This is a genomic window from Microcoleus sp. B5-D4, assembly GCF_036705145.1.
In the GTDB taxonomy this organism is placed as follows: Bacteria; Cyanobacteriota; Cyanobacteriia; order Cyanobacteriales; family Microcoleaceae; genus Microcoleus.
In genome coordinates this window covers 1-57671 of sequence record NZ_JAUBTV010000029.1, presented here as the reverse complement: position 1 = coordinate 57671, position 57671 = coordinate 1, and the positions used below count along the sequence as shown (strand labels likewise).

At 44.3% G+C, this 57671-nt stretch carries 48 protein-coding genes and 29 tRNA genes; 58 read left to right on the top strand and 19 right to left on the bottom strand.

All coding sequences use genetic code 11. The features are described from left to right. The first annotated feature begins 73 nt into the window (after positions 1–73). From QUB10_RS15875 to QUB10_RS15845, 7 genes are all read left to right on the top strand, one after another. Positions 74–925, top strand: coding sequence for an ABC transporter permease (locus QUB10_RS15875; RefSeq protein ID WP_445300770.1), 852 nt, complete (start codon positions 74–76; stop codon positions 923–925). Positions 926–1194: 269 nt separating this feature from the next. Continuing rightward, the gene (locus QUB10_RS15870; protein ID WP_333203486.1) at positions 1195–2607 is read left to right on the top strand and encodes an ABC transporter ATP-binding protein; all 1413 of its coding nucleotides are present in this window, start codon (positions 1195–1197) and stop codon (positions 2605–2607) included. Between the two features lie 15 nt (positions 2608–2622). Then, positions 2623–4143: a methyltransferase gene (locus QUB10_RS15865; RefSeq protein ID WP_333203484.1), complete on the top strand. Its 1521-nt coding sequence runs from the start codon at positions 2623–2625 to the stop codon at positions 4141–4143. Positions 4144–4185: 42 nt separating this feature from the next. Further along, positions 4186–9543: a glycosyltransferase gene (locus tag QUB10_RS15860; protein WP_333203482.1), complete on the top strand. Its 5358-nt coding sequence runs from the start codon at positions 4186–4188 to the stop codon at positions 9541–9543. Beyond that, positions 9500–10513, top strand: a complete 1014-nt coding sequence (locus QUB10_RS15855) for a class I SAM-dependent methyltransferase (protein WP_333203480.1) — start codon at positions 9500–9502, stop codon at positions 10511–10513. Before QUB10_RS15860 ends, QUB10_RS15855 begins: the two co-directional genes overlap by 44 nt. Continuing rightward, positions 10504–11220 (top strand): class I SAM-dependent methyltransferase, encoded by a 717-nt coding sequence (locus QUB10_RS15850; protein WP_333203478.1) that lies wholly within the window; start codon positions 10504–10506, stop codon positions 11218–11220. The genes QUB10_RS15855 and QUB10_RS15850 overlap by 10 nt, the downstream gene beginning before the upstream one ends. An 88-nt stretch (positions 11221–11308) precedes the next feature. After that, complete coding sequence (locus tag QUB10_RS15845; protein ID WP_333203476.1) at positions 11309–12589, top strand: glycosyltransferase family 4 protein; 1281 nt, start codon at positions 11309–11311, stop codon at positions 12587–12589. 387 nt (positions 12590–12976) lie between these two features. Here the strand turns inward: QUB10_RS15845 and QUB10_RS15840 are convergent, their stop codons facing one another. Genes QUB10_RS15840 through QUB10_RS15830 form a run of 3 tightly spaced genes read right to left on the bottom strand, consistent with a single transcriptional unit; the run spans position 12977 to position 20452 of the window. Further along, positions 12977–14521: a response regulator gene (locus QUB10_RS15840; protein ID WP_333203474.1), complete on the bottom strand. Its 1545-nt coding sequence runs from the start codon at positions 14519–14521 to the stop codon at positions 12977–12979. Next, positions 14514–16331 carry an ATP-binding protein gene (locus tag QUB10_RS15835; protein ID WP_333203472.1) on the bottom strand — a complete coding sequence of 606 codons (1818 nt, stop codon included), beginning with the start codon at positions 16329–16331 and terminating at the stop codon, positions 14514–14516. Before QUB10_RS15835 ends, QUB10_RS15840 begins: the two co-directional genes overlap by 8 nt. Positions 16332–16366: 35 nt before the next feature. Then, positions 16367–20452 (bottom strand): serine/threonine-protein kinase PknK, encoded by a 4086-nt coding sequence (locus QUB10_RS15830; protein ID WP_333203470.1) that lies wholly within the window; start codon positions 20450–20452, stop codon positions 16367–16369. Between the two features lie 501 nt (positions 20453–20953). Between QUB10_RS15830 and QUB10_RS15825 the strand changes: the two genes are divergently transcribed. Beyond that, positions 20954–21589: a DUF1802 family protein gene (locus QUB10_RS15825; protein ID WP_333203468.1), complete on the top strand. Its 636-nt coding sequence runs from the start codon at positions 20954–20956 to the stop codon at positions 21587–21589. On the opposite strand, the gene QUB10_RS15820 is transcribed toward QUB10_RS15825, so the two are convergent. From QUB10_RS15820 to QUB10_RS15810, 3 genes are all read right to left on the bottom strand, one after another. Continuing rightward, positions 21576–22226, bottom strand: coding sequence for an ABC transporter permease (locus QUB10_RS15820; RefSeq protein ID WP_333203466.1), 651 nt, complete (start codon positions 22224–22226; stop codon positions 21576–21578). The genes QUB10_RS15825 and QUB10_RS15820 overlap by 14 nt on opposite strands. A 137-nt stretch (positions 22227–22363) precedes the next feature. Then, a complete protein-coding gene (locus tag QUB10_RS15815) occupies positions 22364–23119 on the bottom strand; it encodes an ATP-binding cassette domain-containing protein (protein ID WP_333203464.1) in 756 nt (251 codons plus the stop codon). 266 nt (positions 23120–23385) lie between these two features. Next, positions 23386–23943, bottom strand: a complete 558-nt coding sequence (locus QUB10_RS15810) for an NUDIX hydrolase (protein ID WP_333203462.1) — start codon at positions 23941–23943, stop codon at positions 23386–23388. A gap of 252 nt (positions 23944–24195) precedes the next feature. Here QUB10_RS15810 and QUB10_RS15805 point away from each other — a divergent pair, with 252 nt between their 5' ends. After that, the gene (locus QUB10_RS15805; RefSeq protein WP_333203460.1) at positions 24196–24468 is read left to right on the top strand and encodes a hypothetical protein; all 273 of its coding nucleotides are present in this window, start codon (positions 24196–24198) and stop codon (positions 24466–24468) included. Between the two features lie 565 nt (positions 24469–25033). Here QUB10_RS15805 and QUB10_RS15800 read toward each other — a convergent pair. Beyond that, on the bottom strand, positions 25034–25465 hold the full coding sequence (locus QUB10_RS15800) for a hypothetical protein (protein WP_333203458.1): 432 nt from the start codon (positions 25463–25465) through the stop codon (positions 25034–25036). 267 nt (positions 25466–25732) lie between these two features. On the opposite strand from QUB10_RS15800, the gene QUB10_RS15795 reads away from it, so the two are divergent. The 6 genes from QUB10_RS15795 to QUB10_RS15770 all read left to right on the top strand — a co-directional run bounded on the left by QUB10_RS15795 (position 25733) and on the right by QUB10_RS15770 (position 31496). Then, the gene (locus tag QUB10_RS15795) at positions 25733–25924 is read left to right on the top strand and encodes a hypothetical protein (protein WP_333203456.1); all 192 of its coding nucleotides are present in this window, start codon (positions 25733–25735) and stop codon (positions 25922–25924) included. A gap of 51 nt (positions 25925–25975) precedes the next feature. Beyond that, positions 25976–26887, top strand: coding sequence for a GTPase Era (gene era / locus QUB10_RS15790; RefSeq protein WP_333203517.1), 912 nt, complete (start codon positions 25976–25978; stop codon positions 26885–26887). Positions 26888–27195: 308 nt separating this feature from the next. After that, the gene (locus QUB10_RS15785; RefSeq protein ID WP_333203454.1) at positions 27196–28746 is read left to right on the top strand and encodes an ATP-binding protein; all 1551 of its coding nucleotides are present in this window, start codon (positions 27196–27198) and stop codon (positions 28744–28746) included. A 237-nt stretch (positions 28747–28983) separates the two neighbouring features. Next, the gene (locus QUB10_RS15780; RefSeq protein WP_006634608.1) at positions 28984–29214 is read left to right on the top strand and encodes a DUF433 domain-containing protein; all 231 of its coding nucleotides are present in this window, start codon (positions 28984–28986) and stop codon (positions 29212–29214) included. Continuing rightward, the gene (locus QUB10_RS15775) at positions 29211–29357 is read left to right on the top strand and encodes a DUF5615 family PIN-like protein (RefSeq protein ID WP_333203452.1); all 147 of its coding nucleotides are present in this window, start codon (positions 29211–29213) and stop codon (positions 29355–29357) included. The genes QUB10_RS15780 and QUB10_RS15775 overlap by 4 nt, the downstream gene beginning before the upstream one ends. A 165-nt stretch (positions 29358–29522) precedes the next feature. Continuing rightward, positions 29523–31496, top strand: a complete 1974-nt coding sequence (locus QUB10_RS15770; RefSeq protein WP_333203450.1) for a hypothetical protein — start codon at positions 29523–29525, stop codon at positions 31494–31496. A 514-nt stretch (positions 31497–32010) separates the two neighbouring features. Here the strand turns inward: QUB10_RS15770 and QUB10_RS15765 are convergent. The 5 genes from QUB10_RS15765 to petM all read right to left on the bottom strand — a co-directional run bounded on the left by QUB10_RS15765 (position 32011) and on the right by petM (position 35004). Beyond that, on the bottom strand, positions 32011–32403 hold the full coding sequence (locus QUB10_RS15765) for an aspartyl protease family protein (RefSeq protein ID WP_333145301.1): 393 nt from the start codon (positions 32401–32403) through the stop codon (positions 32011–32013). Further along, positions 32396–32614 carry a hypothetical protein gene (locus tag QUB10_RS15760; protein ID WP_333053554.1) on the bottom strand — a complete coding sequence of 73 codons (219 nt, stop codon included), beginning with the start codon at positions 32612–32614 and terminating at the stop codon, positions 32396–32398. Before QUB10_RS15760 ends, QUB10_RS15765 begins: the two co-directional genes overlap by 8 nt. A 191-nt stretch (positions 32615–32805) precedes the next feature. Then, complete coding sequence (locus tag QUB10_RS15755) at positions 32806–33723, bottom strand: NAD(+) kinase (RefSeq protein ID WP_190657000.1); 918 nt, start codon at positions 33721–33723, stop codon at positions 32806–32808. A gap of 1 nt (position 33724) precedes the next feature. After that, a complete protein-coding gene (locus QUB10_RS15750; RefSeq protein WP_333101618.1) occupies positions 33725–34702 on the bottom strand; it encodes an NmrA family NAD(P)-binding protein in 978 nt (325 codons plus the stop codon). 197 nt (positions 34703–34899) lie between these two features. Then, positions 34900–35004: a cytochrome b6-f complex subunit PetM gene (gene petM / locus QUB10_RS15745; protein WP_172189541.1), complete on the bottom strand. Its 105-nt coding sequence runs from the start codon at positions 35002–35004 to the stop codon at positions 34900–34902. A gap of 70 nt (positions 35005–35074) precedes the next feature. Here petM and pdxA point away from each other — a divergent pair, with 70 nt between their 5' ends. After that, a complete protein-coding gene (gene pdxA / locus QUB10_RS15740; RefSeq protein WP_333203448.1) occupies positions 35075–36172 on the top strand; it encodes a 4-hydroxythreonine-4-phosphate dehydrogenase PdxA in 1098 nt (365 codons plus the stop codon). 120 nt (positions 36173–36292) lie between these two features. Then, positions 36293–39904, top strand: coding sequence for an OmpA family protein (locus tag QUB10_RS15735; RefSeq protein WP_333203446.1), 3612 nt, complete (start codon positions 36293–36295; stop codon positions 39902–39904). 278 nt (positions 39905–40182) lie between these two features. Here the strand turns inward: QUB10_RS15735 and QUB10_RS15730 are convergent, their stop codons facing one another. Next, positions 40183–40983: a biotin--[acetyl-CoA-carboxylase] ligase gene (locus tag QUB10_RS15730; RefSeq protein ID WP_333203444.1), complete on the bottom strand. Its 801-nt coding sequence runs from the start codon at positions 40981–40983 to the stop codon at positions 40183–40185. A gap of 519 nt (positions 40984–41502) precedes the next feature. Here QUB10_RS15730 and QUB10_RS15725 point away from each other — a divergent pair. The 19 genes from QUB10_RS15725 to QUB10_RS15635 all read left to right on the top strand — a co-directional run bounded on the left by QUB10_RS15725 (position 41503) and on the right by QUB10_RS15635 (position 43667). After that, positions 41503–41576 (top strand) — tRNA-Asp (locus QUB10_RS15725). Between the two features lie 323 nt (positions 41577–41899). Further along, positions 41900–41973, top strand: a tRNA-Cys gene (locus QUB10_RS15720). A gap of 102 nt (positions 41974–42075) precedes the next feature. Continuing rightward, positions 42076–42150 (top strand) — tRNA-Met (locus QUB10_RS15715). A 3-nt stretch (positions 42151–42153) separates the two neighbouring features. Beyond that, positions 42154–42228: transfer RNA gene (locus QUB10_RS15710), tRNA-Trp, on the top strand. Between the two features lie 6 nt (positions 42229–42234). Next, a tRNA-Glu gene (locus QUB10_RS15705) sits at positions 42235–42308 on the top strand. 5 nt (positions 42309–42313) lie between these two features. Further along, positions 42314–42388 (top strand) — tRNA-Lys (locus QUB10_RS15700). 13 nt (positions 42389–42401) lie between these two features. Beyond that, positions 42402–42483: transfer RNA gene (locus tag QUB10_RS15695), tRNA-Tyr, on the top strand. Positions 42484–42517: 34 nt separating this feature from the next. Continuing rightward, a tRNA-Tyr gene (locus tag QUB10_RS15690) sits at positions 42518–42591 on the top strand. Positions 42592–42595: 4 nt separating this feature from the next. Continuing rightward, positions 42596–42682: transfer RNA gene (locus QUB10_RS15685), tRNA-Ser, on the top strand. A gap of 4 nt (positions 42683–42686) precedes the next feature. Beyond that, positions 42687–42759 (top strand) — tRNA-Phe (locus QUB10_RS15680). A gap of 6 nt (positions 42760–42765) precedes the next feature. Then, positions 42766–42840: transfer RNA gene (locus QUB10_RS15675), tRNA-Asn, on the top strand. 10 nt (positions 42841–42850) lie between these two features. After that, positions 42851–42929: transfer RNA gene (locus QUB10_RS15670), tRNA-Gln, on the top strand. 5 nt (positions 42930–42934) lie between these two features. After that, a tRNA-Gln gene (locus tag QUB10_RS15665) sits at positions 42935–43008 on the top strand. A 29-nt stretch (positions 43009–43037) separates the two neighbouring features. Next, positions 43038–43114, top strand: a tRNA-Leu gene (locus QUB10_RS15660). Positions 43115–43137: 23 nt separating this feature from the next. Then, positions 43138–43218: transfer RNA gene (locus tag QUB10_RS15655), tRNA-Leu, on the top strand. Between the two features lie 4 nt (positions 43219–43222). After that, positions 43223–43295, top strand: a tRNA-Pro gene (locus QUB10_RS15650). Between the two features lie 4 nt (positions 43296–43299). Next, positions 43300–43375, top strand: a tRNA-Leu gene (locus tag QUB10_RS15645). Positions 43376–43426: 51 nt separating this feature from the next. After that, positions 43427–43500 (top strand) — tRNA-Leu (locus QUB10_RS15640). Between the two features lie 95 nt (positions 43501–43595). Continuing rightward, positions 43596–43667: transfer RNA gene (locus tag QUB10_RS15635), tRNA-Thr, on the top strand. Between the two features lie 20 nt (positions 43668–43687). Here the strand turns inward: QUB10_RS15635 and QUB10_RS15630 are convergent. Continuing rightward, entirely contained in the window at positions 43688–44293 is a 606-nt protein-coding gene (locus QUB10_RS15630; RefSeq protein ID WP_333203443.1) for a macro domain-containing protein, read from the bottom strand. A gap of 102 nt (positions 44294–44395) precedes the next feature. On the opposite strand from QUB10_RS15630, the gene QUB10_RS15625 reads away from it, so the two are divergent. The 10 genes from QUB10_RS15625 to QUB10_RS15580 all read left to right on the top strand — a co-directional run bounded on the left by QUB10_RS15625 (position 44396) and on the right by QUB10_RS15580 (position 46080). Then, complete coding sequence (locus QUB10_RS15625; protein WP_333101624.1) at positions 44396–44839, top strand: retroviral-like aspartic protease family protein; 444 nt, start codon at positions 44396–44398, stop codon at positions 44837–44839. 44 nt (positions 44840–44883) lie between these two features. Further along, positions 44884–44954, top strand: a tRNA-Gly gene (locus tag QUB10_RS15620). A 59-nt stretch (positions 44955–45013) separates the two neighbouring features. Further along, positions 45014–45085: transfer RNA gene (locus QUB10_RS15615), tRNA-Gly, on the top strand. A gap of 82 nt (positions 45086–45167) precedes the next feature. After that, positions 45168–45265: transfer RNA gene (locus QUB10_RS15610), tRNA-OTHER, on the top strand. Positions 45266–45597: 332 nt separating this feature from the next. After that, a tRNA-Arg gene (locus QUB10_RS15605) sits at positions 45598–45671 on the top strand. A gap of 6 nt (positions 45672–45677) precedes the next feature. Next, a tRNA-Ala gene (locus tag QUB10_RS15600) sits at positions 45678–45754 on the top strand. A gap of 5 nt (positions 45755–45759) precedes the next feature. Beyond that, a tRNA-Ala gene (locus tag QUB10_RS15595) sits at positions 45760–45833 on the top strand. 8 nt (positions 45834–45841) lie between these two features. Further along, positions 45842–45914, top strand: a tRNA-Ala gene (locus QUB10_RS15590). A 5-nt stretch (positions 45915–45919) separates the two neighbouring features. After that, positions 45920–45993: transfer RNA gene (locus QUB10_RS15585), tRNA-His, on the top strand. Positions 45994–45997: 4 nt separating this feature from the next. Next, positions 45998–46080 (top strand) — tRNA-Ser (locus QUB10_RS15580). Between the two features lie 544 nt (positions 46081–46624). Here QUB10_RS15580 and QUB10_RS15575 read toward each other — a convergent pair. Beyond that, positions 46625–46855: a hypothetical protein gene (locus QUB10_RS15575; RefSeq protein WP_333033740.1), complete on the bottom strand. Its 231-nt coding sequence runs from the start codon at positions 46853–46855 to the stop codon at positions 46625–46627. Positions 46856–46932: 77 nt separating this feature from the next. Next, complete coding sequence (locus QUB10_RS15570) at positions 46933–47097, bottom strand: ribbon-helix-helix domain-containing protein (protein WP_333203442.1); 165 nt, start codon at positions 47095–47097, stop codon at positions 46933–46935. Positions 47098–47373: 276 nt separating this feature from the next. Here QUB10_RS15570 and QUB10_RS15565 point away from each other — a divergent pair. After that, a tRNA-Lys gene (locus QUB10_RS15565) sits at positions 47374–47447 on the top strand. On the opposite strand, the gene QUB10_RS15560 is transcribed toward QUB10_RS15565, so the two are convergent. Continuing rightward, on the bottom strand, positions 47429–47617 hold the full coding sequence (locus QUB10_RS15560) for a hypothetical protein (RefSeq protein ID WP_333203440.1): 189 nt from the start codon (positions 47615–47617) through the stop codon (positions 47429–47431). The two genes, QUB10_RS15565 and QUB10_RS15560, sit on opposite strands and share 19 nt — an antisense overlap. A 19-nt stretch (positions 47618–47636) precedes the next feature. On the opposite strand from QUB10_RS15560, the gene QUB10_RS15555 reads away from it, so the two are divergent. From QUB10_RS15555 to QUB10_RS15530, 6 genes are all read left to right on the top strand, one after another. Continuing rightward, a complete protein-coding gene (locus tag QUB10_RS15555; RefSeq protein ID WP_333203438.1) occupies positions 47637–48599 on the top strand; it encodes a GNAT family N-acetyltransferase in 963 nt (320 codons plus the stop codon). A 629-nt stretch (positions 48600–49228) separates the two neighbouring features. Next, positions 49229–49429: a hypothetical protein gene (locus tag QUB10_RS15550; protein ID WP_333101629.1), complete on the top strand. Its 201-nt coding sequence runs from the start codon at positions 49229–49231 to the stop codon at positions 49427–49429. A 407-nt stretch (positions 49430–49836) separates the two neighbouring features. After that, positions 49837–50322, top strand: coding sequence for a hypothetical protein (locus tag QUB10_RS15545; RefSeq protein WP_333203436.1), 486 nt, complete (start codon positions 49837–49839; stop codon positions 50320–50322). Positions 50323–50528: 206 nt separating this feature from the next. Further along, the gene (locus QUB10_RS15540) at positions 50529–51968 is read left to right on the top strand and encodes a hypothetical protein (RefSeq protein ID WP_333203434.1); all 1440 of its coding nucleotides are present in this window, start codon (positions 50529–50531) and stop codon (positions 51966–51968) included. 73 nt (positions 51969–52041) lie between these two features. After that, entirely contained in the window at positions 52042–52485 is a 444-nt protein-coding gene (locus QUB10_RS15535) for a type II toxin-antitoxin system prevent-host-death family antitoxin (RefSeq protein WP_333203432.1), read from the top strand. 5 nt (positions 52486–52490) lie between these two features. Beyond that, positions 52491–52868, top strand: coding sequence for a type II toxin-antitoxin system PemK/MazF family toxin (locus QUB10_RS15530; RefSeq protein WP_333203430.1), 378 nt, complete (start codon positions 52491–52493; stop codon positions 52866–52868). Between the two features lie 34 nt (positions 52869–52902). Here QUB10_RS15530 and QUB10_RS15525 read toward each other — a convergent pair whose 3' ends face one another. After that, the gene (locus QUB10_RS15525; protein WP_333203428.1) at positions 52903–53157 is read right to left on the bottom strand and encodes a DUF433 domain-containing protein; all 255 of its coding nucleotides are present in this window, start codon (positions 53155–53157) and stop codon (positions 52903–52905) included. Between the two features lie 466 nt (positions 53158–53623). On the opposite strand from QUB10_RS15525, the gene QUB10_RS15520 reads away from it, so the two are divergent. Beyond that, the gene (locus QUB10_RS15520) at positions 53624–53965 is read left to right on the top strand and encodes a hypothetical protein (RefSeq protein ID WP_333203426.1); all 342 of its coding nucleotides are present in this window, start codon (positions 53624–53626) and stop codon (positions 53963–53965) included. A gap of 143 nt (positions 53966–54108) precedes the next feature. Here QUB10_RS15520 and QUB10_RS15515 read toward each other — a convergent pair whose 3' ends face one another. Then, a complete protein-coding gene (locus QUB10_RS15515) occupies positions 54109–54501 on the bottom strand; it encodes a DUF4189 domain-containing protein (RefSeq protein ID WP_333154439.1) in 393 nt (130 codons plus the stop codon). 152 nt (positions 54502–54653) lie between these two features. On the opposite strand from QUB10_RS15515, the gene QUB10_RS15510 reads away from it, so the two are divergent. From QUB10_RS15510 to QUB10_RS15495, 4 genes are all read left to right on the top strand, one after another. Next, positions 54654–55481, top strand: coding sequence for a hypothetical protein (locus QUB10_RS15510; RefSeq protein WP_333203424.1), 828 nt, complete (start codon positions 54654–54656; stop codon positions 55479–55481). A gap of 47 nt (positions 55482–55528) precedes the next feature. Beyond that, entirely contained in the window at positions 55529–56167 is a 639-nt protein-coding gene (locus tag QUB10_RS15505; protein ID WP_333203422.1) for a ThiF family adenylyltransferase, read from the top strand. A gap of 40 nt (positions 56168–56207) precedes the next feature. Further along, a complete protein-coding gene (locus QUB10_RS15500; RefSeq protein WP_333203420.1) occupies positions 56208–56654 on the top strand; it encodes a peptidoglycan-binding domain-containing protein in 447 nt (148 codons plus the stop codon). Positions 56655–56935: 281 nt separating this feature from the next. Continuing rightward, positions 56936–57502: a DUF924 family protein gene (locus tag QUB10_RS15495; RefSeq protein WP_333203418.1), complete on the top strand. Its 567-nt coding sequence runs from the start codon at positions 56936–56938 to the stop codon at positions 57500–57502. Positions 57503–57671 lie beyond the last annotated feature (169 nt).

Below are 57671 nucleotides of genomic sequence, written 5' to 3'. Positions count from 1 at the left end.
AGCTGCACAATTGTAGCTTGAGTTGATTTAGGTGTGAAGCTAGTGAACGAGGGCGAAAAAATTGCAGAGAACTGTGAAAGGAGTTGCCCAAAAGGCCCGAAGGCTGGGCGGCAGGCGGCAGGCAAGTACGCCCCAGCGGTGGGCGAAGCTGAATCTGCTGGCAACATTGGTGCGCCGGGACTTGGAAGCTCAATACAAAGGCTCGATTCTGGGCAATTTGTGGCCGCTGCTGAATCAGCTATCGCAATTGGTGATTTACACATACGTATTTTCGATCGTCCTCAAGGTAAAGCTCAGCCTTGCAGGCTTCCCAGAAAACAGCGACATTACATTTGGAGTCTGGTTGTTTGCAGGTTTGCTGCCTTGGACTGCCTTCACCAGCGGTTTGATCAAGTCGGGAGTATCGGTGGTGGGACAGCCGAATTTAGTGAAAAAAGTGGTATTTCCTCTCGGTTTGTTGCCCCTAGTGCCGATTTTTACAGCTTTTATTGAAAGTTCTCTGGGTTTAGCAGCTTTGATTGTGATAGTAGCAGTGTCGTCGCAAAAGCTCAACGCTACTTTATGCTTGCTGCCGCTGGTGTGGATACCTCAGTTGCTGATAACTGCTGGTTTGGGATATTTGACAGCGGGCTTGACTGTATTTTTGCGAGACATTCCTCAGACATTAGGTGTTATTCTAAATTTTTGGTTTTATTTGACGCCGATCGTCTACCCAGCATCCATCATCCCCCAAGAGTGGCGAGCGTGGATATTTTGGCTGAATCCAATGGCCGCCATCTCGGAGGTTTACCGAGACCTCATACTGCTTGGAGAAGTTAAGCATTGGGGCGAATGGGGTGTCGCCACGCTAATTTCTGCTGCTATATTTTGTGGAGGTTTGGCGGTTTACCGGCGTTTGCGTCCCGCTTTTGCTGACGTGCTGTAAACTTATTGAGATATGCTGTAAATTTGTTTGAGATATACAGCATATTCTATGTATATGTAGTAAACACAATTTTCTAGCAAGTAAGGTGCGGATACACCCGTAAATCGGCAAGTTTTATTCAATATCTCGGAGCGACGCACCCTACAGATTAACACCACAAAATATAGCTGGTAATGTACTTTATGAACCTGGAATATGCTGTAAAGTCAATCTAAAATCTAAAATCTAAAATCTAAAATCTAAAATCTAAAATCGATTGACTGCCGCCAATGACAGAAAATGTAATTTCACTAAAAAATGTTTCCAAATGCTTTAAGCGGTACGATCGTCCAGGAGACCGCTTAAAGGAAATTATTTACCCCAGCAAAAAACTGGCTGACGAATTTTGGGCCCTACACGACATCAATCTGGAAATTCCTCAAGGACAAACTCTGGGAATTGTCGGTCGCAACGGTTCGGGAAAAAGCACTCTCCTGCAAATAATTGTGGGGACGCTGACTCCTACTGCAGGAAGCGTGGATGTTAAAGGGCGAGTCTCCGCTTTGTTGGAACTCGGAAGCGGGTTTAACCCGGAATTTACCGGGCGGCAAAATGTGTTTTTTAACGCTCAGTTACTGGGATTCAATCAAAAAGAAACTGAAGAAAAATTTGACGATATAGCTGCTTTTGCTGATATTGGGGATTTCATCGAACAGCCAGTCAAGACTTATTCTAGCGGTATGTTTGTCAGGCTAGCTTTTGCCGTTGCGACTAGCGTGGAGCCAGATATTTTGGTGGTTGACGAGGCGCTTTCTGTGGGGGACGAAGCTTTTCAACGCAAGTGTTTTGCCCGCTTGCAAAGCATTCAGGAAGGTGGCGGAACCATTTTATTTGTTTCTCACGCTGCTACTTCTGTGGTGCAACTTTGTACGTCGGCGATTTTAATGGATAGCGGTGAATTGCTGCTCGCTCACACGCCGAAGGTGGTAATTTCTAAGTATCAAAAGCTGATTTATGCCGATCCGGATCAGGTTCTGGGGTTGAAGTCAGATATTCGAGCTCTGAACCAACTGACAAAACAGGAAAATCTAGACCACCTTCAGGATGCTAATTTAGAAAGCACAAAGAGGGAAGTTAAACCGGAGCAACACCTCTCTAAACCCAAGGAATATTATGATGAATTTTACGATCCGGGGATGATACCGTCGAATACGGTAAGGTATCCGTCTCGCGGAGCGGAAATTATCAACCCCCACATCGAGACGCTGAAGGGAAATGTGGTAAATCACTTGATCGGTCGTCAAGATTATATTTATACTTACTCTGTCACTTTCTCGCGGTCAACTTCCAAAGTTAGGTTTGGAATGTTGATTAAAACAATTAGCGGTTTTGAGTTGGCGGGTGCTTCTTTGAAGGCTTCTACTCAGTCAGTTAGGTATGTGGAAGCGGGAACGACAATTGTAGTGAAGTTTCATTTTAAATGTTTGCTGAATCCCGGTGTTTATTTTCTGAATGCTGGGGTTGTGGGAACGGTAGATGGAGATTTAACTTATCTGGATCGCTGCGTTGATGTGGCGATGTTTAGAGTTCAGTCTTGTACTGAGTCCTGCGGTAACGGCATCGTTGACTTGCTGATCGAACCGTGTTTAACTGTTGTTAATGCTGATACTCTAGTGAAAGAGCAGTCAACAGAGGTTATCTAAAATTCTGTAAAAACAATGAGCGATATCAATTTAGATTTAGTCGAAAATCCCGTAATCCAAGCATTTATTCAAGATCAAACTAAGTGGCCAGAAAATTTTAAACAGAATATCTGCGAAGACGATGAAATGTATTTGTTCAGCTTGAACAACGTCAAAGACGATCGCGTTCGGGCTTTGGTGCGATATTATTCGCTCGGTAGTCGCATCTTGGATACGGTTAAACAAGTTGTGGAATGGCATTTTGGCAGTTTTGAAAAAGTACCCTCGTTTTTAGATTTTGCCTGCGGTTACGGTCGATTTACCAGGTTTTTGATTCAGGAAATACCGCCGGAACGAATTTGGGTTTCTGACATTTATGCTAACGCGGTTAAGTTTCAAACTGAATACTTGGGCGTCAACGGTATTGTCTCAACTGGAAAACCAGAAAATTATTTAATTGACCGCAAGTTTGACTGCATTCTGGCTAATTCTTTTTTCAGTCATATGCCGGAAAGAACTTTTACAAGTTGGTTGCAAAATTTGTACGATTTGTTGACTCCTAATGGCGTTTTGATGTTTAGCGTTCACGATGAGTGTTTACGGGCTCCTGATGTAGAAATGCCTGCCAGCGGTATTTTGTTCAGCGCCAACAGCGAAAGTCAGTCTTTAGATAAGGAGGAATACGGCACAACTTATGTAACTGAAAAGTTTGTAAGAGAAACTGTCGAGCGAGTTAGCGCAGGCAAAGCTTTTGTTCACCGCATCAAAAAAGGGATATGCAGGTTTCAGGATTTGTATGTTGTCACAAATGAGCTAGTTAAAGATTTTTCGGAGTTGAAATTCAATCATCACCCGGAAGGATATATTGATGTTGCTGCTTTTACGAATCAGGAGAATTTGTATCTAGAAGGATGGGTAGCTGATGTGAATCTCGACGGTCGAATTGAGGAGCTGCAAGTGCTGGTAAACGGCGAGGTTGTACAGAGATGCGAGCCTTTTTACGATCGCCCGGATGTGGCTGGATATTTTGAAACTAATGGGGCTTTGCAGTCGGGGTGGAGCTGTTATTTACCCAAAAACACTGTAGGGTTGCAGGATGTGTTAATAGTCAAAGCAATCAATAACTATGGTTTGGAATGGATTCTGGAAACTTGCACTGTTAAATCGCTGGTTAACCAAAGACAATCGCAGTCTTTATTGGGTTCTACTCAGACAAAACTCAAATTACTTGAGACTCAGTTGGAGTCGGCTAAGATACAATGGGAGCAAAATCAAAGTAAGTTAATGATTACTGAAACAAAGTTGGAAGAATCTCAAACAAGTTTGCAAGAAGCTCAAACGCAATTAGTTTCAGCTCAAACGCAGTTGGAGCAAACTAAAAATCACTTAGTATCGGTGCAAAGGCAGTTGGAGAAAACAGAAAATCAGCTAATTAATCTCAAGCAAGAACTAGAGCAAGCGAAGTGTCGGGTTTTGGCAATGGAAAGCAGCAAGTTCTGGAAGATCAGAAGCGCCTGGTTTCAAGTCAGGCGCTCCCTGGGCTTAGCGGGAGAGTAGCGAGTAAATTTGGTGTGGGAATTAGGGCGAGGGAGATAAATTGTGAGTACAAATGAGAGTAAACCATCGGTTTTTATTGTTACCGGAATGCACCGTTCCGGTACGTCTTTAACAGCTTCTTTGTTTCAGAAAGTCGGGGTTGATATTGGTAAAAAGTTAGTGGGGCCGGCCGACGGAAATGTGAAAGGTCATTTCGAGAATGTTGATTTTGTGGAGTTTCACAAAAGTGTTTTGCGATCGCACGGTATTGATGAACTCGGATGTACGTTGGAAAAAACGATTCCGGTAGCAGCAGAATACGTGGAAATCGCCAAAAGGGCGATCGACCAAAATCAACAAACTCATAAACATTGGGGTTGGAAAGACCCGCGAACAGCCCTTTTTTGGGATTTTTGGCTGACTTTGCTCCCCGAAGCTAATTTTATCTGTGTTTATCGATCGCCCTGGGAAGTAGTCGATTCCCTTTACCGCCGGGGAACCGATGTCAGCTTGCTGCAAAATCCCGAAATGGCAGTAAAAATGTGGATTCACTACAATCAAAAAGTTTTAGAACTTTATGAACGTTTCCCCCATCGCTGTCTCCTAGCCAACGTTTACCCCATCGGCAACACTCCTGAACTTTTCCTCGATCGAGTCAACGAAAAATTTAATGTTAACTTAGGTGCGATACCGGGCGACAATTTTGAAGAATCTTTATTAGTCAACGATATTGTCAAAAGTCACAGACCGAGTTTAATAGAAAAATATTTTCCCGAAGCATTAGAACTATATGAACTTTTGGAAACCCAAGCTGGCAATCTCAGCAGCGAGTCGAAAGATGCGATCGATCAAGTTATTCATTTCCCAGCCTCTCCAGTCTGGCCATTTGAAGATTGGCTAAAAATCCGCTTACTGGAAAAACAGCAAAAAACCAGCTCTTCCGAACTCAAACAGTGGCAAGAACAATTTCACCAGGCCCAGGCGAAAGTGTTGGGATTAGAGACAGAATTAGGAGCAACTCAAGTACAGCTTGCAGGCAAAGAATCAAATTTTCAAGAAGCTTTAGCAAAACTCCTCGGATTAGAAACAGAATTAGGACAAACTCAGGTACAGCTTGCCGGCAAAGAATCGCAATTTCAAGAAGCTTTAACAAAAGTCTTAAAATTAGAAGCAGAATTAGGGGAAACTCAGGTACAGCTTGCCGGCAAAGAATCGCAATTTCAAGAAGCTTTAGCGAAACTCCTCGGATTAGAAACAGAATTAGGACAAACTCAGGTACAGCTTGCCGGCAAAGAATCGCAATTTCAAACAGCTTTAGCGAAAGTATTAGAATTAGAAGCAGAATTAGGGCAAACTCAGGTACAATTTGAAGAGACTGAATTTATATTGCAGCAAAAGTTAGCTGAGTTACTTCAGTTAGAAACAGCACAAAGTCAAAATCAGGAAAGATTAAAGGATACTCAGGAAAATTTAGAAAAAGCGCGCCAGGAAAATGAACTTTTTCGGGCAGAACTTGCTATAATCAAGTCTTCAATATGGTGGCAATTGAGGGAAAATTTGTGGGAAATTCAGCGCAAAATTCGCGACTTGTTCCCTAAATTTATTTTTTCGTTAGATCAACCCACTACTTGGCAAGTTTGTGATTCCAACCTGCTAATTATCGGCTGGGTTTTTAACCAAAAAAGAGAGACTACAGCAGTCCGGGCCAGAATTAAAGACCAGAGTTTCGCAGGCGTTTACGGCATAGATAGAAGTGATATAGCGCTAGCACACTCTAATATTCCGGCAGCGAAGAAATCAGGTTTTACAATTGAATTGGAAGCGCCTGCAGGACGGCACGAAGTGCTACTGGAAGCGCAAGATGATCGAGGTAAATGGCATCTTTTGGCAGCTTATCCGTTGTTAGTATCAACGATTCAAGCATCGTTAGATGTACCAGTGGTGTGGGAACAGCGTCAGGGTCAAATTTTGTTTGCAGGTTGGTGCTGCCACCACGATCGCAAAATTGCTAAATTAAGCTTGTTGTGCGGCGATACTTCTGTAGAATGCGCCTACGGTTTGCGGCGAAAAGATGTCGGCGAAGTGTTTCCAGACTGGGTTAACAGTTCGGAAAGCGGTTTTGAGGCCCTTGTCGATTTGCCTCCTGGGGAATGGCACGTTTCTCTGCAAGCTGAGTTAGAAACCGGGGAAATTTTGTATTTTCAAGCGCCGAAAAAATTGACTGTGCGGCGCTACCATATCTGGCAGCGAAGTGCAGATAAGTTTGAGGAGTTATCAAGGTTTACAGCCGCAATTCAGCAGCGGGCGAAGGAAAGAAAACAGCGTCTTGGTAGAATTGTGCCGATGCCTTGGGAAATTGTGAAAGTGATCCGCCAGTTGGGGAAGATTTATCGGCAGCAAAAACAGTTTACTGCGCCGGGAGATTTACTGCCGCCTGCGGGTTTTATCGTGCCTAAACCTATTGATAGGTATGACGCATGGCTGGAGGTGAATCAGTGGAACGATCGCGCGCGCGATTATTTGATTTCTCGGTTAAAATCCTGCCGGGAACCCCTGCCAAAAATTTCGGTAGTAATGCCAGTTTACAATCCGCAGATAGATTTTCTCGAAAGTGCGATCGACAGCGTAATCAATCAAGTTTATTCAAACTGGGAACTCTGCATTGCCGACGATTGCAGCACCGATTTCACTGTTGCTGACACTTTGAAAAACTGGGTTCAAAAGGACGATCGTATCCGCATCACATTTCGTACAGAAAACGGCAACATCAGCGCAGCAACCAACAGCGCCGCCGCCCTCGCAACAGGCGACATCATCCTGTTTTTAGACAACGACGACGAACTAACTCCAGACGCATTAGGCGAAGTCGCCTTATATTTTGCCACCCATCCAGCCACCGATTTTCTCTATTCCGACGACGACAAAATCGACACTAAAGGTCGCCGATTCGCCCCGCAATTCAAACCGGAATGGTCGCCGGAACTGCTGCTTTCCTATATGTATCTCGGTCATTTGTGCGCCGTAAAAAGACACATTTTTGAACAAATAGGCGGTTTGCGGATAGGTTTTGAAGGCTCGCAAGATTACGATTTTGCCTTGAGAGCCACCGAAATTTCTCGCCACGTCGCGCACCTGCCGTTAGTGCTGTATCACTGGCGAACCGCACCCGGTTCTACAGCCATATCTGGGGCGGCGAAACCCGCCAGTTTTGCAGCAGGTCAACAAGCCATTCAAGACGCACTCAACCGCCGCAAAATTAACGGCAATGTCGCTCAGCACGCATGGGCGATTAAAGAAAATTTGGGCATATTTGCCCAGGATTTCCCGGATAACGGCCCATCAGTAACGGTAATTATTCCTACTAAAAATCAGCTAAAATTGCTGAAAGCCTGTCTGGATTCTCTAGAAACTACAACATACAAAAATTATCAAGTTGCCGTTATCGACAACGAAAGCGACGACCCGAAAACTCTGGAATATTTAAAGCAATTAAATTGCCAAGTTTTGCATATAAAAAATCCTGGGGGCAAGTTTAGTTTTGCAGCAATTAACAACCGCGCGGCCGAACAAGTTGACAGCGAATATGTGTTGTTTTTGAACAACGATACTGAAGTAATTAACCCCCGCTGGCTGAGTCAAATGGTGGGATACGCTCAAATTCCCGCTGTGGGTGCAGTCGGCGCGCGGCTGTTATATCCCGACGGCAGAATTCAGCACGCGGGCGTAATTCACGGGCTGCATCACGGCTTGGCTGGTCATGCTTTTAAGCTGATGAACAGCGAAAATCGAGGCTATCTGTCTCAAGCGATGGTGACGCGAAATTACTCTGCAGTAACAGCGGCTTGCACGATTACTCCACGTCAATTGTTCTTAGAATTGGGCGGTTTTGATGAGGAGAATTTTGCTGTTGCTTACAATGATGCAGATTACGGATACCGACTGTTAGAACGGGGTTATCGGTGCGTATATTGTCCCGATGCGGAGTTGTTGCACAAAGAAGGAACTTCTAGGGGTTTTACCGACAATCCTCAAGAAGTGGCAGCTTTTAGGCGTAAGTATGCGGGCAAAAATGACAGTTTTTACAGTCCTCACTTGTCTTTAGAAGATGAGTATTTTCATATTCAACCTCGACGGGTTTTTATGAACGAAGAAGGTTCGGCAACGGATTTTGTAACCGATGTAACGGATGTAACGGATGTAACCGAGAAGGCAGAACGCAAATTTAGTGATTCTGGTTTGTTGGAAGCAGCCAATGGTTTTGTTAATCCTATCAAAGTTTTGATGTGTAGCAATTCGCTGGATTTCACTGGTGCGCCGCTGCATCAGTACGAAATCGCTGTGAAATTGGCGGCTGAGGGTGTGATTAAGCCGATCGTACTTTGCGTAACAGACGGGCCCCTGCGTCAAGCTTACCAACAGCAGGGAATTGAAGTAATTGTGCGCGACAATCCTCTCGAACACATCTATCAGCGCGATGCTTACGATGAAGCCATCCGCAGTTTTAGCACAGAAATTGCAAGTTTAAAAGTAGAGACAATTTATGCCAATACTTTAGAAAACTTTTTTGTAGTTGATGCGGCGCACCAAATCGGAATTCCTGTGGTGTGGAACGTGCACGAAAGCGAACCTTGGCAAACTTATTTTAACAGGTTTGGTTCCGAGATTGCGGCGAGAGCTTTAGAGTGTTTTCGCTTTCCTTACAAGGTGATTTTTGTGGCGGATGCAACGCGGGACAGGTATTTGCCTCTCAACAGCCACCACAATTTTACCGTGATTCACAACGGCTTAGATTTGAGCAAACTGGAAAATTCGGATAATTCTGAATGGGCTAGAAAAACTTTAGGTGTTGCAGCGGAAGATGTGGTTATTTTGCTGCTGGGAACGGTATGCGAACGCAAAGGACAGCAGGATTTAGTTAAGGCACTTTCTCTTTTGCCTGACAAATGGCACAAAAAAATTAGGTGTTTTATTGTGGGCGATCGCCCGAGTATTTACAGCAATAAATTAGCCGATTTGGTGGGGGAATTGCCACAAGAGTTGCGGCAAAGGGTAACAGTAGTCCCGGAAACTGGGGAGACGGGAAAATATTACAAAGCGGCTGATATTTTTGTTTGCACTTCTCGCGTCGAAAGTTTTCCGAGAGTGATTTTGGAAGCGATGGCTTGCGATTTGCCAATTATTACAACGCCGGTTTTTGGAATTAAAGAACAAGTGAGACCGGGAATTAACGGTTTGTTTTACACGCCCGATCGCCCAGAAGAACTAGCGGCCTCACTGCATAGTTTATTGGAAGATAAATCTTTGCGGCAACGGTTAGCAGAAAATGCTAAATATGTGTTAGAGTCGTTGAATACTTTTGCAGAAATGACTCAAGCTTATGGTCAAATTTTTAGAGAAGGTTATTTTACTCCTAAAAAGTAATCCTTCAATATTCAATGGTAAAAAAGTAGGGCGTCAAATTTCGATCAGCAGGGAAGAGAACACCTCCAAGGAATTAACAGCTAAAAATTACTGGGAGAGTAACCCAACAGCCGCAATTGGGAAGCAGGGTTACTGGTTGTCTAATCCGATTATCGAACAAGCTATAAACCATCGGCTGTCAGGTGGTAAGACTCAAGGTTACTGGCTAACCTGGTTAGTCAAAAAATATTTCAAAAATCGACGGTTCGATCGTCTTTTGTCTATTGGTTGCGGAGTGGGAAATCACGAGATTCTCATGGCTAAATTAGGATTAGCAACTCAAATTGATGCCTTTGACTTTTCCGAAAGTTCTTTAGAAATTGCTAGAAAAGATGCCGCAGCAGCGGGAGTAGAGATTAATTTTTATCAAGATGACTTTAATTTTTTTGCGATTGATGATAATAAAAAATACGATCTCGTTTTTTGCTCGGGTTCGCTGCATCACGTCAAAGAACTAGAACGATGTTTATCAATTGTTCGGAAATGTTTAAAACCCGATGGATATTTTATTGTCAATGAATACATAGGAGATTGCTACAATATATATAATCAAGCTCAAGTGGATTTGATTAATCGCATTTACAAATGTTTTCCCTACACGCTAAGGTCGGGAACAACTGAAAAATTTTCGAGTCCAAGTATTGAGAAAGTATTTACGAGAGACCCTTCAGAAGCAGTCCGGTCAAAGCTGATACTTCCGTTTTTAGAATTCTACTTTGATGTGGAAGTCTTGAATCCAGCCGGTGGAGGGTTGCTTCACGAACTTTACCCTTTCTTAGCTCACGATCAACTTTCAGACGGAGAACCGAAGAGTGAAACAATAATAAAGTTATTGCTTGAGATTGAAACAATCTTAATGGAGCAGCCGGGAGGACTATCAAGCGACTTTTGTTTGTGTATTCTGAGACCTAAAAAAAAACAATGGAAATAATACCGCCTAAAATAGACTACGAAGAAGCTTGGGACAGCTACGCCCAAGAATGGAAAGATAATAATCCTGAACTTGCTTATTTGGGCGATGAATGGATAGGGAAAGGTGCCGGTGCGGCTAACTCGCTATCAGAATATGAATCCTTGATAGAACAGCAATTTATTGCACCGTACATCAAAAAAGAACATACGGTTTTAGAAATTGGTATCGGCGGCGGAAAAACAGGTTCGCTGTTGCTGAAATATTGCGATCGACTAATTTGTGCCGACATTTCCAGTCAAATGCTGCAAGCCGCCCGATCGCGCTTGGGAGACGATCGCGTTTCTTACGTCAAACTCGACGGTTTAACATTAGACGGCATCGCTCCAGGTTCAGCCGATGTCTGCTTTTGTTACGATACAATGGTACACGTAGAGCCCGTAGATATATTCAACTACCTAACTCGAATTCCCAAACTGCTGCGGGGCGATCGAATTTGCGTCTTTCACCACGGGAATATTCTCAGCGAATTAGGGTGGCAAAAATTCGCCAGCGAGTGGGACAAAAACCTGCTGGGACGCAGAGACGGCACGGCATTTTCAGTTATGACTGATACAATTATGGAAAAATTTCTCCATCATTTAAACTATGAAATCATCCTGAAAAATACATCTTCAGTACCGCGAGATTGTGTCTGGATATGCAAAGCACCAACACCCAATGAATAAAACCAAAGTTTTTTAGCCGCCTCAAAATATTTGATTCCCACAGTCAACAGTCAACAGTCAACAGACAACAGTCAACAGACAACAGACAATGAAAGCATTATTTCTCCATCCCAACTTCCCCGCCCAATACCGCCACATTATCACGGCTTTAGGCGCAGATCCGAAAAATCAAATTGTTTTCGGCACTAAAAACGAGCGCCCAGAGTGGAACATTCCCGGCGTTCGCAAAGCAGCATTTACCCCCAGCCGGGAACCCCACGCGCAGACTCACCAATACGTCCGCCCTTTAGAAAGTGCCGTCATCTACGGACAAGCCGTATTTAGAATGGCCGAACAACTCAAAGCAGACGGTTTTGTACCCGATATTATCTGCGGACATTCCGGTTGGGGGCCGACATTGTTTGTCAAAGAAGCTTTTCCAAATACGCCGCTTTTGTGCTATTTCGAGTGGTTTTATCATGCTATTGGTTCCGACGCAGATTTTGACCCAGCGGAACCTTTAACAGTTGACGATATGGCCAGAATTAGAATCAAAAATGCGCCGATTTTGATCGATTTATACTCTTGCGATTGGGGTTTGTCCCCCACTTATTGGCAGCGATCGCAATTTCCGCCAGAATTACAACAAAAATTATCCACACTCCACGACGGCGTAGATACCGATTACTTCAAACCCGACCCCGGTGCTAAACTGGTTTTGCCTAACTTAGACTTGTCTGGCGTTGATGAAATTGTCACCTACGTATCGCGGGGAATGGAACCTTACCGGGGTTTTCCCGAATTCATTGAGTCGATCGCCTATGTGCAAGAACGCCGCCCCAACTGTCACGTCGTAATCGTTGGTTCCGAAAGAGTTTGTTATGGGCGTTCTTTACCCAACGGCGAGTCTTACAAAGACCATATGCTCAAAAAAGTGCCGCTAGATTTGTCGCGAGTTCACTTTGTCGGCCCCCTACCTTACGGACTGTATTTAAAAGTAATTCAAGCATCCGACGTACACGTTTATTTGACCAGACCTTTTGTGCTATCTTGGTCAATGATTGAATCTCTATCAACCGGATGTTTAGTAATTGGTTCCGACACAGGGCCAGTCAGAGAAGTTATCCGCGACGGAGAAAACGGTTTGCTAGTCGATTACTTCTCGCCCAAACAAGTAGCCGATCGCATTGATGAAGTTTTAGACCATCCTACCCGCATGGCAGAAATTCGCATCAAAGCCCGTCAAACTGCCCTAGAACGCTACAGTTTAGCTAAAATGCTGCCGCAACATTTACAACTAATTGAGCAAGTAGCAAATCGTTCCATGCCGCCTACAGTTGGTATGGAACCAGAACGGGAATTAGCAGCATCTTTTGCAGTGAGAATTTAGCAATAAAGGGGGTCAGGACTAAACCCCTGGTCATAAGCTCTCCTGTACGACTACACCGCACAGGAGGGTTCACCAACGAGACGATAAACATCGGAACATCTGGACGTTTTAGTTCGCCAATTAAATAATTTGACAGATCTGAAGTTTTGGTTCAGTTGTATTTAATGTGGTAGCTAAAAAATCCTGATTACGGTCTTAAGTGATTAGGATTGCAGTCTCCTAAATTTACGCACATCTACCCTCTGCTTGGTCAGCTTTGAGAATAGCGATATTTTATAGATTTGTGGACGGGCTGCAAGAAAATATGGAGGTATTTATTGCGTATCAAGCCCGTTTGGGATTTATTTGGCCTTGAAATTTGTTTAAGTCTCGTTAATTTAAAATCAACTAAGAAATACCCAAAGCTGTTTCCGACCTCGTAATTAAATTATTAGCAAAAATTTTCTGGTGAATTGGAATATCAATAATAAAGATTGCCCCCTGATTAGGAGCAGAAATACAATTGAGCTGGCCCCCGTGCTTATCCACTACAATCTGATGGGAAATTGACAGCCCAATACCAGTGCCCTTCCCGATAGGCTTAGTAGTAAAAAATGGTTCAAATAGGCGTTGGCTAATGTCTTCCGTCATCCCAGGCCCATTATCCTTAATCTGGATTAACACCCGATTAGATTCCGTGACTTCCGTGCGAATGAAAATTTTAGAAGGATTAGCTTTCATTTCACTTAACGATCGCGTCGTATTATAATCATCTATGGCATCAATAGCATTAGCAACAAGATTCATAAACACCTGGTTAAGCTGACCCGCATAACACTCTACCAGAGGCAGATTGCCGAATTCTTTGACCACATCAATTGCAGGTCGATCGCCTCTTCCTTTAACACGGTTATGCAAAATTAACAGAGTGCTATCAATACCCTGGTGAATATCCACCGGTTTCATTTCAGATTCATCCAATCGCGAGAAGATTCGCAGCGACTGAACAATTTCGCGAATCCGGTCTACGCCTACCTTCATTGAACTCAGCAATTTAGGTAAGTCTTCAACCAAAAAACCTAGTTCTATTTCCTCTATTTTATGTTCAACTTTTGGCCCTGCATCCGGGAATTTTTGGTGATAAAGATTGACGAGATCTATCAAATTTTGGGTATAATCATCGGCATAAGAAAGATTCCCAAAGATAAAATTAACGGGATTATTGATTTCATGGGCTACACCTGCAACAAGCTGACCTAGAGAAGACATTTTTTCGCTCTGCACAAGTTTAGTCTGCGTGATTTGTAAGTCTCGAAAAGCCTTTTCTAAACATTGAGTTTGGATTCGCAATTGAGCTTCCGATTGTTGCAATCCCGCCTCTGCTTGCAGACGCTCTTGAATCTCCTGTTTGAGCAATTGATTGGATTGGAAAAGTTCAGCCGTCCTTTCATCAACTCGCCTTTCCAGCTCCGATGCCAGCTTCAAGAGCGAAGATTCCGCTTTGACACGCTGTTCAATTTCTGCTTGCAAGCACACATTTTGCTCTAAGAGTTTCTTCGACAAATTGCGGAGCTTCATGTGGACATTAACGCGAGCTAAAACCTCTTCATGCTGAAGAGGCTTAGTAATATAATCCACCGCACCCAGACTCAAACCTTTAACCTTATCCACCGTATCAGCAAGGGCAGTCATAAAAATCACGGGAATGTCTCTGGTTAAATCATTCGCTTGCAAACGGCGGCAAGTTTCAAACCCATCTATTCCTGGCATAAGCACATCCAACAAAATCAGATCGGGCGCAGCATATGCGACCTTCTGGAGAGCACTTTTCCCATCCCTAGCTACCAATACTTTAAAGCCATAATCAGCCAAAAAATCGAACAGGACACCTAAATTAGTCGGAGTGTCATCTACGATTAAAATGGTGCTTTGTTCGGGAAGTTCACTACTCATTGGTTGTCGTCCTATATTGTTTAATAAACTCTAGGATTTGTTGTTCTTCAAATCCTTTCGCTAACTGGCGCAGATGGGTAGCAAAGGGAACCCATTGCTCATTGAGTTGTTCGAGTTTTGCAGATCGATCCGCAATTCCTCGGAGATCGCCCATCATTGCTAGATCGAATAGAACGGCCATTTCCTCATCGGGGGGAGCTACAATTTCAGAACTTAGAGATTTTTTTTCTCCTTCTGCTCTCCTAATCTCTTCCAGATTTTCTTCATAAATCCATTCTAACCCTAAATGAGTACGTAATTTTTCTAAAAGCTCCTCGATTCGTATGGGTTTGGGAATAAAATCATTGCAACCTACCTCGGCACTTTGTTGTCGATCGAAATCAAAAACGCTGGCAGAAGTAGCAATCACCACTAACTTAGTCTTACCTAGTAATTTGCGAAGTCGGCGCGTTGCTTCTAAGCCACTCATTACTGGCATCATCAAGTCCATTAAAATACAGTCGGGTTTAAACTCCACTGCCTTGTTTAAACAGTCCTGACCCTCCGTTGCTTCCAGAATTTCAAATCCTAACGGCTGAAGCATTCCCGCGATGATCGAGCGATTCTGCCACTTGTCGTCCGCTATGATAATTTTTCGCTTTCGGCCTTTGAAACCAACGATTGTGTTGGCATTTGCTTTGGCTGCATTAGTCGCCCATTCCGATACTTCTGGCAAATCTAAATCGAACCAGAAAACGCTCCCTTGTCCTAATGTACTTTTCACCTTTATTTCACCACCCATCATCTGGACTAATTGGCGGCTAATTGCCAGTCCTAACCCGGTTCCTTCAACCTTAAGGTTGGCATCCCCTACTTGGTGAAAAGGCAAAAATATGTCTTTCAATTGCTCTGATGCCATACCCACTCCGGTATCTTCCACTTGAAACCGGATTTTGCCATCCTGATATCCTACTTTGAATGCCACCCCACCTTTTTCGGTAAACTTAATCGCATTGCCGAGTAAGTTGATTAAAACTTGCCGCAACCTTTTTTCATCTCCCTGGACGGCAATAGGTAGTGGGGTAATTGCCTCGTAAATCAGGGAGATTCCCTTTTGTTCTGCCCGAATATTGCAAATTTCAGCCAGGCCTTCCAAAAATTCTGATAAATGGAAATTACTGAGGTGGATTTCCATTTTTCTGGCTTCGATTTTAGAGAGGTCTAAAATATCGTTAATCAGGGTTAAGAGGTGATCGCCGCACTGACTAATCACGTTCAGACTATCTTTTTGCTGCTCAGCCAAGTTTTTTTGTCGTTTGAGGATTTGCGTGTAACCCAAAATGCCATTAAGTGGCGTTCGGAGTTCGTGGCTCATATTAGCAAGAAACTCACTCTTGGCAGAGTTGGCTGCTTTCGCTAATTCTTCTGCTTTTTGTAAATGGATATTTTTTTCTTGTAACTGTTGCGTTCTTTCTGCCACCTTCGCTTCTAAAGTAGCGTTTGCTGCTTCCAAATCGTTATAAAGACGGGCATTTTCAATCGAAATAGCTGCTTGAGAAGATAAAAGTTGTAAAACTTCTAAACCATCGGGAGTAAAAGCACCAGTTGTGAGATTATTTTCTAAATATAGAATACCAGTAAGTTTTCCTTGATGGACGATGGGAGTACATAATACTGACTTGGGTTTTTGGTTGACGATATAAGTATCCGCCGTGAAGGTTCCCTCACAAGTCGCATCGTTTAATACAACATTTTCCTGAGTTCTGGCAACATAGTTAATCAAAGATATGGGTAGTTGCTGACTATTTTCTACTGGGATTGTTTGCAGCACTTCTACATCGCTATCTACGGTTCCATAGGCTTCAATTAGTATAGTAGATTTCCAGCTTTTTCTAAAATGAAAAGGCCACTTTGAGCGCCCGCATTCTCGATCGCAATTTTCATCAATTTCGCCAACAGCTTACTCAGTACAATTTCACCAGAAAGAGCTTGGGATGCTTTGATCACAGTAGCTAAATCTAGAGATCCTGCACTTCCTCCACTCGTCGAGGTAGTGATCATAGTGACCGGGCTACCTTGACTTTCGGGCTTCGCTATCCGGGAAAATATTTGAGGATACCTCGCTTCCAAATCTTTGACTATAGCTTTAGCTCCCCAGCGAATATATCCGTAGCGAGCATCGGTTAAATAAATCCGAGCAATTTTATCTTTAGAACGGGAAAAATAAAAGTCTCCTGCTAATTCGTTGGCTAATGCTTCTTCTTGGATGTATCCCTGTTCTTTGGCTCCTCCTATGGCGCGATCGTAATAATCGCTCGCTTCTAAAGGTTGTCCCAAAATCCGCGCTTTTTCTGCTTCTACTAACTCATACTTGTGCTGAAAATTGCACGGCGCATGGAACGCCCAAGTCTTCATTTTTTCTTGGTTAGCTGCTACTACACTTAGATATTTTTCTTTCTTTTTGGGCGAGGCTTTTGGATACAGTGCTAGGAGGGAAAGAGAATGGTAGAAGTTGTCGATACTCATGTGGATTAATCCTGCACCCATGCTGGCGTATTTTAATGCTAAATGAGCAATCCTCACTGTTTGATTAAACTCTTTAAATAAATAAGATAGCATCATTTTGCCGGCATAATAGGCATAGAGCAAAGTCCCATTATTAGAAGCTATAATTCCTGGCAGTAGTTCTTCTTCATTAAAGCTTGCACCTAGTAAATGGTATTTGTCTGAGTTTTTGTCCAGTAAATTGTCAACTATTTGCTGGTGAACTTTCACAAATAAAGTATCATATTCTTGTTTGAGCTGAATGGTCATAGCAACATATTTTGCCTGTTCTTGCTCAAGTTTTTGTAGTTCTCCCCCGCTAAAAAGTAAGTGATTGCAATAATTTGCTATACTGTGACAAGCATATTCTATATCTCCAGTTTCTATACCACTTTGAATGGCCTCAACCAAAGATTCTAGGGTTGCCTTAAGCGGATCTTTCCAAAACCTTGCCAGACAATTAAATATACAAATTATTTGGGATTTAAGGGTAACTGCGTTGAATTTTTCTAGTAAATCAATAGCTAACTTGCCAAATCTATATCCAGAATCTATGTCTCCTAATCCTCCACAGAGTAACACTCCATACCAAACATAAGCAAAAGCAGATTCAGGCGAATTCCCATACTTAATAGACAAGGCTATTTTTGTATAAAGAATTCGCGGAAACATCGCAGGATTTACAATAAAAGCTGGTGTTATAATAAGATTTAATATTCGCATAGCTGCGAGTTTATCGGGAGCTGTCATTGTCGGCAAGTTAGCTAAATCATCAACTATCAGTTCTTGAGGTGGTTCTGGCTCTAGGCTAATCCCGAACATTTCCAGAACTGCGAGTCCATTATCTATAGCTGATATTCTCCGATTTTGAGACATCTCTAATTGAATTCTAAGTTCATAGACCTTGCCTTTTTCCAGAAGGGTTTTCGCTTGTTTCTGGCTCGTCTCAGACAACTGTTGCGATCGCTCATAATTAGTGTTTATATATTCAGTTTCTGCTGCTTCCAGATGGAGGTTAAACGTCAGCTCATATTGACTCTCCCAGCTATCATCTACGAGTAGTCCTAAACCCACATTCAAATATTTGACAGCCGACTCATAAGCTGTGGCAGCTTTGGCTTTCCGTCCAGCGATCAGATTAAGTTCTGCCAACTCATATCTTTCCAACTCTAAAGTGATTAAATCCGTTCCATAATTTAGTTGGTTAACCAGTGCAAAGATATTTTCTTTTCGTTCTTCAGGGCTTGTGGAATTCAGCAGTAGTTGACCAATTTTTCGGTGAGTTTCTTTTTTCTGATCGTCGGGTATCAGAGAATAAGACGCCTGTTGCACTCGGTCATGCAAAAACTTGTAGGTGACATTAAACGGCTCCGTTGAGTTTTCGGTAGATATTTCCGAGTCAAATAGCAGGGGGATTTTGTAGGAATTATTTAGTGGCAGAACGAAACCAGCTTGTAGCGCTTCCCATAAATCCCTTGCGGTCTCTGACTGAGATTTTTTATTAGCAATTGCCAAAACGTCTAAACTAAATTTATCTCCTATACAGGCAGCTAATTTTAAGACATTCTGCGTCGGTGACGATAGCTTTTGAATTTGGCTGACCATCAATTCGACGACATTATCGCTGATATCAATGCCTTGAAGCAGTTGGATATCCCACTGCCAACAAACTCGATTGAAATCAAAGGATAGAAGTTGGTCTTGATAAAGGGATTTGAGCAGTTGAGTTAAGAAGAAGGGATTTCCCTGGGTTTTCTTAAAAACTAACTCAGCCAGGGGTAAAACTTCGGAAATGTGACTGCGAAGAGTTTCGCTCACTAATTGGTTAACATGAGATAGCTCCAAAGATTGGAGGATAATATTATTTACTGTTGCCCTAGTATTGTGAATTTGCTCTAAGGTATAAATTAAGGGATGAGTGGCACTGACTTCATTATCTCGATAAGCCCCAATTAATAGCAGATATTTACTATCTGGATCGGTCATAATTAGTTGGATAAGCTTGAGGGAAGCCGAATCTGCCCACTGCAAGTCATCCAAAAATATCACTAGGGGGTGTTCAGGTTTACTAAACACCTGTATAAATTTTTGAAACACTCGATTAAATCGGTTTTGAGATTCAGTGGGCCCCAAAGTCGGAACCGCAGGCTGTGGCTCAATAATCTTTTCTACTTCGGGAATAACCTCAATAATAATTTGCCCATTGGCACCAAGTGCTTCGAGAATTTTAGCTTTCCAAATTGCTATTTGAGCAGAATTTTCAGTGAGCAGTTGCCGCATCAATCCTTGAAATGCTTGAATTAAAGCAGCATAAGGAATATTCCGCTTAAATTGGTCAAATTTACCCGAAAGAAAATACCCTCGTGCTCCGACTATAGGTTTATCAACTTCGTTAACTAAGGAAGATTTGCCGATACCTGAATAACCGGAAACTAGCATCATTCCAGTTGTCCCACCACTGACGCGAGCGAAGGCTTCTAGCAAACTAGCAACTTCTCTTTCCCGTCCATAGAGTTTTTGCGGAATCATAAATTGGCTGTAGGAATCTAGTTGACCTATAATAAAGGGGAAAATCTCTCCAGCCGAAAGCATCTGCTGGCAGTTTTCCAAGTCAGCTTTTAGTCCGAAAGCACTTTGATATCTATCTTCAGCGGTTTTAGATAATAATTTCATTACAATTTCCGAAACTGTATCCGGGATTTCTGGATTCAGCTTTTTAGGTGGTATTGGTGCTTTAGCTATATGGCAATGAACGAATTCCAGGGGGTCTTTTGCGGAAAAAGGTAGCTTACCCGTCAGCATTTCATAAAATGTAATACCGAGGGAGTAAAAGTCGGTGCGGTAGTCCACTGAGCGGTTCATTCTGCCGGTTTGTTCCGGCGACATATAAGCGAGAGTTCCTTCTAATAAGTTGGGAGTGGTGACGGTTTGATTTTCTCGCTCTAAGAGAGAAGCAATGCTAAAATCAATGATTTTTAATTCGTTTGTATCTGGGTTAATTAGGATATTTTGGGGCTTAATGTCTTTATGGATTACATTACTATGATGGATCTCTCCCAGAGTGTTTGCTAACTGAATGCCGATTTTGAGAAATGCGTTTATAGCCAAGGGTTGATTGTTAAGATAATCTTTCAAGGATTGACCGCTAAAATTTTCTACTATCAGCGCTAAGCCGTTATGATAGTTTTCTAAAGCTATGGGTTTGACTATTCCTTGACTGTCTAAATGTCGAAGTATTTTATGTTCGTGTCTTAAGCGGGAAATTTCTTCGATTGTCGGATGCTCAGCTTTGAAGGTTTTGATAATTGCTGAGGTTTTATCACTGTCTTTTGTGCCGCGATAAATAATCGTATTGACACTTTCGTAAATAGCTTCGCTTAGGTTGTAACCGAAAATAGTAATGCTCATGTGCGTAATTTCACTAATAATAATAAATTGAATAGCAGGCGGTATTTCAGTAGGTGTACTGATATTTATGACAGAACAGAATTAAAAAACTATTTTCTCTGCACTCTAAATAAGTATATAAATAAGTATAATCTAAGCTTTTTGAAGAATATTTAAGTTTTAACAAATATAAATATGCTTGTTCGGCACTTAAGATGCGAGAATCTTTAAATTTTCTTAAGTTTTAAGTAAAATCCTGAAAAAATTAACGACAAAGTTGCTGAATATACCCCGTGTGATAGTAGAGGATAGCTTGGACACAGAAGAGACGATTATTTTATCGGTTAGAGTAATAAAGAAAACAGCAGTTGGCCCACGATGTGATCCAACTAATTATTCTCTTTATCACAATAATATAGTCCTGCATACTCAGGACTACGCCAATTTTAAGAGGAAAAAGTGGCTGTACTTGCTTGAAAGTACCGATTTTTGTTACTATTGTTAAAACCCAACTAAATTCCCATGAAATCAACTACTAGGGCGCTGAAAGAATGGAATGTAGCAGTTAATGCTTTGGAACAAGGTCAAACGATTGTGCTGTTGCGGAAGGGGGGAATTCGCGAGCAAGCAGGACAGTTCAATGTCACTGACAAACAGGTTTTGCTGTATCCAACTTTTGAACACCAACAGCCGGATTTATTAAAACCGGAGTTTGCACATCAAGTCAAGACTGTCGAATCTGGTTGGCATCCAGAAGTTATTAGAATTGGCAGTTGGGCGGAGATTACTGATGTTTTTTTGGTGGCTTGGGAACCGGCAATTACTGCGCTATTTCCTTACCATATTTGGAATGAAAATTTTGTCAGCGATCGCCTGAAATGGAAACAAGCTCAGCCAATTTATATTTTATTACTGCGGGCTTATCGCCTTGCAGAAATCCGCGAAATTCCCTACATTCCTGAATACGGCGGTTGCCGTTCTTGGATCGATTTGGCAGATGCTATTTCGCTGGAGGGAAGCCAAGCTGTTTTGAGCGATCGCGAGTACATTGAACGGTCAAATGAAATCCGCAATCTGATAGCAAATCCTGCGAATGCTTCGGGTTCGCAGAGAGTGACAACGCTGACGGAAGGTAGCCAGGATTTTAGTCCTCATTAAGAGTTTTTAATGTACTTTTCGAGAGGCGCGCTTCTACCCAACCCAGCCCAAAATCCGCAGCTAAGGCCATTAAAGCCGCCGGAATTGCCCCAGCCAAAAGTAACTGATTGTTGACGGTAGCAACGCCACGGAAAATAAACACCCCCAAGCCACCCGCGCCAATTGCAGCGGCGATTGTAGCAAGTCCGATCGCAATTACCGCAGCAACTCGCACGCCCGCCAGAATCACGCCCAGCGCCAGGGGAATTTCCACTTGCCATAACAGTTGCATATCAGTCATCCCCATGCCTCTTCCGGCTTCCGTAATCGCTGGATCGACGCCGACAATCCCAGTATAAGTATTGCGGATAATAGGCAGTAAAGAATACAGAGTGAGGGCGATAATTGCCGTGCGATCGCCTATTCCACCCACTACCGGCACCGGGATTAGCAAGCCAAACAAAGCTAAACTGGGAATTGTTTGCATAATATTAGCAAATCCCAAAATTGGCTTTTTCAATTTAGGTTTTCTTGTAGCTAAAATTCCCAGGGGCATCCCCACAATAATAGCGATAAAAATTGCAACAGTTACTAAATATAAGTGTTCGAGCGCGCGCTGAACAATCTCCGCACCATACCGATTTAAAAATTCTATCATTTGGTAATTGGCAATTGTGGTATAATTAAAAATATCGTAGGGGCGGGTTCACCAATATCTTTAATTCCCAACCATCAGCTTCAAAAACCCGCCCCGCCCATACTCATAAACGAAGGATGCGATCGCACATTATATTATTACCCCATCATGGGTAATTGCAAACATTCAAGAAATGCCCCCGCTTCTGGATGCTGAGATTTGAGAAAATCATCAGGTGTTGCCAATTCAACCAACCGTCCATCTTGCATCAAACCAATTCTAGAAGCTAACAAAAAAGCTTCTTGAATGCCGTGAGTCACAAAAATCACAGTTTTGCCAAGTTGCTGCTGCAATTGACCGAATTCCCGCTGTAATTCCAGACGAGTAATCGGGTCTAAAGCACCAAATGGTTCGTCCATTAACAATATCGGAGGGTCAGCCGCCAGTGCTCTAGCGACGCCTACCCGCTGCCGCTGTCCGCCGGATAACTGATGGGGATAGCGTTTGGCGAAGTGCTGGGGGTTGAGGTTGACTAATTCTAACAGTTGTCGGACGCGAGATTGAATACGATCGCCCTCCCAACCTTCTAATTTTGGCACTAAACCGACGTTTTGCTCCACGGTAAAATGGGGAAACAAACCGATTTCTTGAATCACATAACCAATTTTTCGGCGCAGTTGAATTGGGTTCCACTGAGTTGTCGGTTTTCCCATGACAAGAACTTCGCCGCTGCTTGGCGTTAGTAAATTGTTAATCAATTTCATGGTAGTAGTTTTGCCACTACCGCTGCGTCCCAGCAATACTAAAACTTCTCCTTGTAGCACTTTGAAATTAAGTTTGTCTACTAAATGCCTGCGGTTGAGGCGATATGTCACGTCGAGGCATTCGACAGCAACTTCATTATTGAGAGGCATGATTAGTTCCGGTGATTTGGGTTTTCAGCAAGTTACAGCATATTCCATGTAGATGTGGTACACACAAGAAGAGCGATCGCCTGCTGTTTGGTGCGTCGCCACCCGTCAATCTGTAAGTTTTATCGACCAATATTTCGCCGCGACGCACCAAACAGATTAACACCACACAATATAGCTTTATACTGTACTTTATGAACCACCGAAGAGGCTGTAAAATCGGCGCTCCTCGGAAAACAATTCCTAATCTAAAATCTAAAATCTAAAATCTAAAATCTAAAATCGACTTGATTTTGCCATTCTAGCAGTAAGGCTCGACATTGGAGGCAAGTTAATTTTTTGAGCAAGTCGCGAATTCCGTCTGGGGTGACAGGATATTCAGCACCGATAAATTCGGGGTTTACTGTTGCTGTCGGGTGCAATTCTGCAACAAAACCGTAGAGTTTTTGATTGGAGAAGGAACTGTTTACTGCCCAGCCGATATTGTTAATCGGTTCGAGGCGGGCGATCGCACTTTCTGTCACACCTAGTTCTTTCTTGAGTATAGCTGGAACTTGCGCGGCTGGCGTGGCTTCGGCTGGTACGCGACCGCCGGGAAAATCCAGGGTTGATTCTGCCACGCCGGGGCGATACATCGGTGTGGGAAACAGCAATTGGTCAGCTTGAATTGTCAAGATTACAACTGAATCTGCTCTTTCTACTCGCCAATATTCTACTGTTTTTCCTTCGGTTGTTTCGAGATGTTCGGCGATTAGTTTTACCCAATGAGAGTTGATCTCTACAAAGCGGTCTAGAGTTTTCCAGTGGGATTTTGCAGTTTGGTTCATGTGGGAATTTTTGGAATAAATCAGATGTTGTTTGCTATGGTAGGCGATCGTTGCCGAGCGCAACAATAGCCGATCGACCTTTTCAGCTTTGAGCCCGTTTTTTCCTCTCGATTGTAAATTTTTGCTACAACCTTACACATTCGCCTAGATAATTCCGTAACATAGACTACATAATCAAAGTTTATCTGCGCCGTCGCTCTGGGTTGTTGCAACCCCGACCTGGTTCAGAGTCTTAGCCCAAAAGGAGTTGTGATGAAACTGCAAACAGATATTCGTACTTGGCAATCCCAACCAACGCCCGGAAGCTTCGCCAATGTCCGCGACTGGGAAAAATTTGGCTGCGCCGTACCTGCACCAAAATTGACTCCTTCTATGTGGGTTAAATTGTTCAACCCGCCAACGGCATTCAGCTTTGACGAAGCGTGGCTGTTGTGTGAATCTTCGGAAGAACAGTGGCTAGCTTGGATTCCTGATTATGGCGAAATTTTACTGAGTACACATGAATTTTGCGCTCCTAAATCGTGAATTACGCAGACAAACTTTCATAAACCAGGTGTTAAAATCCATATCCCTCGCGTTCCACGGGATTTTTTGGAAACAAGCTGGTTTCTGCGTAATTATCTCGTTTGCAGTGAGGAATGCAAGTCCTTAAACTTTGATAAGGACTTGCATTCCTCACTACAAACGTCTTATATGATGTCGTTTCAGCCGATATCATACAGCACTTTCCAGGTAAGTGAAGTACAGAGAAACCGGGTTTCTTGAATAAAACCGGTTTCTGGCGAGAAATCCAGAAGAAACCCGGTTTCTGGGGTGTACTTTATAAACCTGGAATCCGCTGTATAAGTCCTAATAGATATTAATTGAAATTTCGCCAACAAAAAGAGCAATAGGTTTTCTATTGCTCTTTTTGTTCAAAAACACTCTCTAGTTTTTATCTTTAAGATAGCGGAAGTTATATCAACTGACCTCGATTGACCCCAATATCGCTGCGGTGACGGGTTTACTGTATCGATGCTTGCATGGGAGATATTGGTGAACCCGCCCTTACAGCAATTACGGTCAATTTAGCCCCTGTGATATTGCTGGCTTATTTGCAAACTGCACGGTTATTTGCGTTTCTGACAATCGTGCCTACTTTACCATTAATCTGAATCGGGTTCTTAGTGCTGGCTCGAATCAACAGCGGTTGTTTTGCCAGACATTCTCTGATTGATGTTGCCCAGGAGGTGAGAGCTCCGGTGTATTCTGTACGACCCGCTGGGGCGCGAAACTGATCGGTAATTAGGAAATCCGAGGTAATGCTAGTGTCAGTACCAACATTGGTAATAATTGGAAAGTCAAATGCTCTGGGCAAGGTTCTGTCCTGGATTCGGCCCGGTACCAACTGGTAATTCTTCGAGCCACCCTTGTAGTCAATACCTGCTTGAGGGCTGGTGGGAGGACTTGTTTGAGCCAATGCGGGAACAGGCAAGCTTGCTACCAAAACGGTGCAGGCACTCCAAAATAATTTCGATTTCATTCGATTCATCTCCTCAACTTTATGACGATTAGCACTAATTTAGGTATGCTCAAAAGACACTAGCTTTTATAGAGAAAGCGCCTGATGTTATTGAGCTTTTGAGTTTGAGTTCAACTTACCTAATTTATTACCAAACATTCTCAAAAATGTTAAAACTGGTTGGCCTGACAAGCTGTAGAAAAGTTTCAGTTGAGTTAGATATTTACACATCTGAAGTTGTTACAGCATTGGGGAGTCGGTTTTACCAGAATGATTCATTTTTGAGCGATGTCATTGGAACTTTATCAAATTTTGTCTCAGATATCAAGTTTTGCCGATCGCGTATCCTGTTTTAACACTGGGAAAGCGGCTCGATCGAGCTTTGAGTGTGGCGCGCTATACCAGGGCGAGAAAGATGCTACAGTGCATCGATGGGCGTTTGAGTATTTTCAGGCGACAATAGACAGAGAAGGGGCTTGAAAATAGGTGATTTTAGTGGAAGATAGTAAATTTATCGACGTATCGGACATTATGGGTGTTCCCGCGGCTCCGGCGGGTTACAAATCGGGCTTTGTGGGTATTATCGGACGCCCGAATGTCGGAAAATCAACGCTGATGAATCAGTTGGTGGGGCAGAAAATTGCTATTACTTCGCCGGTGTCTCAGACGACACGTAACAGGCTGCGGGGCATCCTAACGACACCGGAAGCACAAATTATTTTTGTAGATACTCCCGGAATTCACAAGCCGCATCACCAATTGGGCAAGGTTTTGGTGCAGAATGCCCGCACCGCGATTCAGTCGGTGGATGTGGTGCTGTTTGTGGTGGATGGTTCGGTGGAATCGGGAGGGGGCGATCGATATATTATCGAAATTCTCAGCAATTGCAAAGTTCCGGTGATTTTGGGGATGAATAAGTTGGACGAACAACCGGAGGATTCCGTGTTGATCGATCGAACTTACGAGCAAATTGTCAATCCTGAGTGGCCTGTAGTGAAATTTTCCGCTCTCACGGGCGAGGGTGTCGAGTCGCTGCAACAATTGTTAATCGAACATTTGGAGGTTGGGCCTTATTATTATCCGCCCGATTTGGTGACTGACCAGCCGGAACGCTTTATTATGGGCGAATTGATTCGGGAACAGATTTTGCTGCTGACGCGGGAAGAAGTGCCGCATTCGGTAGCAATTGCGATCGACATAGTTCAAGAAGAAGCAAAAATTACGCGCATTCTGGCGACAATTCACGTCGAACGAGATTCCCAAAAAGGCATTTTAATCGGTAAAAGCGGCAGTATGCTCAAGTCGATCGGCAGTGCGGCGCGAGAACAGATTCAAAAGTTAATTGAAGGCAAAGTATATTTGGAGTTATTTGTCAAGGTGCAGCCGAAGTGGCGGCAGTCCCGCACCCGTTTGGCGGAATTGGGCTATCGCGTGGAAGAGTGAAACTTTGGCAGTTGGCAGTTGGATTTCTTCGGTTCTTTAGACCTCTTGCAAAAAATCCTTTTCATCTATTGATGGGACGGGCAAGATGCCCATCCCACAAGAAAAAATAAATTTTGTGGGATGGGCATCTTGCCCGTCCTAATTATTTTTGCAAGAGGTCTTTTGAATCAAGAATCGAGCACGACTTTCGCTCTGAGAGAGTTTCATCGGGTGCGGAGAGTCGGTACAAACCCCCGCTTAACAACTAGAACGCCATTCCAACAACCGTAAAGTAAACTGAGAGCAGCCCCATTCGCCCCAGTTGACCTATGCCGCGTTGGTTCAATACTGCTGGCCCATGCCAAGAAGACATTCATTACGCACTGTCGCCCACGGTACGCTTACCCAGCTTAGAAAGGTTAATCGCTCAACGCAACTATTTCGTCATCCACGCACCCCGGCAAGTGGGGAAAACCACCGCTATGCTGGCGTTAGCCAAACAACTCACCGAAAGCGGACAATACACCGCCGTGATGCTGTCAGTTGAAGTCGGCGCACCCTTCAGTCAAGACATCGCGGGTGCAGAGGATGCCATTCTCGGTGCTTGGCGACGGGCAATTTCGATTCGACTTCCCCCAGAATTGCAGCCGCCTGCTTGGCCCTCGTCGGAACCGGGACAGCAAATCGGCCATGTACTCAGCCTGTGGGCACAATCTTCTCCTCGTCCTTTGGTCATTTTCATCGATGAAATTGACGCACTACAAGACCAAGCGTTGATTTCTATTCTGCGACAACTGCGCGATGGTTATCCCAATCGCCCGAAAGCGTTTCCGCAATCGGTGGGTTTAATTGGTTTGCGGGATGTTCGCGATTACAAAGTGGCTGCTGGGGGAAGCGATCGACTCAATACATCCAGTCCGTTTAATATTAAAGTGCGATCGATTACTCTCAGAGATTTTAATGCCTCAGAAGTCGCCGAACTCTACGCGCAACATACCCAAGATACCGGACAAGTTTTTACACCGGAAGCTGTAGCGTTAGCTTTTGAACTGACTCAGGGACAACCTTGGTTAGTGAATGCTTTAGCTAAGGAAATTGTAGAAGAATTAGTGACAGATGAATCTATAGAAATTACACCATACCATATTTTAGAAGCCAAAGAAATTTTAATAAAACGGCAAGATACGCATTTGGATAGCTTGGCAGAACGACTCAGAGAAAACCGAGTCAAAGCCATTATCGAGCCGATGTTGGCGGGTTTGGAATTGGGCAATATCCCCAATGATGATATTCAGTTTTTAATCGATTTAGGTTTGTGTAAGATGGATGTTCAGGGTGGATTGACGATCGCCAATCCAATTTATCGGGAAGTTTTGCCCCGCGTGCTCACCGTAACGCCAATGGCTTCTCTGCCGCAAATTGCACCGAGTTGGTTGACTCATGAAGGCAAATTAGACACGCAAGCGTTACTCAAAACTTTTCTGGAATTTTGGCTACAACATGGCGAACCGTTACTCAAAAGTGCATCTTATCCCGAAATTGCCCCGCATTTAGTGTTGATGGCATTTCTGCATCGGGTAATTAATGGTGGGGGAACGTTGGAGAGGGAATATGCGATCGGACGCGACAGAATGGATTTATGTTTGCGTTATGGTGAGGTAACATTGGGAATTGAACTGAAGGTTTGGCGAACTCGGAAAGTCGATCCGTTGAGTAAAGGGTTGGAACAGTTAGATGGATATTTGGCTCGATTGGGACAAGATGAAGGGTGGTTGGTGATATTCGATCGACGCGAGAATGCGATCGAATTAGAAGAACGATTGAATACTGAAATTCATCTGACACCAATGGGGCGAACCGTTACAGTTATTCGTGCGTGAAGAAGTTCTGATAAATGTCTCGATTTGTGCGATCGCCGAGGGTGTGCGATCGACTCTAATCTAAAATATAATTAAGAAGGGGTTGACATACACTATCGAGCTGCGGTATTACTCGATTATATCCAGTATTGTACCGCAACTGCAATAGAATTATTCGATCGCGCACCCATGTAACAAGCTAGTATATCTAATCTTTTCGCCAAACCTCAAACGAGGAGATTCTCAAAAATTCCAACTATGAACTACCGAAACCACATCACGATCGAAGCAAATAAACGCGGTGGTAAGCCTTGTGTACGCGGCTTGCGAATTACGGTTTATGAAGTGCTTGAGTACCTGGCTTCCGAGATGACCGAAGCAGAAATTCTTGACGATTTTCCCGATCTGACACGGGAAGATTTAAAAGCCTGTATTGCTTATGCTGCTGACCGCGAGCGTCGGTTTATGACCGCGACCTTATCGGCATGAAATTACTTTTTGATGAAAACTTGTCGCCCAAGTTGCCGAATCGTTTGAGCGATGTTTTCCCTAATTCGCTTCACGTTCGAGATGTGGGAATGAAAGCAACGATCGACCCAATAGTTTGGGATAAAGATAGCTTTTTTAATTAGGACGGCTTAAGTGATTGAGTCGAATCGTGTGGCGAATTCGATCGAGGAAAGGAGATTCTGATGGGGAGTAAGAAGGAGTTGACATACATCGTCAATCTGCGGTATTATACGGCTATACTCAGTAGAGTAGTCGGGGTTTAGTCTTGCACTTCAAGAGTTTTGTATATGAGCATACAATTTGTCCAAAGCCTAAAGGGACGGATAGAGTCTGAGATTGAGATATTAGAGAGAAATATAAAAGGTCAGAAGAGTGTTAATTTTCTTATTAAAACTCGCTGCTCGATAAACTCGCTTAAAAGCATTGCGGCGCGTCTAGTAAGAATTAAAGCACTGCTCGAAATACAAGATTATAATTTGGTTTTTATTGGAAAAATAGGCGTTGGTAAAACTACAGCTATATGTCATCTATTTAATCTGTTTCGCGAAGAAAAAACTGTTGGTAAAACCGGGAAGACTGTCAATAAAATTAGTGAATTGCTATCTACGGGATCAGGGAGGACAACTATTTGTGAAGTTGTCATACAACCCTCAATGTCCAAGAGAAGTTTCCTTGAGATAGAGCCATACAGCGATGATGAAGTTAAAGAATTTATCCGAGAACTCTGTATCTACTTCTGGAATAAGGAACGTGATCAAAATTCAGAAGTAACTGGCCCACCACCTACTGAACTGCTAAGAGCCATTAGAAATATCACTGATCTTCGAGACTCTCAGATTGAAGGAAAGCGTGTAGATAAAGCATCTGAACTTGCCCAGTCATCTAAAAATCTTGATGGCTTTTTAAAGTCCGTTCTTGAAAGAGCAAATTTATCACACAGAAATCAAACCCGTTTAGAATCTCTCCATGATTTTGAAAGTGTAGAAGATGAGAGAAAGTGGTTGCGTAATAACTTTAGCAATTTGAATCTTGGAAAAATGGATAAATTCTCTTTGCCCAAGAGAATTTATGTGGGTGTTAGTAATAAACTAATTGAATTTAATAAATATCCTCGCTTCAGATCAATCATTGACACAAGAGGTATGGATGATGATGCCAGAGATAGAAAAGATCTGTCTAATTACATCCGTAACCAAGACAATTCAATCTGTCTGTTTGCGGAACAATTTCCAGCTGCTCCAAGTAATGTTAGCGAGCTTCTGACGAGATACCTAACGCGAGAATCGAGAGATATTGATACAAAAGTAGCATTACTGGTTCTGTCTCGAAAGGGCGAACCTGAAGATGTCGTCAACTTAGATGGAAAAGTAGAGGATAGAAACGAGGGAATTGAGGTTAGAAAAAATCAGATCTATGATGCTTTTGCAAGAGAGAACATCAAGTTCTTGCCAAAGAATATTTTCTTCTATGATGCTCTTCAGTTCTACGACGAGGAACATATCCTGAAACCTCAGTATGAAAAGGATGATGTTTCTGATGCAAGAATTAAACTGTTAGATGCTATCAATGATTTAATTTCTAGAAGAGAGAGAGCCTTACTTCAAGAAGCAAAAAATTATGAACACATTTTTCAAGAAGTCATCAAAAGTGGAGGAGGATTAAGCCCCCAAGAGGAAAAATTAATAAACGATCTAAAAAAAACTATTGAGTCTCATGAAAAGACAGAGTTTTTGAGTAATTTTGAGAATAGATATAAGAATCATCTTAAAAGCTATCATGCGACGGTTTTTCGTGCAATAAATAATAGGTTTGGCACCTATGATCTGCGAGATATAGATATTTATTTCGATGGTTCTACTGTTGCAGAAGCATTACTTAGGGACAGGTTTCGTGAGTCAAAGGCAGAGATTATAGGTGCTGTTGAGTTGGTTGAGAAATATGCCTCAGAACAATCAGGGCTTAAACCCGTCATGAAAATTTTAAGCGAACAAATAGATGAATATTTTGAGAAATTTATTATTGAGATCGGGCAAGAAATTTGCTGCTGTATCAAAGATAGTCTTGCTCCCCAAACTTACTCTAATGAATTTTGGGATTATGCTCAAAATAGGTGGGGTCAAGGGCATGGCTACAGAGATGATGTACTTGACCAATATGGTAGCCAAATTAATAGTTTAGATGATTGGCTGGTTGAGAGAGTACAAGAAGTTTGGAAGCAGAACTTTATGGATAGGATTCTAGAGTTCTTTGGTGAAAGTTGAAGTTGGCACAGCATAACAATCCCGCTGCACCGGAACGAAGTCGAGTTATCGGTGAGATGCAAAGTTCATCTGCGTCCGGTGAGCGGGAACGTTAGCCCGCTAAATCTTGGTTAGGGTATAGTTGATAATCATGAGTTAGTTGTAATCAAATACATTGTAAAGATTTAATGAATTTACGTAAAAACATTGTATTTATTGTGGAAAAAATATAAACTCCTAAAGGGTGCTGTTCAATTTGTTGTATTCCCGGCTTATTGATAAAAGTCGGGCTGCCGTTGGATTGAAGTTGTAAAAAATTCAAAGTGTAGGAGCATACCCATGAACAGGAGATTACTGATTTTCTCGATCGCAGCGGTGGTTTAGGGAATGGGGCATAGGTAATGGGTGGGATGTTAAACCAAAATGTCCCTGTGTACTAACGCTATCTCGCAAACGCTGCCTCACTTTGGAGATGGTTCGGAATCTCGATCGAGAGTTAAGCTAAATAAAACTCCGAGTTCTGCATCGATGCTTATTAGAAGCGAATAATTTCGATCGTGCCTCGCGATCGCACAAAACAAACATCAAATTCTCGAAAGAAGTTGGTTTGCCCGAGAATTAATGGAACCTGAGAGGCTTGTGCCCAAGCAAATGCTAGGCGAACGGGTTCCAGATTCCCAATTTGAACATCTACAAATACACCCCGCGCCTCAACCGTTGCCAGATTTCCTGCCAATGGCAAGCGGACAGTTTGTTCCTCCCAAATTGCACCCAATTGCAGACCAATGTCATAAGGTAATAGATTGACCGCAGACCCAGTATCTAGCAGTGCATTCGCCGAGACAGAAAAGCCTGCATGAATCAGAGTGATGGGAATCGTGGGTAATGCTTCATCGTCAGAAAAGGGAAACTCGATCGAACTAGGCATGAGTAGATGCCTCTCGATCGTCTCGAATCATCTGCATCATAATGTTTGCCGCTTCCGTTGCATCGTAGAGCGATCGAACTGGATACTCTGATGCAGAAAAGATGACTTGTAGTTCAGCGTCTGGGATTTGCACTGCTAGGAGTTTGAAGAGTGATAATTTGTCTGACTGGCTCAGATTGTTCACCAAAGGTATTAACTCAGCGAGAGACATGGTTTAAACTCCCAGAAGTACGAGAATACATCTATCATAAACGCTGCCTGAGTTTGGAGATGATTCGGAATCTCGATCGAGAATTAAGGATTCCGTAGGAGATTCCGATCAAACTTTATCCTGCCCAAAAACAAAGAAAAAGCCGCCCTAAAAGGACGGGACTTTAGCCCTCCGCTCATTACCAACAACTATCAAGGCAACTCAACCGAACTCGGTTTAGCAATGTGAGGCAATCCCCAGCCCAATTTTTCCCGCAAAATGTGGAAAAACTCAAAAGATTGCACCCGAATAAAGCGGGCTGGGTACTGAGCTCGCTCGACTTGCACCCAATCTTCGGGCAGAACATAACATCCGCCGTTCCCGTCTACCACCATTACCAGGCGGTTTGGACTCGCCGGCAAAATCTTGACCGGCTCAGTGTTGGAAAACACCAAAGCCCTCGAAGCCATTGAATGCGGGCAAATAGGCAGCAACTGCAACACCGGCACTCCGGGAATGATGACAGGGCCACCGGCAGAAAGGGCGTAAGCTGTCGAACCTGTGGGAGTCGCGATGATGACTCCATCTGCGGCAATGTCAATAGAGGCGTGCTGACCGATCGCCACTTCAAAATGACACATACAAGTCAGCGGTTCCCGGTGCAGCACCATTTCATTGAGACAAAGAGCTTCCCAGAGGCAGTCGTTTTCTCGAAACAGCCGCACCGCCAGCATTGATCTTTCTTCTATTTCGTATTCTCCAGCGATTACCTTTTCCAAAGCTTGCGGCAGCAAGTTCAGGTAAGTTTCTGTTAAAAAGCCCATGTGACCGGTATTGACAGTCAACAGCGGCACTCCAATCGGAGCGACTTGGCGAAATGCCGACAGTACCGTACCGTCGCCGCCCAAAACCACTGCAAACTCCATGTCGCTGTCAAAACCGGGGGGGACGAGTTGTTCGATCTGAGTGTGGCACAGGGGGCGATCGGGGCTAGAATAGCCCAGAATTCCTCCCGAACCAGAAACCGAGCAAACCTCCCAGCCGCGGGCAGTCAGCTTGTCTTCTAACTCTGCGGCGATGCGACAAGCCACAGGTTTAACGTCGTTGTATATAATCCCAGCTTTCGGCACTTTAAAATGTAAAGGGCATTTTTTGTTTACTCCGTTTTTTAGTCTTAAGCTGCTCGTACTCTATTTCCTTGAGCTTCTTCATAATCAGATTAAAGTATTCTTCGAGATAAGACTCCAAAGTAGTAGTTTCTTTAGGGTCGATTCCGAAGACACTGTAAACATCATCCATCGGAGCTTTCAAGGGTTTTCCGGCGGCCAAAACTTCTGAAAAAGCCAATCTGTCAGCTACGTTCCAACTCCACTGAAAGAAGGTAGCTAATTTACGAGTAGCCTGCAACAATACGTCTGGGGTGCGCGTAATTTTTGCTTCCTTCCCTGACAGCCGTTCGCACAACCGCACGATTTCGTCAGCATCCCAAGCACGATTTCCCACCACCGGAAAGCTTTTTTTCTCGGTTTCAGGAACGGAAAGGGCCCGGACGGCAAATTTAGCAACGTCCTGAGTGTTCATGTAGGCAAGGGCGGATGGCTTGTTGGGCAGCCAGACTGCCTGATTGTCCAAAATCGGCATTGCATACAGGCTCAGCAGTCCTTGCAAAAAGCCGCAAGGTCTCAAGATTGTGTAGTCTAGACCGGATTCTGCTAAGAACAATTCGGTACAGCGCTTAATTTCCAACAAGGGGACTTGGGGATATTTCTCGGCGTCGAGAAAAGAAAAGAATATGTAACGCTTGATGCCTGCTGCTGCTGCTGCTTGGATCAGCGATACTTTTCCGTCCCAGTCTACTCTTTTGATGCTGACAGAATCCGCTGCACTGGCTGTTGCTGCATCGATAATAGCACTGACGCCTTCTAGGGCCGGAGGCAGACTGTCTGGCTGGCAAAGGTTCCCCGGTACGAGTTCAGCGCCCCATTCTTTCAAAAATGCAGCTTTTCTGTAACTTCTGACTAAACAGCGCACCTGGTAGCCCTCGTCTAGGGCGCGGCGGGCTATTTGGCGGCCGAGAGTGCCGGTGGCACCTAAAATCAATAAAGTCATCTAGGGATTAATTATGAATCTTAAACTTTCTATAAGATGGTATCAGGTTTTTGTTAAGTTTGTTATAAAAACTTAACAAAAACCTGAAATTTTCTCATTTTAGGCTTGAGATATTCGCCAGAAGGCTTGCTTTCGGGAGCAAGTAGACTCTAGAAGGCAGAAGGTAGAAGGCTTCTGAAGGATTGGTTGAAAAAAACTTATTCTTCGCCGCCTTGCAATTTGAGCAGGAGGAAGCCTCCACCTATACCCACGAAAATTAGGGAAAAGGACAAAAAGGCTGCATTGAAAATTTCAGGATTCATGATTATATATGTCCAATTGGGCGATCGCATTAAATAAAGATAATATAATTTGGGGCAACCAGGTACAGGAATGCTAAAATTTCAGTGCCGAAATTCCTGTATTTTGTTGGAGAAAACTGCCTTGAGTCTCGATCGGGAATCAAAACTAGCTGTAACTCTGGGAGATCCGGCGGGAATTGGCCCGGAAGTGATTCTCAAGGCATTGGCAGATCCCGCTGCTGCTTTGATGGTGACGGTTTTCGGATCTAAGAGAATTTTGCAGCAAACTTACGATAAGTTGCGATCGAGCAATCCAGCCCCAGAAGCGGCAAATCCCGAAACATTAAATATTATTGATATTGAACCAGACAGCAAGTGGGGCGAAATTGTCCCCGGTGTCGGTAGTGCAGCTAGCGGGGCGGCTAGCTTTGCTTACATGGAAAGTGCGATCGCCCGTACCATCGCCGGCGAATTCTCCGCCATCGTCACAGGCCCGATTTCCAAAACTTGCTGGCAGGCGGCAGGTTACAATTATCCCGGACAAACAGAACTTCTCGCAGAAAGGGCAAAATCGCAGCGGTTCGGAATGCTGTTTGCCGCCACATCTCCCCACAGTGGCTGGACGCTGGTAACTTTACTGGCTACCACACATATTTCCCTGCGTCAAGTCCCCGATGCTTTGACTCCAGAATTACTGAGTGAAAAACTAGAATTACTGATAGACTGTTTGCGGGAAGATTTTGGGCTGGAAAGACCGAAAATTGCGATTTCTGGCTTAAATCCTCACAGCGGCGAAAATGGCAAACTGGGAAATGAAGAGCAAGACTGGATGATACCTTGGTTGGAAACGCAGCGCGATCGCTTTCCTCAAGTGCAGTTAGACGGGCCAGTCCCCCCCGATACCCTGTGGGTAAAACCGGCTAAAGTTTGGTACGGTTTAGCCAAGGAAGCTCACGACGGTTACTTGGCAATGTACCACGACCAGGGGTTGATTCCAGTAAAATTGATGGCTTTCGATAAAGCAGTCAACACTACAATTGGCTTGCCTTTTGTCCGCACATCTCCCGATCACGGCACAGCTTTTGATATTGTAGGTCAAGGGATTGCAGATGCCTCCAGCATGAAGGCAGCATTGCAGTTGGCGGCTCAGTTGGCTAGTCGCAGAACAGCAGTTAAAATAAGGCGATAGCTTTAGTACGCCTGACGCTTGGAACAATTGTGTCATTCCTATTGATTTTCGCTGGGGTGAGGCGGCAAGCAAGCTGGTAATTTCCTTCGGTAGATTAAAATCAACTATTGGTAGCGCAGTATGGCAGCATCTAATGATAATTCAGGCAAAATATATCAGTCAGAAAAAGAGGTTTCTGATGCAACTCTGGCAAGTTCTAAAGCTGGAGAGCAACTTCAGGAATTGCTAACCATACTGACTGAATTTCAGTTATTAAAGAAATCCAAAAAAGAGCCAAGCGAGCTGAAATTACCGCTTTCGGAAAAGTCAGTTCAGCGATTAGAGGATGAGGAAAATCGGCGCAAACAATTGTCTTTCCTGATCGAATCACCGAGTATTGTACCGGAAGTATTAACTAACGATGAAGAGATCCCCTCTCAAAGACGAGAAAACAATAATGAGGAACCCGATTTATCTATAGCCGGGAATGTCGCCAAAAATAATCGCCCCTCGGAGGAAGAATTAGAACAAGCAGTAGAGCAGTTTAAACAGTTGCAACAACTGCTGTTTGAAAGGGATTTACCGGAATTTTATAGTAATGTTTTGAGCGTGGAACAAAGGTTAGAAAATTTTGAGAATCTGATGTCTCAACCAGAAGAATTGATGGTTTTACTGAAACCGTTAATTCCTGAGTTAGTGAGAGAAGAATTAGACGAATTGAAGTCTGAATTAAAAAAGGCGATCGACCTCGCGAGCAATAATAAAATTAATCGGATAGAGTTGGAGGCAAAATTAGCAGATTGGGAAAATCAAATTGCGAACTTGAACCAGCAGCCACTGCCGAATACAGAACACTTAATCCAACGGCTGATGCCGGTGGTGGGCGATCTGCTAAACCGTAAGGTAGAGGAGTCTAAGTTAGAGGTAGCTTCGGCGATCGCACCGAGAGTCAATCAAGTAATTCACAATCAAAACGGACTTGAAGAACAGGTAGTAAGAATTGAAGATAGAGTTGCAAATATTCAGCAGCGTTACCAGCAGCAACCGGAAGATTTAATCAAGCAGCTAGTACCAGTAGTTAGCGATTTGCTGAACCGCAAAATTAGTGAATTAAAGTTAGAGGTTGTAGAAGCTGTTGCCCCCTCAGTACAGGTAAGAATAGCTTGGGTAGAAATAGAAGAAAAAGTATTGAGCCTCATCGAGAGCCGACTGGCTACGCAACATTCGCCGACTCAAAAGCCAGAAGAGATAAGGGCGATGCTAATGCCGGCAATAACTGATTTGCTGAATCAGAAAATCGATGAATCAAAACTACAAGTAGCAGCGACGATCCAACCTTTGATAGAATCAGCAATTCTTCAAAGAGAAGTTCAAGGAAAATTGAGCGACGTAGAAAGTAGACTCAATAATCTTCAGCGACAGCAAAAAACGCAGCCGGAAGATATAATGGCAAGGTTAATGCCGTTAATGATTGAGTCGCTGAACCGGAAAATCGAGGAGACAAAGTTAGAGGTGAGAGAGGCGATCGCGCCTGGTGTCAATACGGCTATTCAAAACAGCGGTATTGCAGCACAAATATTAAATAATGAAACTAAGATTCTCGAAGTTCAGCAGCAAGTTTTAGCCGAGATAGAAGGGTTGATGGCAAGAATAATGCCAGTGATTGTAGAAATGCTGTCTCGAAACATCGGGGAAGCCCAGCTAGAGATAGAATCTGCGATCGCCCCCGCTGTCGATGCAATCATTCAGAATAAAAGGATCGATCAAAGACTCGCGAAGATCGAACAACAGATTGTGGCGATCGAACACCGGATTTATGAATCGACAGACTTGTTTACCGATTTACTGAAACCATTGATTGACGAGCTGATGGTTAGCCATCACGCCCAACTGCAAAAGTCTGTCATCGAATCTATTTTACCATTGTTAGATGAAGTTGTAAGTTATAATTACAGACTCAACGATAAAGTAGGGGAACTCGATCGCAAAATTACTGATGCGGAATGGGGAGGCGATCGGGAAGAATTAATCGCCCGAATTAAAATCATGTTTCCCGAAATGATGCTCCAAACAATTAATGAGTCGAGAAAATCATTTGTCGAAACCATAAGTCCGATAATTGATGAAATAATTAATACGAAAACCCGAGAAAATAGACAATCTATGGGAGTAGCCATATCGCCGGCTCTGACTGTGGGAATCAGCCACAGAATGAGTGAATCGCCCGATGAAATTGCAATGGCGATCGCGCCGGAAATGGCCGCCGCTATCAAACAGCAAATTCATCTCAAGCGAGAAGCAATGTCGGATGCACTTTATCCGATTATCGGTAGCACGATTTTGAAATACATCGCCGAGATGATGCGGGAAATTAATGAAAAACTCGAATCATCTTTAAGTCCAGAGAGAATTAGTCGCAAAATTAAATCCAAATTGCAGGGCATTTCTGAAGCAGAATTGCTGATGAAAGAAACAACACCACTGAGTGTTAAAGCTGTTTTTTTAATTCAAGCAAAATCGGGATTAGTAATTTCAGCAGTGCAGCACTCTGAACGCGAACAGCTAGAATCAGACATGGTAGCGGGGATGCTGACTGCTATTCGGGCTTTTGTCAACGATTGCATATCTCAGTCGGGAAATATTGCAGAAATTGATGCCATAGAATACGGCACATCTACCATCGTATTGGAAGTAGCGGGTTCGTGTTATCTAGCAGTAGTGATGCAAGGAGAAACCCGCCAGTGGTTTAAGTATAAAATGCGATCGATATTCAACAATATTGTTCTAGAATACGGAGCTCAAATTCAGTCATTTAACGGCGATCCAGCAACTGTGCCACCCGAAGTAAACTCGAAATTGCAAAAATTAATCGATACAGAGGTAAAAGTTAAATCTCCTAAACTACCCATTGTACCCATGATCGGTTTGGCAGCGTTAGGTTTAATTGGCGTACCTTGGGGAATTCATCAATACCGCAGCGGAGTTGCAGCGAGCTTAGAAGCAGATACGAATTTAGCATTACAATCTGCTCCCGATTTATCAGTTTATCGCCTCGTGGCAGATGTTAAAGATAAAGTATTGGAGATTTCGGGACGAGTGCCGAATCAAAATCTGCGATCGAAAGCGGAAAAAATCGCTCAGCAAGCGGCTCCACAATCAAGAATTGAAAATAAAATTATAGCCGTTGAAGTACCTCCCGATCCAGTTTTAGTAGAAGCCGATGTCAAGCGGACAGCAGCTCTTTTGAATAAAGTAGAAAGCATTGATATCTCAGCTCGCTATGCAGAGGGAAAAGTCGCCGTTGCAGGCAGCGTGAGCCAAGTGCCAGATGCTCAGAAAATAACTCAAGCTTTTGAGAAAATTCCGGGGGTGAAGTCTGTAACAAATACAGTGATAATAGGAACTCCACCGCCGCCAAAGATAATAATGCCAGTTCGCGTGTATTTCGGTGCAGGCTCGGCAAGTTTGGAGGCGAAAGATGTAGCACAAAAGCTGAGCAAAGTCAAGGAATATATGGATAAAAATCGCACGAAGAATTTAAGGGTAGTTGGCTACAGCGATTTTAAAAGCACTCCGGTAGAAACTCAAAAGTTGGCACTGGAAAGGGCGACAAATGTGAAAAATATTTTGGTTAGACAAGGGATAAATGGCAACAGAATAGAAGTTGCTTCTACTAAGGGTCGTCCCGAAGGTGTGGAGGCTAATCAACCGCTGTGGCTGAGCAGATTGGTAGTATTTGAGGTGATCAATTAAAATTGGGAATTGGGAATTGGGAATTGGGAATTGTTAATTGGGAATTGTTAATTGGGCATTTTCCCTAATGACTAATGACTAATGACTAATATCATGTCCGATCGATTAACCATAATATCCCGGTCGGGGCGGGTTTTTGAGATGGTCAATTATTGGCAGGTATTGTTGGTGAACCCGCCCCTACCTGATTGCGGGTAATCGACAGGATATGACTAATGACTAATGACTAATGACTAATGACTAATGACTACTGACTAATGACTACTGACTAATGACTCTTAAATTAATCGAACTCGCCCGCAGGTAAAGGCTTGTATTCGATCGCCCGCCAAGCATACTAACAAGCGGCCGCATCCATCTATGCCGGCGGCTTCTCCGCAGATGGTTTCCGAGGAAAGTTCGATCGCCACCGGGCAGCCAATCAACGCATCGCGGCGGCGCAATTCCGGCAAAAGTAGCGCTAAACCGGACTTGGAGGCTGGCTTGTCTGTGGTAGAAAACATATCGGCTAGTTCGAGTAAATAGTGCCGCAGTCGATCGACCAAACACAGTTCATCCGGTACTGTACTAGCAATAGAATGCAAGCTTATCGCATTGCCGATCGCACTTTCATCCAATCCCGCAGCCGCGAAATCTACGCAGCGGTTGAGTCCAATTCCCACAACGGCGCGAGTTTTGCCCAAAGCATTGCCGGAAGTAGCTTCGCAGAGAATTCCGGCTAATTTGTGGCGATCGATCCAGACATCGTTTGGCCATTTCAGGCGCAGCATATCGCGACAGTCGGGAACCAAATCTTCGATCGCGTAAATCACAGCTAAACCCGCTGCTAAACTGATCCCCGGCAACAGAGTGGGGTTGAGGTTGTCGAGTACAAAACTAACAGTCAAGACACCGCTTGGGGCGTGCCAGGTGCGCCCGTGTTGGCCGCGCCCGCTGGTTTGTCGCCTAGTAAATACTGCATCTCCGTGGTGGAGTTGGGCCGCGCGGCCGATCGCCCAACTGTTGGTACTTGGACAGGTATCCAACGAGTGTAGCCAGTGAGGGAGGTTTGGGCGATCTGGTTCTGTGGTTGCGGACACGGGAGTTAAGGGCAATTCAGACAACGTTTGATTTGTAGTATTTGATATCTAAAAGCTGATTATCGCATTTTCCAGAAGTGCCACCTCGCGCGACGGCGAGAATTCAGAGACATTGGAGTGTAGTACAGTTTCAGCATCAGATTTACCTTAGCCACAACATCTGTTTAGCCACCAAATCTCTTGATTTATAAGGATTTTGGGGGATTCATAGGGTTGGTTGGAGCGATCGACACCCCATTGAAAAACCCAATTTAAAAAAAAGTTGTATTACCCCCTTGACAGTCTTGTATTACGCAATGTAGTATAAATGTATGGCGAAGGGGAAAGAGCTTCAAAGCCTTACCCCACGAGCAATATGAACCTTGAAAACAGAATAGGAAGTTAATCATGTCACATAATTGTGGACATCGGCGGTGTAGACTCCGGCAACAATAGCCCGATCGGGTTGTAGTACGCGGAATCAACCGCCACCCCGTCCCAACTTGAGTAATTCAAGGACAGAATATTGTTCATTTTCGCGGGGGTATAGCTCAATCGGTCAGAGCAGTCGCCTGTCGAGCGAAAGGTTGCGAGTTCAAGTCTCGTTACTCCCGTCAGTCGATTTTAGATTTTAGATTTTAGATTTTAGATTTACTCCACAGGAGAAGAATCTGGGAACTGGAACTAGGGTCTAAAATCCACACCTCCTGTCGGAAAGCAAGTATCCGTTTTGTCGATTTTAGATTTTAGATTTTAGATTTTAGATTTACTCTACAGGAGAAGAATCTGGGAATTGGAACTAGGGTCTAAAATCCACACATCCTGTGGGAAAGCAAGTATCCGTTTTTCGGCGGGGGTCAAAGTCCCGTAGGCAAAAGTCAAGCCGTCTCCCCCTCTGGCGTGAAGATTGCGAGTGCAAACCTCGTCGGGACTCCCAGGTTAGGTGGCCGAGTGGTTGAAGGCGTCGGTCTGCAAAACCGAATTGCGCGGGTTCAAATCCCGCCCTAACCTCTGTTCCCAATCAGAAATTAAAAATTAGAAATTAAAAGATTAAACTAACAGTCTTTTGATTGAATTTTTGAACTTTGAAAAGGAACGAAGCGAAAGTGACATTGCAGCGTAGCTTAATCGTAAAGCGCCAAGTTCATACCTTGGTCAATGCGGGTGCAAATCCCGCCGCTGCCACCAAAAGCAGGGATGGTGTAACTGGCAACACTCTGGTCTCCAAAACCAGCATTCTGAGTTCAAATCTCAGTTCCTGTGCCAATTTATAGTGCTGTAGGCAAATGGTTTAAGCCGCTTGGTTTTCACCCAAGTGATTGCGGGTTCAACTCCCGTCAGCACTTCTCGTGGGTCGTTGGCAGAATGGTTTTGCAGCCGCCTTTTAAGCGGATGGATCGAGGTTCAATTCCTCGACGACCTACCAAAATTTCTATCTTGGGTCGGCCCTCCTATTGGCGTGGGTAGCTGTCTGTAAAACAGTAGCTTAAAGCGTTGCTGGTTCAATTCCAGCCCGACCCATTTGTAACTGTATTTAATATGCAGTTGCAATCTTGAGAACGTGGTGTAGCCGGATAACATCTCAGTTAATAAAACTGAAGATTGAGGGTTCAAATCCCTCCGTTCTCGGTGTGGAGAGGTGGCCGAGTGGCTTAAGGCGCTTTCCTGCTAAGAAAGAGCGGTTTAACAGCCGTCGAGGGTTCAAATCCCTCCTTCTCCGTTTTCCCCCGATAGCTCAGTTGGTAGAGCGCTTGTCTGAAGAACAAGAGGGCGTCAGTTCGATACTGACTTGGGGGATTGCGTTGCCTTATAGCTCAATGGTAGAGCAAGCGGTTGTTAACCGCTAGGTTGTAGGTTCGAGTCCTACTGGGGCAGCCATTTTTTAAATTGCCGGGTAGACAAATTGGTAAAGTCGCCTATCTCTGAAATAGGAGTTTCTGTAGGTTCAAAGCCTACCCCGGCACCCAATTATTGGGAAGTCGCCTAATCGGTATGGCACCGCTCTTTGAAAGCGGAAAAATGCAGGTTCGATCCCTGCCTTCCCAGTTCTGCTATTACCAAAGCAGAGCAATTACACTCCTGTAGCCCAATTGGCAGAGGCCGCAATTTCAAAAATTGTGTTGTGTGAGTTCAAATCTTACCAGGAGTACCAAATTTTCCACTACGTTTCTACTTGCTCCTGTGGCGGAATTGGCAGACGCGGCAGACTTAAAATCTGTTTGATTTTGATTGTGAGTTCGAGTCTCACCCGGAGCATGAACGGGATGTAATTCAGCGGCCAGAAGCCATGCTTTGGGAGCATGGAGTCGTTGGTTCAAATCCAACCATCCCGACTTTACCCCTGTGGTGTAATTGGAAAACATCACTCGCTCAAAACGAGTGTTTTTTGCAGGTTCGAGGCCTGTCAGGGGTATGAGGTTTTATTCAATCTCAAATCTCAAACCTCAAATCTCAAATCGGTTTTGCCCCTGTAGCCCAATCGGTAGAGGCGCTAGATTTAGGATCTAGTTAGTGCTGGTTCGATGCCAGTCAGGGGTATTTGGTGACATCGCGGGTGAAGTAGCCTGGGTAGGCTTGGAGGTCTCATAAGCCTCTTAATAGCAGGTTCAACTCCTGCCCCCGCCACCAAAAATGCAGGTGTGATGTAATTGGCAACATGAGGCTCTTGTAAAGCTTTCTTGCAGGTTCAACTCCTGTCACCTGCTTGGGAAAATACGATCGCTCTTTAAGCAGGATTGCGATCGCCCCCTTCCCAAATTTGCAGTTGTCTTTCTGCTGCAACAAAACAGTTGACATACGGCGTGGGATACACAAAATAATCGTAAGCCAGAGCCATTTGCCGCGCGGCTTCACGATAAGGAACTCTGCCTATACCCGTTCCTAAACCCGGACAAACGACACTCTCAATTTTACGTTTTGCGTGTCGATTGTAGCGCCGAATTGTTAATAGCATAGCCCACATTGCCACATACGGAACGTCTGTTCCTACGACAGACATCGGTACGCGCATGGTGGGAGTATGAGCGATAAAAGGATGTTTGGGATGGTGAGTTTCGATGATAAATGACGTGCCAACTGGTTGTTCGCCTAGATAGTCTTCCAAGATATGATCCTGAACCCTAACCATTAGAGAATGACCGAAAAAATCAACAATGGCTGCATCGATACCGCCATCCATCATGCCAAATGAATTGGCGGGACTAACCAAACAGTCATACTCGGTTAAATCCTCGAAACGTTTGTTGGTAATTTCGACATTGGGTAGGTAGAAAAAATGCTCTTGGAATGCGGCGAATAGTTGGGAATTGGGTGCTGTAAGTATAAGTTTCATGTGTTTTATCTCCGCTCCTAGTTTAGCAAATTACTAATGGCGATCGCACTCATTTTTCCAAAAACTTGTCATAATTGAGGTTGAGTAGTTCAAGGTTAAACTATGCTAGCAACTGACAACACCTCAATGGGAAAAATTATTACCACACTCACCGTGACTAACCGCGCCGATCAAAATGTCGCAGCCAGAGGATTTATGCCTTCCGACCAAATCCGTTCAGTCACTCTAAATAATGTGCTAGTTGATACAGGTGCAACAACATTGTGTTTGCCTGCAAGTATCATTGCACAACTCGGTTTAGAATTGCTCAAAGAAGTGGATGTAGAGACTGCTAATGGCATTGGTAAAGCCAGAATTTTTCAGGATGCTAAAATTTCTTTAGTAGGACGCGAAGGCACGTTTGAGTGTTTGGAATTGCCCGGAGGTATGAATCCTTTATTAGGCGTGATTCCTCTAGAAGCCCTGGGAATTGAATTAGATTTAAAAAATCAGCGATTAGTAACTTTACCCATCAGTCCAACGCAAACTTACTTGACAATTTTGTAAAGGCTGTATGTTGAGGTTAAAGAGATACAATCGCTAAACTAATTGCGGATATGGTGTAACGGTAGCATTCGAGTCTTCCAAACTCTAGGCACGAGTTCGAGCCTCGTTATCCGCTTGGCTAAACGAGAGGTTTTTTCAATCCAAAATCTCAAATTTCCCATCTAAAATCGGTTTGCGGATGTCATGTAGCGGCTAGCATCTGAGTATGCCATTCTCAGCGCATGGGTTCGAGTCCCATCATCCGCTTTTGTAGTCCTGAGCTTCGAGGGTAGAGCGTTTGCCTTACAAGCAGACGCGGGGTAATCTCCTGTCAGGACTACCAATTTATGGGAGTGTAGCTCAATGGATAGAGCGCCGCGCTATGCGCTACCGCGCACGCTTCGCTAACGGACGCGGATGTTGTGGGTTCGAGTCCTACCACTCTCGTTGTTTTTGCTTTAATTTAAGGAGGTTGATTCCATTGAATGGATAATTTTTTATAGTAAGAGCGATCGCCCTTTGCGTGTCCCTATCTTTGGAGCCTACATACTTTAGTACGAGAGGAAAGGTAACGCTGTCAAAATCAGCGGGCGTTTGAGAACGAGGAGTGCATTGAACCCGGCAGGTTGGCTTGAAAGTAGCCATCCTTTAAAGAGTGTGTAATAACTCATCGGCGGAGTCCCTCTAGTAACTGAGAAAACGCAATGCTCTGATAACTTGCACGGAAAGTACGCGCGGCGCAGCTATCCCGTAGGGAATCGCGCATTAACAAAAAACATGGGAGCGTAACTCAACAGGATAGAGTGTCGAGCTTCTACCTCGAATGTTGTGGGTTCAAGTCCTACCGCTCCTGTTGAATGGGTTCGTAGCTTAATTGGTAAAGCATCTAACTGGCTGTTAGAAAGATATCGGTTCAAATCCGATCGCAATCCACCAAATTTGGGTTTGTAGCTTAATTGGTAAAGCACCTAGTTCGCTGCTAGGAAAATGTCGGTTCGAGTCCGACCACGATCCAGCAAAAACGGGGTCATAGCTCAATTGGTAGAGCGCTTGCCTTGCACGCAAGAGGTTAGGAGTTCAATTCTCCTTGATTCCACTGCGGTGTCTGAAGCCAAAGTGGTAGCGGCGCTGGTTTGTGGAACCAGTAATAGCGGGTTCAATTCCCGTCAGATACCCCTCGGAAGATGCCGCTAAATGGTTGGCAACCAGTCTTGAAAACTGGGGTACAGGTAACTGTAAGGGTTCGATTCCTTCATCTTCCTTTTGACCACCGGGAGCCAGAAAGTACGGCACTGTGCTGATAACGCAGAGATAGGAGGGGCCGTACCTCTCCGGTGGATTGCTTAAGATTTTATATATAAATAATGGAGGATAATGGTTGATTTTTTCACGAGCTTTGCTCTCATATACTGAGCAAAATTATGGGGAGGTCGCCTAAGTGGAATGGCACCGTAAAAACTTTGGAAAAGCGGCTCCCAAAAGGACGATCGGGTTTGTTGAGTAGGGTAAAAAGTTGCTTCGCGACGTTCCCTGGAAACGCAAACTGGCAGCGGGTTGCGGAGGCACTGAAAGGAATTAACAGTCCGAGATGGGGGCAGTTCCCGTCTGCTGGCGGGCAGTAAGGAAGCGCGTTTCCTGAAAGTTGCTGTCGATTGATGCGGGTTCGAGTCCCGTCCTCTCCATTCAAGGTTCAAGTCCAAATCGAAGAGTTTCAACCCGTGCCCTAACAGTTAAAGCATACATACTCGGCTGTTAACCGACTAAAACCAATGCTTTACGCACTTGCACGGGTTGAACCTCAGAACCTCAGTTGTTCTTGAGGTCTAAATCGCGATCGTAGCTGCCGATTGGCCGCAGTCTGGTCATCAACTGCTTCAGCAAGAAGCCATTGCTGTTCCAAGCGGTATAAGGAGTAGCCCCTTGTCCTTTCAGGCACAAGGTTTGTCGGGCTTTGTTGTGGCAGATATTTGCCAGCAGGCTGACGACTGACACTAAGCCGAGTTCATCGACAAGGGCTTCGAGTTCATCTTGAGTCACAAGCACACCTCCAGGGTTGACTATTCCTGGATTGTACCATATAGTACCTTTCAAGGGTACTTAAAGTATACTAATGGTTACTTAGTTTCAGTTTCCTCCACGAGGTTGTATTCCTTGATAGCCGCCATGACTAGCAGAGTGGACATAGGAACTCCTGTCTGCTGGGAGATGTTTCTCAGTTTTTCGTGCAAACGCTTGGGAACTGTGACTTTGATCACAGCAGTCTCTTCTTTGTCAGCCATTTCAAGCAGTCATGTTTAGTTGACATCAGCTTATCCTCTTTCCGAGTACCGATCGCGCTTTGCTCCGATCGTCTGTAGGGATGCGGGCGCAGCGCGATAAAATGGCTGCTGCTGCGAAACTGTCCGCTAACAAATAAAAAGGTCGATCGCAAATCTCTAACCAAGGGAGCGATTGGATATATTAGTTACACTCTGAAGCACGCAGTAACCACACAACTTAATAAAAAAGGTGAAATATGCGAAAATTAAAATAGTATGTTATACTATTCTAGATGCGGGAGTATAGCTCAGTTGGTTAGAGCAGGTGACTCTTAATCTCAAGGTCGAAGGTTCAAGTCCTTCTACTCCCATCCCAAATCCTGAACCTGAATTTATCCAAACTCACGAGTGCAGTCAACTGCTGTAGCGGTTCGATGCGCCGGGGTGTTTGCCTTGTCGGATTTTTAATGCCGATCGAGCATTGGGGCGAGTCGATCGATAAAAGTGCGATCGCCCAAGCTATTTTTAAACTGAATAACAACAGGGAATGGTGATTAGCTATGATGGCAAATCTCTCGGCGCGCTGCTATGCGGGCGATCGCGATTTAGATGCGATCGCCCATTTAATCAATACTTGCGAAAAAGTCGATCGGCTCGATGAAGGTACTTCCATCTCGGAATTGCAACAAGAATTTAACGCACCGTCCCTAGACAAAGCCCGCGATATCCGCCTTTGGGAAGATGCGGAGGGAAAATTAATCGGTTTCGCTCGGTTGTGGATTTCTGAACCAGGGGAAGTAATTGACGGTTGGCTGTGGTTTCGCGTTCACCCCTACGCGCGCGGAGGCGATGTCGAAGCAGCCGCGATCGCCTGGGGTGAAGTGCGGATGCGCGAGGTGTCTGCGATGCGGGGCGGGCGCGTGAAGCTGCGAACCTACGCTCGCGCTGAGGATTGCGATCGCATTTCTGTGCTGACAAGTTGCGGTTTTAAGGTCGATCGCTATTTTTGCCGAATGGCGCGATCGCTCTCTGAACCGATCCCAGAACCGCACTTCCCCGAAGGTTTCGCCCTGCGTCAATTCCCCGGCGAACAGGATGCGGCAGCTTGGGTAGAAATGTTCAACCAGTCGTTTATAGATCACTGGAATCATCACGATTTAACGGTGGATAAATTTAAGCACGAGTTAGCTAAACCCGATTACAGAAATGATTTAGACTTGATTGCTGTTGCTGATGACGGCACATTTGTCGCTTTTTGTTACTGCAAGATTAGTGTGGAAGAGTGCGATCGTACCGGGCGCAATGAAGGCTGGATTGCTTGTCTCGGCACTAGGCGTGGCTTCCGCAAAATGGGATTGGGACGAGCAATGTTGCTCGCTGGTTTGCATCGACTGAAAGCTGCCGGTGTGGCTACTGCTATTATCGGCGTCGATGCTGAAAATTCATCAGGTGCATTGCGTCTTTACGAGTCTGCTGGCTTCCACAATATTCGCGACAGCATTTCTTATGTTAAGGATGTTTGATTGATGTTACAGCGGGCGATCGCACTCCCACCCAAGAAACCGGGTTTTTTACCGGATCTACGGGTACCAACGAAATATTTTCGTGAAAAAACCCGGTTTCTCGCCACTCGTGTAAGTTTTATCTAAAAAACTTTCCCGACCCCCTTGACAACTGTGTATTACGTCTGTAGTATATAAATATGGAAAGCGCAGGACAAGCAAAAACCTGTATTTTTCGTGCAAATTCTGAACCTTGACAACTGAATATTGCTCAAAATTTCAATGAAGATCAATTTAAAAGTCTTGCAATAGAGACTCGATTGTCATGTTGTTACTTTATACGAGACTGTTCGGTTACAAATTGACTCGAACCGAGTCAGATGTTGTACGAAATCAGTCTAATTTCAACGAATTTCATGCGGATTCAGAACAGACAAGTTCAGCCAGATTTCAATCAACCAAAAAGGCTGAGGAAATCCGCAAAATTAAACAAGCTTATCATTTAGAACGGCGCTTCTTTCAGTAAAGATTATCAGATTTCGTGAATCTTTACCGATACTGGCAATTTGCCCGCGTCTCACAAAAAGCCAAATTCGAGAGCAGATAAGCTACTAATCCAAAATCCAAAATTGCTCTAGGAGGTATCGGTAATGGTTCACATTCGTTTTGAAGGACGTTCCTACGATCTGGCCGAAGACCAACTGGGTATCGCGGCAGGAATGAGCGACAAGGCTATTAAGGAACGTCTGGCAAATCATTTTGATGTCAAAGGATCTCGCTTCGAGTCTTACGTTCTGGATCGCCGTCCCAGCGGCGATTTAATTGTTCGCCCAGAAGCCGTTTACGGCTAGAAATTCACTTAAAGCACGTATTAGGCAGCGCACCCTAAAAAAAGAAGCTTACAAACTGGATACGTTCGACTTAAAATCGAATTGTAGGTTCAATTCCTACTTGCCGCGAGGCTAAAGCTTCTCTGACTTGTGCGCTGCCTTTTATAGCTGAATTTTTTATATCTATCCGGCGCTTAAAAGTTCCACTTCGCGCCCCAACAAAGGAAGCCTACATACTAGCTCTTGATTGGGCATTTCTCTGAAAATAGAAGTCGTAGGTGCTACTCCTGCGTATGAACAACGGCTTTCTTAACTTGCGCGAAGTGACTTTTAATGCGATAAGATTCGGTTGTTAATTCAGGATAATAATTAAATAATCCTGTTTGTATTGAAGAGTTCCGTCCTCAAGAATAAATTGGGTATTAGCCATGAGAAAAAGACTGGCCATTTACCGCTCGCCCAAGGAGATAGACAGTCTGATTCATGCCTTCCAAGAATGCAACCTGTCGCGAAGTCAATGGACGCACGAAGCACATTTAACCGTTGCCCTGTGGTATCTGTGTTATGACTCGGAGCAAGAAGCGATAAATGCGATTCGCAATGGGATTAAACTTTACAACTCGGTTCAAGGAATTGAAATCACACAAAACAGCGGGTATCACGAAACGCTAACGCTGTTTTGGGTGCGAACTATTCGTCGGTATCTCGCCGATGAAAGTCAAAATCGGTCGATCGTACATTTGGCTAACGGTTTGATTGCAAAATATGCCGATTCCCTACGGGATAGCTCCGCTTCACACACTTTACCATTTCGCTACTACACGCGCGATCGCCTGATGTCTTGGGAAGCTCGAATTAACTGGGTTGAACCAGATTTGAGAGCGATAGAATTAGAAACAGCTTCCCTCAAATAATTTTCACTAGCAGTTATTGCCGCGCCCCAATCGCGAGAGCTTACATACAGACCCTATTAGGTTTAGCCATAGGTTTACTAAAAAAAGCTCCCCAAACTTGCGCGGTGATTTTTAAATTTCACTCGCTAGCGTGCAACAACTGCCAACCACCGATTTTGAATACTTCTCAAATCCAAAATCCAAAATCGAATAGGAAGGTAACACCAATGAATATGAATACAGCAGAGCGCGATTTACGTTTGGAAATGCTCAACAGCCTGCTCACAACTCCTCACCGCCAATTAGAAAAAGTAGCAGAAATTCACAAGTTAATTATCGAATTAGACCCAATATTTTACGGTCATTTAGCAGTGTGGTATCAACGTCACGGCGACGTGCGCGATCACAAGGAAGTTTTTGCCGGAAATTTGCTGACTTCGGCGCTGACGGAACACCGAGATGCCGGTTTTATGATGCTGCAAGAGTTCCCTCCCTACGAGGTTTCGCGGATTGTGGACTTTATGAAGCAGCACCAGAATAAGGTTCCCCGCAGCGCGCGCACTGCTGTCACTCGCTATCTGAAATCGCGGGAAAAGAATCCGCAGTTTTTCGATCGCGCCGCCATCCGCAACCGCAAAGCGATGAAGCATTTGTACGCAACGCTGCACGTCAAGCCGAGCGATCGCGCTAATGCTATTCTGTTTAAAGACAATCCGCCGGAAGACTCTCTGGCATTCGTTTTGAAGCAGTTGGCAAAAGCCGCGACACCTGCGGAACAGGCGAATTTGATTGTGGAGTACAAGATTCCGTATACGATCGCAGTTGGTGCGATCAAACAGCTAACGCCAACGGTTTTGGCTGCGCTGATTAACTCGATGTCGCCGCAGGAAGTTATCAACAATTTGAAATCGATTCAGTCGCGCGGGGCGATGGAACACGCCGAAGTCAAGCAGTTGATTGACTCGAAGTTGGATGAAGCGGCAAAGTGCGATCGGGTTTCTGCTTACAAAGCGAGTGTTGCGGGCGCGGGCGCAAACTTCGACGCAGCAACGGCGGTGAAGCTGGAAGCGGTGACAAACGAACAGGTGAAGAAGCGCGGCAAGATTGCGAAAGCAACTGGTTTGTTGATTGACAAGTCGGGAAGTATGGAAAGTGCGATCGAAGTTGGGAAGCGTCTGGCTGCTTTGATTTCCGGCATTTCCGAGGCTGCACTGTTCGTTTATGCCTTTGACACGATGCCGTATCCAGTGCAAGCAAATGGCAGCGAATTGACAGACTGGGAACGCGCTTTCAAGCACATTCGCGGTGGCGGCGGCACAAGTTGCGGTTGCGCGGTGGAAGCAATGCGGATTAAAAAGCAGGTTGTCGAGCAATTCATTATGGTAACAGATGAAGGCGAAAACGCTGCACCTTATTTTGCAGATGCTTATCAGAATTACTGCCGCAGTTTGGGGGTAAATCCTGATGTTGTGATTGTGCGAGTTGGCGCTTGGTGCGAATATGTCCAGAAGCAATTGAAGGACAAACAAGTATCGGTAGAAACCTTTACGTTTGCGGGAGATTACTACTCCTTGCCGAATTTAGTGCCGATGTTGAGCCGTCCTTCGCGGCTGGAATTGTTGATGGAAATTCTGGATACGTCGCTGCCTGTGAGGGATGATAAGTGATATAATCGAGTATAGCTCGTCAGTTAAGCTGGCGGGCAATGCTCGCAAATTTAGTGGGAGTTAAAATTATTGTATGTCAAATGAGATTACATACACTGATGCTGAAGCAAATTTAGAAAATCTCTGCGATCGGGCTGTTGAAACTGGGGAAGTAATAGTTATTACTAGACCTAACGGCAAAAATGCGATTTTGATTTCTAAGGCCGAATTAGAAAGTTTGCTAGAAACTCTTTATTTGCTGCGAGCGCCCGTTAATGCAACTCGTTTGCTGACTGCATTAAAGAGAGCTAAAGCAAGAGTTGTTCAACCTCAGACACTTGATGAAATTTGCCAAAAATTTGGGCTTGATGAAGAGGATGATACTGAAAATCAGGTAGCGATCGCTAGTGACTGCTTGCAAACCGCTCGCGATCGACAACTGCTAGACAGTATCAATGATGCTTATGCAGATGGACTAGATCCGTCAGAGCAAGCTATGCTAGAGGGAATGCGTCAGCATCAGCGACAATTCACATAAACATAATGGTAATTTGTCAGGGGGATATCTACTGGATAGATTTGGGACAACCGATAGGTTCGGAACCTGGCTATATTCGTCCTTATGTCGTGATTCAAAACGATGTCCTGAACATTTCTCAAATCAGAACTGTTATTGTTTGTGCATTGACTACTAATCTCAGACGAGCTAGGGCGATAGGTAATGTATTGCTTGAAGCAGGAGAAGCAGATCTAGCAGAACAAAGCGTAGTGAATGTGTCTCAAGTTTTTACAGTAGATAAGGCTTTGTTGACAGATAAAATTGGCAAACTCTCTCTAAAACGAGTCCGACAGATTCTCGCAGGATTAGCACTTGTGACTAAACCAAGAGAAATTGATTCAAGTGAGCAAGAAGAAAATTGAAGTTTTAATTTTGCCAGTTTTTCCCGATTTTCAATTATTCTCTAGTTTGAGCGATAATTGCTTGTAATTCTGGATTAGCGATGGATGACACTAACTGGGAATCCGCACCAGCCAAAGCAGCGCGCAACTCTTCCGCAGTGAGTGCAGGATATTTCTCTAAAACCTGCTGTTGAGTCCATCCCGCAGCAAAGAGTCCCAGCAAAAATTCTACAGATAATCGAGTTTCTGGCGGCGCTGGTTGACTTGTTAAAGTTTTCGGCTTTGGATGAAGGAGGTTTCGCCAGTCCATTGTTTTACTTAAACGATTTGGGAAGATTCCGCCGATTATACTGCATTTGGGCACAGTGGAAACACGGGCCTTGTTGACTGATTGTGTAACATGATACGGCAGGTAATACCATTTTAGATTTGAGATTTTAGATTGGGAATCACTGATGACAACCAGGGTTTGGGGTTTGGCGACTGTGGCATTTTTTTTTGAGCTGGTGTCATTTCCCGATTTGGCGATTAAATTGTTATTACGATCGCAGTACAGCACTTTCTTATAGACTAGAGTAATGGGGTAGCGAGGGGGCGAGATCCCTTTTTCCTTTTGTCCGTTTCAATACCCAACCGCGTTAGCGTTAGCTTTCGCGATCCGAAGGAAAGCCCGCCCCTACGGGGGCTACGCCAACGAAGAGGAGCGCACTAAATCTCAACCCACTGTCTAACGAACTGTGCAACCCACAATACAACTACTTTAACTTCTTAAAACTATGGGAAAAAAGTCGAAAGCCAAAAAATCCCAGGTCAAAAAATCCAGTTTGCTTTGCGCCAGACTCCAAGAAGCTCTCGATCGAGGCAGCAAAGTTTGGATTAAAACAAATAATAGCAGTTTCGGCGGCATCCCGATTAATTTGTTCGGGGAGTTTGCGGAACTTTTGGTGATAGTTCCCCCTAACGAACAGGCGGAAAATATCGATGCTTACGGACAAGTTACGTGGCTGATTCGACTCTCTGATATTATTGCACTCGCTTATCCTACTGAATACTGGTCTAAAGATAGATTAGAAAGTTTGCTGCCACCCGATGCAGTTACTTCCGAAGTAGGAGATTAACTGTAAGGTGCGCTCTGATAGCACCCTACTTTTAGCCGAATGGTAAGTGGAAGGTGCGCCGAAGAGCACTTTACACTTACCATTTTATAAGCTGTTTTACCAGCGAAAATATAAACAACTCCGACCGATCTTTATCAGTTTAATTATTCGTTGCAAGCTGAAAGCTTCACTTTACAACGGCCACCCTCTAGTTCGCTGCAAGCGGCGAGAGCTTGAGCTTCTGCTGCTGATTTGTCGTCACCCCAGCCCGCACCTGCTCCTCCTTCGCCTAATGCGATCGCTCCACAATTATCGGTATTATAGGTCAGCGCTTCGCAGTCGTCAGCACCTCCTGATTCTTCATTGCAGGCGGCTACTGCTGCGTTTAGTGCTCCTCTCTGTGAATCATGATTCCAACTAATACCAGTGGCGCCAGAAGTCGCAGAATAAGCAGTAGCTCCATAGGTGGTCTGAGCTTTAGCTACCTGGGCTGACCCCAAAATAGGAAGTGTCAGAGCTGTCACTACAACCAACTTAGAAAAAAGCTTTGGCAGCATATTTACTTGAGATATTTACAAGGTTAAAATTCTATCCTCGCTCAATATTATATTAGGATATTCCTTCGTGTCAAGAGTGTTTACAATTCTTTTTATTGGCTTAAATTAAAAGTGCGTTCTGTAAAACAAGTAAGATTAAGGAGGTCAATCCATTGGCAGATATTCGCAGAATTCTCAGCCAACTTGCGGCCGAAGAAGGGCAGCTACTCGATACCCAATTCCTGGCTCCCTGCGTGCGCGGGGGAAGCGTGCGGATAAGAGTTAGCTCAATGGTTTATACTTTTCAACCGCAGCCACGCAACTTTGAAGGATGGGCTATTTTTGCGCCAGTAAATGAGAAAATTGCTGCGGTAATTGAGGAGCCGAGTTTGCCGCAAGTGGCCGAGTATTTGCAACTCCTCCTCCCCGTTCGCTTGCACTTGGCTTACGTGCTGCAAGGGCAAACATGGCTGGCTTATCCTGTGAACGAATCTGATGCTAAACAGCGCACAGGTGTTGCGAAACCCGTACCAGTCCATTTAGTAACAGAAGGTTCGCAGTTTGAGCCGATTGTTGCGCGCTGGGACGGTCATTGTTTGTGGTTTGAAGAGATTGACAGGCGCGCCGATCCGCTGCCGTCTGAGGAATTGAAAGCAGCTTTAAAAAAGTTGATTTTGCCTCAAGAAGTTCGCTTTAAAGGGATGACGCCGGAAATGCGAACTGTTTACCAATTGGTGTCCCGAAATATTAAAGATTTCGATCCGAAAGTGCGGGAAGAAAAGCGCTTGCAGCGGGCGTTGAAAATGGGCGGCGGTGAATTGCGGGATTTTTTCGATCGCGAAAATTATTGGCTGGTTGAATGGACTAGCGGAACCGGAGAACATCACACTTCTGCGATCGCCAAAAATGACTTGACTGTTATGAGTGCTGGCATTTGTCTCAGCGGATTGGACAAAGACTTCGACTTGCAATCATTAGTTGGAGTAGTTGAAAATAGATAAAAAATAATGACTACAGACTACTGCCTACTGCCTACTGCCTACTGACCATGAGTATATTTTTTCACGAACAACTTTACAGAAGTGCCGCCGTGATGTCGCAGATCAAAAATTTCCCGGTAACGGTGTGCGGCGCGGGCGCTTTGGGTGCGAATATTACAGAAAGTCTGGCGCGATCGGGCTTTTGTCAGTTAAAAGTCATCGATCGCGATCGCATCGAGGAACGCAACCTTTCCACTCAACCCTATTATCGATCGGACATCGGCGCATTCAAAGCCAAAATTCTCGCCAACAACCTGTACCGCGCCTTGGGAGTCAGCATTGACGCGCACTCAAAAGAATTGACACCCGCAAATGCCGATCGGCTGCTTGCTGTCAGCGCCACAGTCATCGATACTTTTGATAACAGTGTCGGGCGGCAAGCAGTCAAGGATTACTGTGCGAGTGTCTCCCTTCCCTGCGTGCACGTCGGATTAGCTGCCGATTACTCGGAAATAATTTGGAACCAACACTATCGGGTTCCTTCAGCGGCGAATGATGACGTTTGCGATTACCCGCTGGCGAGAAACTTGGTAATGCTGACAGTTGCAGTTGCCTGCGAAGTAATTGTTACCTTTGCTGCTACCAAAGAGCAACAAAATTTAACTTGCACGATCGGAGATTTTGCAGTAAAGCCACTTATATTGTAGAATGTCGGTTGACTGTTGCCAGAAACCAGGTGAATCGAGATTGGATGCACCCATCCCAGAAACCCGGTTTCTCACTCTCAAACAATCGTCCAACTTGCAAAAAACGCTTGAGAAAATTAACAGGGAAAGTATGGCGGGAACACAGACTTTTTATTATTTACTAGCAATTCTCGGTCTATTAGTTCTGACGGGCACAAGTAGAGCCAACTATGCAGCGAGCTCCGCAGTTTGCCACACAGATGATTGCCATCAACCAGTAGTGAGACACCATAAAAGGATTTTAAAATGTGGCTCGAAAGGGGCAGATGTGAAGAAACTGCAAAAGTTGTTGAACGCGCGGGGCTTGTCCGCACACCCGATCGTAATTGATGGCGTTTTCGGCCCGACAACCGAAAATGCAGTGAAAAGATTTCAGCGACAAGCGGATATTCCTGTAGACGGAGTTGTGGGAGGCAAAACTTGGGACAGACTGTTTGCTAGTTTGTAACTTTAAGCACCGGACAACAAAGGTTTCTAAGTCAGTCGATTTTAGATTTTAGATTTTAGATTTTAGATTTACTCGATAACAGATGAATCTGGAAGCTTAAACTCTGTAATCTAATTTTTTTTCTCGATCCTCGATAGCCTCGGAAAGCAAGTAACTGTGTTTGGGTGAAGTCATCTTTGGTAATAATTAATCCCTGGATTTGTAGTTGGACAGATAGCGCATTTTGTGCAACTACAGACACAGAAGCTTTAATTAATAATCAATCGCCTACTAGATTGCTAATGAATGAAGTTTTAGATTTTTGGTTTGGTCGATCGCACTCTCCTGAGTTTGGCAAAGTCCACAAGAAATGGTTTGAAAAAGATGCGGATTTTGATGCCCAAGTGCGCTCGCGATTTCTGCAACAATACGAACTAGCTGCCTCCGGTAAACTCGACTCATGGCACGATTCCCCCGAAAATTGCCTCGCATTAATTATACTGCTCGATCAATTTCCGCGTAATATGTTTCGCGGAACGCCTCAAGCATTCGCCACAGACAACAAAGCTTTAGCCACCGCCGAATACGCTGTTAATCATAACTTCGATCGCGAATTGCTGACTGTACAAAAATTGTTTATTTATCTGCCTTTTGAACACAGCGAAAACTTAGAAAACCAGCAAAAATCAGTCGAACTATTTAGCCAACTCAGCGGCGAACCTGACAGCGATTCACTCATTGAATACGCGATGAAGCATTTAGAAATAATCGAGCGTTTTGGGAGATTTCCCCACCGCAATCAAATTCTCGGACGCGAAACAACCCCCGAAGAAGCCGAGTTTCTGAGACAACCCGGTTCGGGATTTTAAAGCGCGATCGCAAAACCTCGATCGTTCTGATATATTCGAGACTTGTAGAGGCGGTTTTAGCGCGCAATCAGAACCAACAGCCATCTCTTTACAACCCACATTCCGCACCCCCAACTGGCACATACGCGGATTGAGGGGGTAAAAGTGAATCATCCGAGACAAAGCGTGA

Coding starts and splice junctions, on each gene's coding strand:
- QUB10_RS15870 (WP_333203486.1), top strand. CDS start 1,195: ATGACAGAAAATGTAATTTCACTAAAAAATGTTTCCAAATGCTTTAAG.
- QUB10_RS15865 (WP_333203484.1), top strand. CDS start 2,623: ATGAGCGATATCAATTTAGATTTAGTCGAAAATCCCGTAATCCAAGCA.
- QUB10_RS15855 (WP_333203480.1), top strand. CDS start 9,500: ATGGTCAAATTTTTAGAGAAGGTTATTTTACTCCTAAAAAGTAATCCT.
- QUB10_RS15850 (WP_333203478.1), top strand. CDS start 10,504: ATGGAAATAATACCGCCTAAAATAGACTACGAAGAAGCTTGGGACAGC.
- QUB10_RS15845 (WP_333203476.1), top strand. CDS start 11,309: ATGAAAGCATTATTTCTCCATCCCAACTTCCCCGCCCAATACCGCCAC.
- QUB10_RS15840 (WP_333203474.1), bottom strand. CDS start 14,521: ATGAGTAGTGAACTTCCCGAACAAAGCACCATTTTAATCGTAGATGAC.
- QUB10_RS15830 (WP_333203470.1), bottom strand. CDS start 20,452: ATGAGCATTACTATTTTCGGTTACAACCTAAGCGAAGCTATTTACGAA.
- QUB10_RS15825 (WP_333203468.1), top strand. CDS start 20,954: ATGAAATCAACTACTAGGGCGCTGAAAGAATGGAATGTAGCAGTTAAT.
- QUB10_RS15820 (WP_333203466.1), bottom strand. CDS start 22,226: ATGATAGAATTTTTAAATCGGTATGGTGCGGAGATTGTTCAGCGCGCG.
- QUB10_RS15815 (WP_333203464.1), bottom strand. CDS start 23,119: ATGCCTCTCAATAATGAAGTTGCTGTCGAATGCCTCGACGTGACATAT.
- QUB10_RS15810 (WP_333203462.1), bottom strand. CDS start 23,943: ATGAACCAAACTGCAAAATCCCACTGGAAAACTCTAGACCGCTTTGTA.
- QUB10_RS15805 (WP_333203460.1), top strand. CDS start 24,196: ATGAAACTGCAAACAGATATTCGTACTTGGCAATCCCAACCAACGCCC.
- QUB10_RS15800 (WP_333203458.1), bottom strand. CDS start 25,465: ATGAAATCGAAATTATTTTGGAGTGCCTGCACCGTTTTGGTAGCAAGC.
- QUB10_RS15795 (WP_333203456.1), top strand. CDS start 25,733: ATGTCATTGGAACTTTATCAAATTTTGTCTCAGATATCAAGTTTTGCC.
- era (WP_333203517.1), top strand. CDS start 25,976: ATGGGTGTTCCCGCGGCTCCGGCGGGTTACAAATCGGGCTTTGTGGGT.
- QUB10_RS15785 (WP_333203454.1), top strand. CDS start 27,196: ATGCCGCGTTGGTTCAATACTGCTGGCCCATGCCAAGAAGACATTCAT.
- QUB10_RS15780 (WP_006634608.1), top strand. CDS start 28,984: ATGAACTACCGAAACCACATCACGATCGAAGCAAATAAACGCGGTGGT.
- QUB10_RS15775 (WP_333203452.1), top strand. CDS start 29,211: ATGAAATTACTTTTTGATGAAAACTTGTCGCCCAAGTTGCCGAATCGT.
- QUB10_RS15770 (WP_333203450.1), top strand. CDS start 29,523: ATGAGCATACAATTTGTCCAAAGCCTAAAGGGACGGATAGAGTCTGAG.
- QUB10_RS15765 (WP_333145301.1), bottom strand. CDS start 32,403: ATGCCTAGTTCGATCGAGTTTCCCTTTTCTGACGATGAAGCATTACCC.
- QUB10_RS15760 (WP_333053554.1), bottom strand. CDS start 32,614: ATGTCTCTCGCTGAGTTAATACCTTTGGTGAACAATCTGAGCCAGTCA.
- QUB10_RS15750 (WP_333101618.1), bottom strand. CDS start 34,702: ATGACTTTATTGATTTTAGGTGCCACCGGCACTCTCGGCCGCCAAATA.
- petM (WP_172189541.1), bottom strand. CDS start 35,004: ATGAATCCTGAAATTTTCAATGCAGCCTTTTTGTCCTTTTCCCTAATT.
- pdxA (WP_333203448.1), top strand. CDS start 35,075: ATGCTAAAATTTCAGTGCCGAAATTCCTGTATTTTGTTGGAGAAAACT.
- QUB10_RS15735 (WP_333203446.1), top strand. CDS start 36,293: ATGGCAGCATCTAATGATAATTCAGGCAAAATATATCAGTCAGAAAAA.
- QUB10_RS15630 (WP_333203443.1), bottom strand. CDS start 44,293: ATGAAACTTATACTTACAGCACCCAATTCCCAACTATTCGCCGCATTC.
- QUB10_RS15625 (WP_333101624.1), top strand. CDS start 44,396: ATGCTAGCAACTGACAACACCTCAATGGGAAAAATTATTACCACACTC.
- QUB10_RS15570 (WP_333203442.1), bottom strand. CDS start 47,097: ATGGCTGACAAAGAAGAGACTGCTGTGATCAAAGTCACAGTTCCCAAG.
- QUB10_RS15555 (WP_333203438.1), top strand. CDS start 47,637: ATGATGGCAAATCTCTCGGCGCGCTGCTATGCGGGCGATCGCGATTTA.
- QUB10_RS15550 (WP_333101629.1), top strand. CDS start 49,229: ATGGTTCACATTCGTTTTGAAGGACGTTCCTACGATCTGGCCGAAGAC.
- QUB10_RS15545 (WP_333203436.1), top strand. CDS start 49,837: ATGAGAAAAAGACTGGCCATTTACCGCTCGCCCAAGGAGATAGACAGT.
- QUB10_RS15540 (WP_333203434.1), top strand. CDS start 50,529: ATGAATATGAATACAGCAGAGCGCGATTTACGTTTGGAAATGCTCAAC.
- QUB10_RS15535 (WP_333203432.1), top strand. CDS start 52,042: ATGTCAAATGAGATTACATACACTGATGCTGAAGCAAATTTAGAAAAT.
- QUB10_RS15530 (WP_333203430.1), top strand. CDS start 52,491: ATGGTAATTTGTCAGGGGGATATCTACTGGATAGATTTGGGACAACCG.
- QUB10_RS15525 (WP_333203428.1), bottom strand. CDS start 53,157: ATGGACTGGCGAAACCTCCTTCATCCAAAGCCGAAAACTTTAACAAGT.
- QUB10_RS15520 (WP_333203426.1), top strand. CDS start 53,624: ATGGGAAAAAAGTCGAAAGCCAAAAAATCCCAGGTCAAAAAATCCAGT.
- QUB10_RS15515 (WP_333154439.1), bottom strand. CDS start 54,501: ATGCTGCCAAAGCTTTTTTCTAAGTTGGTTGTAGTGACAGCTCTGACA.
- QUB10_RS15505 (WP_333203422.1), top strand. CDS start 55,529: ATGAGTATATTTTTTCACGAACAACTTTACAGAAGTGCCGCCGTGATG.
- QUB10_RS15495 (WP_333203418.1), top strand. CDS start 56,936: ATGAATGAAGTTTTAGATTTTTGGTTTGGTCGATCGCACTCTCCTGAG.